Source organism: Mycobacterium sp. 48b, assembly GCF_048282725.1.
In the GTDB taxonomy this organism is placed as follows: domain Bacteria; phylum Actinomycetota; class Actinomycetes; order Mycobacteriales; family Mycobacteriaceae; genus Mycobacterium.
In genome coordinates this window covers 6,960,257-7,017,927 of sequence record NZ_JBLVUL010000001.1, presented here as the reverse complement: position 1 = coordinate 7,017,927, position 57,671 = coordinate 6,960,257, and the positions used below count along the sequence as shown (strand labels likewise).

Annotated in this window: 41 protein-coding genes and 2 pseudogenes (2 of these 43 running past the window's edge); 25 read left to right on the top strand and 18 right to left on the bottom strand. The window is 64.9% G+C overall.

Going from position 1 to position 57,671, the window contains the following annotated elements:
• Positions 1-1,860, top strand: partial view of an RND family transporter gene (locus ACNQR1_RS34285; RefSeq protein WP_418049950.1) — the 3' portion only. Its footprint begins 1,023 nt before the window's first position; 1,860 of the gene's 2,883 nt are visible here — the last part of the coding sequence; its start codon lies beyond the left edge, outside the window; it ends in the stop codon at positions 1,858-1,860.
• A gap of 10 nt (positions 1,861-1,870) precedes the next feature.
• Positions 1,871-4,801, top strand: a complete 2,931-nt coding sequence (locus tag ACNQR1_RS34280; protein ID WP_418049949.1) for an RND family transporter — start codon at positions 1,871-1,873, stop codon at positions 4,799-4,801.
• Between the two features lie 116 nt (positions 4,802-4,917).
• Here ACNQR1_RS34280 and ACNQR1_RS34275 read toward each other — a convergent pair whose 3' ends face one another.
• Positions 4,918-5,256: a hemophore-related protein gene (locus tag ACNQR1_RS34275; protein ID WP_090423941.1), complete on the bottom strand. Its 339-nt coding sequence runs from the start codon at positions 5,254-5,256 to the stop codon at positions 4,918-4,920.
• Between the two features lie 900 nt (positions 5,257-6,156).
• Between ACNQR1_RS34275 and ACNQR1_RS34270 the strand changes: the two genes are divergently transcribed.
• Positions 6,157-7,065 carry a sulfotransferase family protein gene (locus ACNQR1_RS34270; protein ID WP_418050612.1) on the top strand — a complete coding sequence of 303 codons (909 nt, stop codon included), beginning with the start codon at positions 6,157-6,159 and terminating at the stop codon, positions 7,063-7,065.
• Positions 7,066-7,072: 7 nt separating this feature from the next.
• On the opposite strand, the gene rfbA is transcribed toward ACNQR1_RS34270, so the two are convergent.
• Positions 7,073-7,939, bottom strand: coding sequence for a glucose-1-phosphate thymidylyltransferase RfbA (gene rfbA / locus ACNQR1_RS34265; protein ID WP_418049948.1), 867 nt, complete (start codon positions 7,937-7,939; stop codon positions 7,073-7,075).
• A gap of 486 nt (positions 7,940-8,425) precedes the next feature.
• Between rfbA and ACNQR1_RS34260 the strand changes: the two genes are divergently transcribed.
• The 6 genes and pseudogenes from ACNQR1_RS34260 (at position 8,426) to ACNQR1_RS34235 (ending at position 14,115) form a co-directional block, all read left to right on the top strand.
• Complete coding sequence (locus ACNQR1_RS34260) at positions 8,426-9,682, top strand: glycosyltransferase (protein WP_418049947.1); 1,257 nt, start codon at positions 8,426-8,428, stop codon at positions 9,680-9,682.
• A 56-nt stretch (positions 9,683-9,738) separates the two neighbouring features.
• A complete protein-coding gene (locus ACNQR1_RS34255; RefSeq protein ID WP_418049946.1) occupies positions 9,739-10,080 on the top strand; it encodes a hypothetical protein in 342 nt (113 codons plus the stop codon).
• 70 nt (positions 10,081-10,150) lie between these two features.
• Complete coding sequence (locus ACNQR1_RS34250; RefSeq protein WP_418049945.1) at positions 10,151-10,957, top strand: TylF/MycF/NovP-related O-methyltransferase; 807 nt, start codon at positions 10,151-10,153, stop codon at positions 10,955-10,957.
• Between the two features lie 31 nt (positions 10,958-10,988).
• Positions 10,989-12,257 (top strand): glycosyltransferase, encoded by a 1,269-nt coding sequence (locus tag ACNQR1_RS34245; protein ID WP_418049944.1) that lies wholly within the window; start codon positions 10,989-10,991, stop codon positions 12,255-12,257.
• Between the two features lie 145 nt (positions 12,258-12,402).
• Positions 12,403-13,188 (top strand): annotated as a pseudogene (locus ACNQR1_RS34240) (TylF/MycF/NovP-related O-methyltransferase); the annotation flags it as partial.
• Positions 13,189-13,350: 162 nt separating this feature from the next.
• On the top strand, positions 13,351-14,115 hold the full coding sequence (locus ACNQR1_RS34235; RefSeq protein ID WP_418050611.1) for a TylF/MycF/NovP-related O-methyltransferase: 765 nt from the start codon (positions 13,351-13,353) through the stop codon (positions 14,113-14,115).
• Positions 14,116-14,127: 12 nt separating this feature from the next.
• On the opposite strand, the gene ACNQR1_RS34230 is transcribed toward ACNQR1_RS34235, so the two are convergent.
• Entirely contained in the window at positions 14,128-15,381 is a 1,254-nt protein-coding gene (locus tag ACNQR1_RS34230) for a glycosyltransferase (protein WP_418049943.1), read from the bottom strand.
• A 111-nt stretch (positions 15,382-15,492) separates the two neighbouring features.
• Here ACNQR1_RS34230 and mtf2 point away from each other — a divergent pair.
• The 6 genes and pseudogenes from mtf2 (at position 15,493) to ACNQR1_RS34200 (ending at position 36,316) form a co-directional block, all read left to right on the top strand.
• Positions 15,493-16,298 (top strand): annotated as a pseudogene (gene mtf2, locus ACNQR1_RS34225) (fatty-acid O-methyltransferase Mtf2).
• An 80-nt stretch (positions 16,299-16,378) separates the two neighbouring features.
• On the top strand, positions 16,379-16,624 hold the full coding sequence (locus ACNQR1_RS34220) for a hypothetical protein (RefSeq protein ID WP_418049942.1): 246 nt from the start codon (positions 16,379-16,381) through the stop codon (positions 16,622-16,624).
• Positions 16,625-17,169: 545 nt separating this feature from the next.
• Positions 17,170-17,400 carry an MbtH family protein gene (locus tag ACNQR1_RS34215; RefSeq protein ID WP_418049941.1) on the top strand — a complete coding sequence of 77 codons (231 nt, stop codon included), beginning with the start codon at positions 17,170-17,172 and terminating at the stop codon, positions 17,398-17,400.
• 24 nt (positions 17,401-17,424) lie between these two features.
• Positions 17,425-27,771: an amino acid adenylation domain-containing protein gene (locus ACNQR1_RS34210; protein WP_418049940.1), complete on the top strand. Its 10,347-nt coding sequence runs from the start codon at positions 17,425-17,427 to the stop codon at positions 27,769-27,771.
• Positions 27,768-35,504, top strand: a complete 7,737-nt coding sequence (locus ACNQR1_RS34205) for an amino acid adenylation domain-containing protein (protein WP_418049939.1) — start codon at positions 27,768-27,770, stop codon at positions 35,502-35,504. Before ACNQR1_RS34210 ends, ACNQR1_RS34205 begins: the two co-directional genes overlap by 4 nt.
• Positions 35,505-35,512: 8 nt before the next feature.
• Positions 35,513-36,316 carry a GAP family protein gene (locus tag ACNQR1_RS34200; RefSeq protein ID WP_418049938.1) on the top strand — a complete coding sequence of 268 codons (804 nt, stop codon included), beginning with the start codon at positions 35,513-35,515 and terminating at the stop codon, positions 36,314-36,316.
• Positions 36,317-36,330: 14 nt separating this feature from the next.
• Here the strand turns inward: ACNQR1_RS34200 and ACNQR1_RS34195 are convergent, their stop codons facing one another.
• Positions 36,331-36,849: a TetR/AcrR family transcriptional regulator gene (locus tag ACNQR1_RS34195; RefSeq protein WP_418049937.1), complete on the bottom strand. Its 519-nt coding sequence runs from the start codon at positions 36,847-36,849 to the stop codon at positions 36,331-36,333.
• Positions 36,850-37,014: 165 nt separating this feature from the next.
• On the opposite strand from ACNQR1_RS34195, the gene ACNQR1_RS34190 reads away from it, so the two are divergent.
• The 4 genes from ACNQR1_RS34190 to ACNQR1_RS34175 are packed head-to-tail and all read left to right on the top strand — an operon-like array spanning position 37,015 to position 39,388.
• Positions 37,015-37,722 (top strand): hypothetical protein, encoded by a 708-nt coding sequence (locus tag ACNQR1_RS34190; protein ID WP_418049936.1) that lies wholly within the window; start codon positions 37,015-37,017, stop codon positions 37,720-37,722.
• Positions 37,719-38,516 carry a hypothetical protein gene (locus ACNQR1_RS34185; RefSeq protein WP_418049935.1) on the top strand — a complete coding sequence of 266 codons (798 nt, stop codon included), beginning with the start codon at positions 37,719-37,721 and terminating at the stop codon, positions 38,514-38,516. Before ACNQR1_RS34190 ends, ACNQR1_RS34185 begins: the two co-directional genes overlap by 4 nt.
• The gene (locus ACNQR1_RS34180) at positions 38,513-39,088 is read left to right on the top strand and encodes a cytochrome c oxidase subunit 3 (protein ID WP_418049934.1); all 576 of its coding nucleotides are present in this window, start codon (positions 38,513-38,515) and stop codon (positions 39,086-39,088) included. The genes ACNQR1_RS34185 and ACNQR1_RS34180 overlap by 4 nt, the downstream gene beginning before the upstream one ends.
• On the top strand, positions 39,089-39,388 hold the full coding sequence (locus ACNQR1_RS34175) for a cytochrome C oxidase subunit IV family protein (RefSeq protein ID WP_418049933.1): 300 nt from the start codon (positions 39,089-39,091) through the stop codon (positions 39,386-39,388).
• Here the strand turns inward: ACNQR1_RS34175 and ACNQR1_RS34170 are convergent.
• The 10 genes from ACNQR1_RS34170 to ACNQR1_RS34125 form a co-directional block, all read right to left on the bottom strand.
• Positions 39,385-40,875, bottom strand: a complete 1,491-nt coding sequence (locus ACNQR1_RS34170; protein WP_418049932.1) for a serine hydrolase domain-containing protein — start codon at positions 40,873-40,875, stop codon at positions 39,385-39,387. The two genes, ACNQR1_RS34175 and ACNQR1_RS34170, sit on opposite strands and share 4 nt — an antisense overlap.
• 67 nt (positions 40,876-40,942) lie before the next feature.
• Entirely contained in the window at positions 40,943-42,211 is a 1,269-nt protein-coding gene (locus ACNQR1_RS34165) for an MFS transporter (RefSeq protein WP_418049931.1), read from the bottom strand.
• Positions 42,208-42,855 carry a GntR family transcriptional regulator gene (locus tag ACNQR1_RS34160; protein ID WP_418049930.1) on the bottom strand — a complete coding sequence of 216 codons (648 nt, stop codon included), beginning with the start codon at positions 42,853-42,855 and terminating at the stop codon, positions 42,208-42,210. Before ACNQR1_RS34160 ends, ACNQR1_RS34165 begins: the two co-directional genes overlap by 4 nt.
• Positions 42,856-42,917: 62 nt before the next feature.
• The gene (locus ACNQR1_RS34155; protein ID WP_418049929.1) at positions 42,918-43,349 is read right to left on the bottom strand and encodes a DUF5313 domain-containing protein; all 432 of its coding nucleotides are present in this window, start codon (positions 43,347-43,349) and stop codon (positions 42,918-42,920) included.
• A gap of 15 nt (positions 43,350-43,364) precedes the next feature.
• The gene (locus ACNQR1_RS34150) at positions 43,365-43,865 is read right to left on the bottom strand and encodes a MarR family winged helix-turn-helix transcriptional regulator (protein WP_418049928.1); all 501 of its coding nucleotides are present in this window, start codon (positions 43,863-43,865) and stop codon (positions 43,365-43,367) included.
• 71 nt (positions 43,866-43,936) lie between these two features.
• The gene (locus tag ACNQR1_RS34145; protein WP_090423961.1) at positions 43,937-44,611 is read right to left on the bottom strand and encodes a Crp/Fnr family transcriptional regulator; all 675 of its coding nucleotides are present in this window, start codon (positions 44,609-44,611) and stop codon (positions 43,937-43,939) included.
• A 161-nt stretch (positions 44,612-44,772) separates the two neighbouring features.
• On the bottom strand, positions 44,773-46,272 hold the full coding sequence (locus ACNQR1_RS34140) for an AAA family ATPase (RefSeq protein ID WP_418049927.1): 1,500 nt from the start codon (positions 46,270-46,272) through the stop codon (positions 44,773-44,775).
• A gap of 106 nt (positions 46,273-46,378) precedes the next feature.
• Positions 46,379-47,041: a response regulator transcription factor gene (locus tag ACNQR1_RS34135; RefSeq protein ID WP_418049926.1), complete on the bottom strand. Its 663-nt coding sequence runs from the start codon at positions 47,039-47,041 to the stop codon at positions 46,379-46,381.
• Complete coding sequence (locus ACNQR1_RS34130) at positions 47,038-48,255, bottom strand: sensor histidine kinase (RefSeq protein WP_418049925.1); 1,218 nt, start codon at positions 48,253-48,255, stop codon at positions 47,038-47,040. The genes ACNQR1_RS34135 and ACNQR1_RS34130 overlap by 4 nt, the downstream gene beginning before the upstream one ends.
• Before the next feature lie 76 nt (positions 48,256-48,331).
• Positions 48,332-48,619, bottom strand: a complete 288-nt coding sequence (locus tag ACNQR1_RS34125; RefSeq protein ID WP_418049924.1) for a hypothetical protein — start codon at positions 48,617-48,619, stop codon at positions 48,332-48,334.
• A gap of 126 nt (positions 48,620-48,745) precedes the next feature.
• Here ACNQR1_RS34125 and ACNQR1_RS34120 point away from each other — a divergent pair, with 126 nt between their 5' ends.
• Both ACNQR1_RS34120 and ACNQR1_RS34115 read left to right on the top strand, forming a co-directional pair.
• Positions 48,746-49,411, top strand: a complete 666-nt coding sequence (locus ACNQR1_RS34120; RefSeq protein WP_418049923.1) for a TetR/AcrR family transcriptional regulator — start codon at positions 48,746-48,748, stop codon at positions 49,409-49,411.
• Positions 49,412-49,420: 9 nt separating this feature from the next.
• A complete protein-coding gene (locus ACNQR1_RS34115) occupies positions 49,421-50,290 on the top strand; it encodes a LysR family transcriptional regulator ArgP (RefSeq protein ID WP_418049922.1) in 870 nt (289 codons plus the stop codon).
• Between the two features lie 7 nt (positions 50,291-50,297).
• On the opposite strand, the gene ACNQR1_RS34110 is transcribed toward ACNQR1_RS34115, so the two are convergent.
• Both ACNQR1_RS34110 and ACNQR1_RS34105 read right to left on the bottom strand, forming a co-directional pair.
• On the bottom strand, positions 50,298-50,879 hold the full coding sequence (locus ACNQR1_RS34110; RefSeq protein WP_418049921.1) for a TetR/AcrR family transcriptional regulator: 582 nt from the start codon (positions 50,877-50,879) through the stop codon (positions 50,298-50,300).
• 13 nt (positions 50,880-50,892) lie between these two features.
• Positions 50,893-51,837, bottom strand: coding sequence for an oxygenase MpaB family protein (locus ACNQR1_RS34105; protein WP_418049920.1), 945 nt, complete (start codon positions 51,835-51,837; stop codon positions 50,893-50,895).
• A gap of 80 nt (positions 51,838-51,917) precedes the next feature.
• Between ACNQR1_RS34105 and ACNQR1_RS34100 the strand changes: the two genes are divergently transcribed.
• Positions 51,918-52,403, top strand: a complete 486-nt coding sequence (locus tag ACNQR1_RS34100; RefSeq protein ID WP_418049919.1) for an OsmC family protein — start codon at positions 51,918-51,920, stop codon at positions 52,401-52,403.
• Here the strand turns inward: ACNQR1_RS34100 and ACNQR1_RS34095 are convergent.
• A complete protein-coding gene (locus tag ACNQR1_RS34095; protein WP_418049918.1) occupies positions 52,375-54,003 on the bottom strand; it encodes a hypothetical protein in 1,629 nt (542 codons plus the stop codon). The two genes, ACNQR1_RS34100 and ACNQR1_RS34095, sit on opposite strands and share 29 nt — an antisense overlap.
• A gap of 44 nt (positions 54,004-54,047) precedes the next feature.
• Positions 54,048-55,112, bottom strand: a complete 1,065-nt coding sequence (locus tag ACNQR1_RS34090; protein ID WP_418049917.1) for a dihydrodipicolinate reductase — start codon at positions 55,110-55,112, stop codon at positions 54,048-54,050.
• Positions 55,113-55,213: 101 nt separating this feature from the next.
• Here ACNQR1_RS34090 and ACNQR1_RS34085 point away from each other — a divergent pair, with 101 nt between their 5' ends.
• The 3 genes from ACNQR1_RS34085 to ACNQR1_RS34075 all read left to right on the top strand — a co-directional run.
• Positions 55,214-55,882: a TetR/AcrR family transcriptional regulator C-terminal domain-containing protein gene (locus ACNQR1_RS34085; protein WP_418049916.1), complete on the top strand. Its 669-nt coding sequence runs from the start codon at positions 55,214-55,216 to the stop codon at positions 55,880-55,882.
• A 113-nt stretch (positions 55,883-55,995) separates the two neighbouring features.
• Positions 55,996-56,424: an MmpS family transport accessory protein gene (locus ACNQR1_RS34080; RefSeq protein WP_418050610.1), complete on the top strand. Its 429-nt coding sequence runs from the start codon at positions 55,996-55,998 to the stop codon at positions 56,422-56,424.
• Positions 56,421-57,671 carry the 5' end (the start) of an RND family transporter gene (locus ACNQR1_RS34075; RefSeq protein WP_418049915.1) on the top strand. The gene runs 1,629 nt beyond the window's last position, so only the first 1,251 of its 2,880 coding nucleotides appear in the window; its start codon is at positions 56,421-56,423; its stop codon lies off the right edge, out of view. Before ACNQR1_RS34080 ends, ACNQR1_RS34075 begins: the two co-directional genes overlap by 4 nt.

Below are 57,671 nucleotides of genomic sequence, written 5' to 3'. Positions count from 1 at the left end.
GCGCTGACGCTGGTGCCGGCCTGTATCGCGGCGGGCAGTCGGTTCGGCATCTTCGATCCCAAGCGCCCGGTCGTCACCCGGCGATGGCGGCGCATCGGTACCGCCGTCGTCCGGTGGCCGGCCCCGATCCTGCTCGCCACCCTCGCGGTGGCCCTCATCGGGTTGTTGACGCTGCCGGGGTACAACCCGAGTTACAGCGACCAGAAATACATTCCACAGGACATTCCGGCCAACCAGGGGTTCGCGGCGGCCTCTCGCCATTTCCCGGAATCGAAGATGACGACGCCCGATCTCTTGTTGGTCGAGGCCGATCATGATATGCGGAACCCAACCGATTTGCTGATCTTGAACAAGTTGGCCAAGGCGGTGTTCGCGGTTCCCGGAATTGCGAATGTGCAATCCATAACGCGGCCGGAGGGAACTCAGATCGAACATTCTTCGATCCCGTTCATGCTGAGCATGTCCAATGCGAGTCAGCGCCTCTCCCTGCCGTTCCAGAAGGAGCGGATGGAGGATCTGGTCAAACAGGCCGACGATATGTCGAAGACGATCGGCCTGATGCAGCGGATGTACGAACTGATGCAGCAGATGGTCGGCACCACTCACCGCATGGTCGGTACCACCCATGAACTGCAGTCTGATATGGGTGAATTGCGCGACCATATGGCGGATTTCGACGATTTCTGGCGACCGTTGCGCAATTACCTCTATTGGGAGCCGCATTGCTTTGATATTCCGCTCTGCTGGTCGATCAGATCGATATTCGACGGGCTCGACGGTATCGATGAGGTGACCACCAAAATGCAGGGATTGGTCAAGGAACTCGACCAATTGGACCTGCTGATGCCGCAGATGCTGCTGCAGTTCCCGCAGATGATCGCGACCATGCAGAGCACGCGGACCATGATGCTGACGATGCACAGCACGATGTCGGGGCTCTTCACCCAGATGGATGAATCCAGCGACAACTCCACCGCCATGGGCAAGGCCTTCGACGCGTCGAACAACGACGACTCCTTCTATCTGCCGCCGGATGTCCTGGAGAACAAGGACTTCCAGCGCATCATGAAGATCTTCCTGTCCCCGGACGGGAAGGCCGCGCGCATGCTGATCACTCAACGCAGCGATCCTGCGACGCCGGAAGGCATTTCCCGGGTCGAGCCGATGCGGATCGCGGCCGAGGAGGCTCTCAAGGGCACCCCACTGGAGAGTTCCAAGCTCTACCTGGCCGGTACCGCGGCGGGCGTGAAGGATCTGGTGGACGGGTCCAAGATCGACCTTCTGATCGCGGGCGTCACCGCCCTGGCCCTCATCTTTCTGATCATGGTGCTGATGACGCGTAGCTTTGTCGCCGCGCTGGTCATCGTGGGTACCGTGGCTCTGTCGCTGGGGGCGTCCTTCGGCCTGTCCGTGCTGGTGTGGCAGTACATCCTGGGGATCCAGATCAACTGGGTGGTGCTGGCGATGTCCGTCATCGTCCTGTTGGCGGTGGGTTCGGACTACAACCTGCTGCTGGTCTCGCGGATGAAGGAAGAGCTCCACGCGGGCATCAACACCGGCATCATCCGGGCGATGGCAGGGACCGGCAAGGTTGTGACGGCCGCGGGTCTGGTGTTCGCGGCCACGATGGCGTCGATGATCGTCAGTGACCTGCTCACGATCGGTCAGGTGGGCACCACAATCGGCCTCGGATTGTTGTTCGACACGTTGATCGTGCGCGCGTTCATGACCCCGTCGATCGCAGCGCTTCTGGGCCGCTGGTTCTGGTGGCCCCAGCAGGTACGCCCGCGCCCGGCCAGTGCGATGCTGCGGCCGATGGGCCCGCGTCCGCTGGTGCGCAACCTGATGTTGAGGGATTAGCGGCGGCTGCATGACTGAGAACACTCGGCGGCCGTTCATCGCGCGCACCGTTCGGATACTGTCGCCGCTCATCATCGTCGGTTGGCTGGCTGTCACTTTGATCTTGACGCTGGCATCGGTCGGCGGAGACTGGTCGGCTGCGATCCCTTCACTCGAGCGGGTCGCGGAGAAGAACGCCGTGTCCCTGATGCCCAAGGACGCACCCTCGGCGCAGGCGATGAAACGCATCGGTCACAACTTCGGGGAATCCGACTCGGACAGCTCCGCGATGATCGTGCTCGAGGGACAAGAACCCCTGGGCGATGAGGCGCATCGCTACTACAGCGAGTTGATCCGTGCGCTGAGAAGCGATCCGAAGCATGTCGAGCATGTGCAGGATCTGTGGGGCGATCGCCTGACCGCGTCGAGCGTGACGAGCCCCGACGGCAAGGCCACCTACGTCCAGCTGAACCTGGGGGGCGACCAGGGCACACCGCAGGGCGACGAATCGGTGGCCGCCGTGCGCGACATCGTCGACCGGTCGACTCCGCCGCCAGGCGTGGAAGTTTTCGTAACCGGCGCTGCACCACTGGCTTCCGATATGCAGCACAGCGGAAACCGGTCGATTCTGAAGATCACCGCGGTAACCGTCGTGATCATCTTCATCCTGCTCTTCATGGTCTATCGGTCGGTCGTCACGGTGATCCTGCTGCTCATCATGGTGGGCATCGAGTTGGCGGCGGCCCGAGCCATCGTCGCCTTTCTGGGCGCCAACGAAGTCTTCGTGCTTTCCACGTTCGCCGTGAACATGCTCGTATTCCTCGCCATCGCGGCCGGAACCGACTACGGCATCTTCTTTTTCGGCCGATATCAAGAGGCGCGTCAGGCCGGCGAGGACCGGGAGCAGGCGTACTACAGCATGTATCGCGGGGTCACGCCGGTGGTGCTGGCCTCCGGTCTGACGATCGCCGGAGCGATCCTGTGCCTGACCTTCACCCGGCTACCGTATTTCGAGACCATGGGTATCCCGTGCGCGATCGGTATGGCCGCGGCGGTCGCGGTCGCGGTCACGCTGGTGCCGGCCGGGATCGCGATCTCCAGTCGGTTCGGATTGCTGGAACCCAAACGCACATTGCGGGTTCGGCGATGGCGTGGCATCGGTACCGCGGTCGTCCGGTGGCCGCTGCCGATCCTGATCGCGTCCCTGGCGGCAGCGTTCGTCGGCCTGCTCGCGCTGCCCGGATACACGACGAGCTACAACGACCGGCGCTACATTCCCGGAGACATCCCGGCCAACATGGGTTTCACTGCCGCCGAACGCCACTTCTCCCAGTCGCGGATGACGCCGGAGGTCCTCATGGTCGAGACCGACCGTGACCTCCGGAACCCGGCCGACTTCATCGTGCTGAACCGACTGGCCAAGGCAATCTTCAAGGTGCGCGGCATTTCTCGGGTTCAGGGCATCACCCGGCCCGAGGGCACCCCGATCGATCACACCTCCATCCCGTTCATGCTCAGCTTGCAGAGCGCGGGCCAGGTCCAGGCCACGGAATTCCAGAAGGCGCGCATCGACGACATGGTCCGGCAGGCTGCCGACATGCAGGTGATGATCGACACCATGCAGCACACGTTCAACGTGATGCAAAAGATGGCCGCCACCACGCACAACATGGTCCAGCGAACCCACGAAGTCTACGAGGTCGCTCGAGACCTCCGGGGCAGTATCGCCATCTTCGACGATATGTTCCGACCGATCCGCAATTACTTCTATTGGGAGCCACACTGTTTCGACATCCCGATCTGTTGGTCGCTGAGGTCGATCTTCGACGCCATGGACGGTGTGGACAAGCTTGACGACAGTTTGCAGGTCATGGTCGAGAACATGGACGAACTGGACTCGATCATGCCGAAGCTGCTGGTCCAGTTCCCGAAGATGATCGCGATCATGAAGACCATGCGTGTGAGCACTTTGACGATGCACACCACCATGTCGGGGCTGATGGCTCAGATGGACGAGACGAGCAAGGACGCTGCCGTCATGGGGCAGACCTTCGACGCTGCGAAAAACGATGACTCGTTCTTTCTCCCGCCGGAAGTGTTCCAGAACCCGGACTTTCAGAAAGCGATGAAATCGTTCCTGTCTCCCGACGGACGATCGGTACGGTACATCATTTCCCACAACGGAGACCCGCAGTCACCGGAGGGAATTCAACGCGTCGAGCAGATCCGGACAGCGGCCGAGGAGGCACTGAAGGGCACCCCGCTGGCGAGCGGCAAGATCTATATCGCCGGCGCCGCGGCGACCGCGAAGGACTGGCAGGACGGCTCCAAATACGACCTGTGGATCGCCGGAATCGCCGCGATATGCCTGGTTTTCCTCATCATGCTGTTCATCACCCGGAGTTTCATCGCTGCCTTGGTCATCGTTGGGACGGTGGTGCTGTCGCTTGGTGCGTCGTTCGGGCTCTCGGTGCTTCTTTGGCAGTACATCCTCGGAATCCATCTGCACTGGATGGTGCTGGCGATGTCGGTGATCATCTTGCTGGCGGTGGGATCGGACTACAACCTGCTACTCGTGTCGCGAATAAAAGAGGAGATCGGTGCCGGCATCAACACCGGCATCATCCGGGCGATGGGCGGCACCGGCAAGGTCGTCACCACCGCGGGCATCGTGTTCGCGTGCACCATGGCGGCGATGGCGGTAAGCGATCTGCAGATCATCGGTCAGATCGGCACGACCATCGGCCTCGGTCTGTTGTTCGACACGATGATTGTGCGGTCCTTCATGACACCGTCGATTGCTGCCCTGCTGGGGCGTTGGTTCTGGTGGCCGCAGCGGGTGCGTCCGCGACCGGCCAGCGCCATGCTGCGTCCGCATGGACCACGTCCCGCGGTCCGCTCACTGCTGGGCCAGAATCTTCCCGGAGACACTGTGACACAGCCGATCAGGACGTCTGACTAACCACCGCCTGCTGCCGGATCGTCAGCGGGGCAGCAGCTTTCATCGCAAGGTGTTGCGCAGAAACGAAATTGGGCACCGGTTGATGGCCGGCGCCCAATCCCTCTGCTGTGCTTGAGTCAGTACTTGACGCAGCTGGTGAGCATCTGTTTGAACACGGGTAGGGCTTGGTCCGCGCCCTGGTTGTTCTTGATCTGATTCAGGAGATTCACCCGTTCGTCCTTCGGGGAGCTCAGGAAGACCCGTAGGAACTGCAGGTTGGGCGGCGACTGGTCCAGGTACTGCGCGGCCATCGGATTCTCGGCGTGCACCGCCGCGATCGCCTGATCGTAGGTGCAGGGCGAGTCGACCAACGGCCCGAGATCGGGCTCGGCGGACGAGAGACCGGCTCCCGCACTGAGTAGCAGGCCTGCGCCGGCCACGGCGACCGCGAGCCTGGCAAGTGGAAGTTTCTTCATTGGTTCCCCTCCTGGTGACTGTGGGCTCGAACTCAGGTAATCAGGCGACGACCCGGGCCGTGCGGCCTCATCGAGGTATTTATCACCAACTCATCAATACCAAACTTTATGCCGGACGCCCACCTCGAATTTCCGGTTCTGCTTCCTCGGTGTTACACCCTATTGAGATACTGGATTGCGCCAATATTTCCCGTGAATCCGAGCGATTGCTTCTTTCCCAGCGCAGCGACCGTCGACGGGCTCTCGAAGTGGTTGCTGGGGCGGCGCGAAAATATTTCTCAACCGATCCTGCGCGTTGCCTCCGCAGCGGTCACCGATGGAGGGTGTGAACCGCTATTCGATGAGTGGGGAGCAACAAGGCGACTGCTCGATACGGCCCGTCGGGGTACCCCCGTATCGGAAAACCTCTGGAAATAAGCAGGTTAGATCCTGACCGTCTGCTCCCCAGCAGTGGGAGCGCACCGGGTGCTCATGACGTGGCAAACGGTTGGAGGAGGGCGGTCACGATGGTGGCCACTGGTGATCCCGATTAGGTCGCGGGCCAGCCAATAAACGCAAATGCACCGTGCTGTCGAATTGCTGGCGGGTGCTATTCAGGGCTCACATTTTGCAGTCGAGTTAAATAGAGCGAATATCGCCGATAAGCCTTGTATCAAACATCGAAGCCGGGCTAACCTCTGTGCCGCAGTGGCTTTCGCGTTTGGTCGGACATGTACGGCCGGCGAAGATTCGGAGACGGGGGAAGATGATGGTCGGTGCTGCGCTGGAATTACCGAAGTTGTTGCTCGAGTTAAGTAATCCGTTCTCGTACTCGGTATTGAGCTCGGAGGCGTGTTCGTGACCGCGCCGGATGGCCGCGCGCAGGAACCTGGCCGCCCGGTCGTGCTGTTCGTGCTCGGCATGGGACGGTCGGGGACCTCAGCACTGACCCGGGTTCTCTCTCTGTGCGGGGCTGCTCTCCCCGGCGGGATGATGGGAGCCGACAGCGGAAATGAGCGTGGCTATTGGGAGCCCCGGGCCGGGCTTTACCTGAACGAGAAGTTCCTGTACCGCCACGGCAGCAGCTACTTCGACCCGACTCTGCGTCTCCAGGAAGAAGGCGGGTTGAGTTCCGAAGAGACCGCGGCTTTCACTGCGAAGATCCGGAACTATCTGCAGACGTTGCCCGCCGCGCGGGTCGTGGTGGTGAAGGTACTGCACATCTCGGTTCTGGCGCGAATGTGGTTCGACGCGGCCCACCAGGCCGGATATGACATCGCGGCGGTGCTAGCCGTGCGCGATCCGCAGGAAGTCATCGGCTCGCTGGCCAAGCTCATGGATGCCTCACCGCAGCTGACAAGTGCACTGTGGTTGAAGTACAACCTGTTGGCCGAGCGTGAGACCCGCGGACTGCCGCGGGTATTCGTCGACTACTCGAACTTCCTCGACGACTGGAGCCGGGAGATCAAGCGCATATCCCATACTCTCGGTGTCGACCTGGATACCCGCGACCGGGCCGCCGTGGACGAGTTCCTGGCGAAAGACATGCGCCACCAACGCCAGCGGGGCCCGATCATCGAACCGTTTGGGACGGACTGGTTGTCTGAGGCCTACAAGGCCATGGCCGCTGCGGCACGCGACGAACCGTGGGAGGAACCCTCCTTGGACCGTGTCTTCGCCGGGTTTCGGGCCAGTGAGCACGGGTTCCGCACGGCCATAGAGGATTTCCAGGGCCAGTTCAACCGCCGGTACCGGTTCTCCCGGGCCTTCATCAAGCCGTTGTTCGAAGGTGTCGCTCTCGTGCACGGGCGCAAGGGAACCTGGGCCTGAATCGCCTCTACGTGCGCCGAAGCAGTTCCAGCAGGTAGTCGCCGTACCCGGACTTGGGGAGTTCCCTGGCGCGGGCGGCCAGCTGATCGTCGTCGATGAACCCCGCCCGCCAGGCGATCTCCTCGGGTACACCGATTTTCAGCCCCTGGCGGCGTTCGATGGTGCGAACGAAATCACTGGCATCGAGTAGTGAGTCGAAGGTGCCGGTGTCGAGCCAGGCCGTTCCGCGGGCCAGTACCTCCACCGACAGCTGCCCCAGGTTCAGGTAGATCTGGTTGATCTCGGTGATCTCGTATTCGCCGCGCGCCGACTTGCGCAGGGACCGGGCCATCTCGATGACGTCATTGTCATAGAAATACAAACCGGGAACTGCATAGTGGGATTTCGGTGTGGCCGGCTTCTCCTCGAGTGACAGGGCGATGCCACCTTCGCCGAACTCGACCACGCCATACGCGGACGGATTGGCCACCCAGTACGCGAAAATAGCTCCACCGCTGACGTTCTGGAATCGGCGCAGGCTGGTGCCCAGGCCCGGACCATAGAAGACATTGTCGCCGAGGGCCAGCGCCACCGTGTCGGTGCCGATGTGCTGGGCTCCGATCTTGAATGCCTGCGCGAGTCCCTCGGGCTCACGCTGAACGGCGTAGGTCAGGCTCACCCCGAATGCCGAGCCGTCGCCCAGCAGGCGCTCGAACGCCGACGCGTCGGCCGGTGTGGTGATCACCAGGATGTCGCGAATACCGGCCATGATCAACGTGGACAGCGGGTAATAAACGAGTGGTTTGTCGTATACCGGAAGCAACTGCTTGCTCACGCCCATCGTGATCGGATGCAGTCGTGTACCGGAACCACCGGCGAGAATAATTCCGCGCATGCGTGCTCCTACCCCTCGAAAACAAAGGATTCGATGAGATCGGTTGCGCGACGACGTTTTCTGGTTTGTCATCGGGCAACACACGCGCCACTTTATCGTGCCCGCACAGCAATAGCGACGAAATGGTTTGCGATGAACTCGCACTACCCCGCAGTGCCGACGGCGTGGTGGTGAAGCGAGGGGTTTCCGCGCTGGTCACCCCAACCGTCAGCGTGAGTCCCTTGACGCGCAACGCGCGGCAAAGCGGCGTCGGCAACCGCGTGGGTGTCGTCCCTCAGAATTTGCCAGTGCGAATATCGCCGGGGAATGTTGCGCGCCAGGACGCATGGGACGGATGTTCGTCGATTAGCGAAATTTGTCGGACGAAATAACGCTTTTCAGATGGGTATCCTAAAAGTCGTTGACGGCGTGGACTATTCGGCGATGAAGCCGCCGATCGCCCTGTGCGTCTACTAGTGTCCAACCAGTGGGGGTCGCAGCACTGTCATGAGAATCGCACTGTCGAGCTATGGAACGCGCGGGGACATCGAGCCCTCCGTGGCGGTGGGACGCGAGCTACTGCACCGGGGACACGAAGTGCGGATGGCGGTGCCCCCGGACCTGGTGGGTTTCGTCGAGGCCGCGGGGCTACCGGCGGTCGGCTACGGGTCGGAGGTGGAACCGCAGCTGGATGGCTACCGCGATTTGTGGACCACGTGGGCGCGACACTTCTGGCGGGTTCAGGATCTGGTGGTGCTGTGCCGGGAGGCTCTCAAGATGGTCACCGAGCAGTGGGCTGAAATGAGCCGGACCCTGGTGGCATTCGCCGATGGCGCCGACGTGCTGACCACCGCCGTGGGTTACGAGCAGCCGGCGGCCAACGTCGCCGAGTACTACGGGATTCCCTTGGTCGCGCTGCACACCATGCCCTGGCGGCCGAACGGGCGGCTGTTTCCGGTCGTGCCGCCCCCGGTGGGCCGCACCACGATGATGGCGTACGACTGGCTGGCCTGGCGGCTCACCAAACAGCACGAGGATGCACAGCGGCGTGAACTCGGTCTGCCGAGGGCGACTGGCCCGTCGCCGCGGCGGATGGCCGAGCGGGGTGCGTTGGAGCTCCAGGCATACGACGAGGTCTGCGTTCCCGGGCTGGCGGCCGAGTGGTCGAAGCTGAATGGGCGACGTCCGTTTGTCGGCGCACTCACGATGGAGTTGTCCACTCGTGCCGATGACGAGGTAACCGCGTGGATGGCCGCCGGGCCGCCGCCGATCTGTTTCGCATTCGGAAGCATTCCCGTTGAATCCCCGGCAGATACGGTGGCGATGATCAGTGGCGCCTGTGCGCAACTCGGGCAGCGGGGGCTGATCTGCGCCGGCGGCAGCGATCTGACCGACATCCCGGTGCCAGACCACGTGAAGGTCGTCGGCGTGGTGAACTATGCGGACGTCTTTCGGCGAAGCAGAGCCGTCGTGCACCATGGCGGCTCGGGCACGACGGCCGCGAGCCTGCGCGCCGGCGTTCCCACCCTCATCCTCTGGTCCGTGGGTGATCAGCCGGTGTGGGGCAACCAGCTCAAGCGACTGAAAGTCGGTACCGCACGGCGATTTTCGACAACCACAGGCGAATCGTTAGTAGCGGATCTACGCCGCATCCTGTCCCCGGAATGTGCGGTCAGGGCGCGTGAGCTGGCAGGACGGATGACCTCACCGTCCGACAGTGTCGCAAAAGCCGCAGATCTGCTCGAGCGATTCGCCGGAGCGTGACTTACAGATGCCTCGCGGGCTCCCGGCGGCGAACAGCTAACTCCTGATATTTGGAAGTGACTGCCGTCGGCGTCAATTACGTCGATATGTTCGGCAACTACACTCTGCCCGCTTGGACATTTGCGGTGCAGATCATCGAACCGGTTCCGGCGGTGGAGTCCGCGGTCTTGTTCACCGGCCCAGTGGGCCAAAGAAGCTGGCTCGCGGTGTGTTCGGGACAAGGCGCGATCGCGAGTTCGGAAGGGCTTTTCTTTGCCAGCTCGGCCGCCGCGAGGCATCCCCCCACATGGTGGGCGGGAATCCCGGAGTGCTCGAATTCGCGTCTTTTGCATCACCTCGACGAACTGCCTGTCGATTTGCCAAAATGTCAGATTTCCAAGGACATTGGTCCTATCTGAAATGCACTCGAGAGGCAGTCGGGAGGCTAGGCTCGTGGCCTGACCAGCAACCGAGTAAGGGGGCAGTTTTTTGACCGTTACGGATCACGACACCCGATCTGCATACCTGGACCTGCTCCGCCAGGACCTCACCAGATACGGGGTCGACGAATTGGTGCCGGTGGGCTGGAACTGGTTGCACCGCCCCGCTTTCAAGATCGGCAATCTGATGCTTGTCCGCAAGCGGTCCTTCGACCGCCACAAACGCGATCTGGGTCTGGATTGGCCTGCGGAAGCGCTGACGATGATCGGCATGACGCGGCTGACGAGTTTGCAGCACTGTGTCGAGACGGTGATCGCCGAGGATATCCCGGGCGATCTGGTCGAATGCGGGGTCTGGCGCGGTGGCGCCTCGATCCTGATGCGCGCGGTGCTCGCGGCCTACGGCGATGAGAGTCGTTCGGTATGGCTTGCCGATTCGTTCGAAGGTGTGCCGCCGCCGGATAGCGCCAACTACAAGGCTGACAAAGGGGACAGGCTGCACCTGGCCGCGCCCATCCTGGCGGTGTCGGAGAAGGACGTCAGGGCGAACTTCGCCCGCTACGGGTTGCTGGATGACAAGGTCCGCATTCTCCCCGGCTGGTTCAAGGACACCTTGCACGATGCGCCGATCGAACGCATCGCGGTGTTGAGGCTCGATGGCGACCTCTACGAATCCACCATCCAGGCGCTCGACGGCCTCTACTCGCGGCTCACGCCGGGTGGCTTCTGCATCATCGACGACTATCACGCGATCGAAGGGTGCCGGAAGGCGGTGACGGATTATCGTGCCAGGCACGGAATCTCCGCCGAGATAGTCGACATCGACGGCACCGGGGTGCTCTGGCGCAAGGAATGAGCCCATCGCACCTGAAAGGCAGGGATTCGCAATGAAACTTGTCCTGGCCGCCTATGGAACACGCGGAGATCTCGAACCCTCGGTCGCTGCCGGTCGCGAACTGATGCGCAGAGGGCATGACGTGCGGATGGCCGTTCCGCCCGATCTGGTCGGCTTTGCCGAGAGCGCGGGCCTGGTCGCGGTTCCGTACGGCCTGGACACCCAGGCCTGGCTGGGCGTATACCGCGACTTCTGGACGTGCTTCTTCCACCGGTTCTGGCGGGTCGGCGAACTCAGACGGCTGTGGCGCGAGATGTGGGATCTCAGCGATCGCTCATGGACCCAGATGAGCACGGCGCTGACACCCCTGGCCGCGGGCGCCGATCTGCTGTTCGCCGGGCAGAGCTATCAGGAGCCGGCGGCCAATGTGGCCGAGTATCACGACATTCCGTTCGCCACCCTGCACAACACCCCGGTGCGGGTCAACGGCAAGTTGCTCTCGAGGCTGCCGGGCCCGCTGGCACGGGCTGCGATGTGGACCTACGACTGGTTGGGCTGGCGGCTGAACAAGAAGGTCGAGGACGCCCAGCGTCGTGAGCTGGGGCTGCCCAAGGCTACGGGGCCCGTGTCGGGGCGCATCGCCGCCCGCGGAGCGCTCGAAGTCCAGGCCTACGACGAGGTGTGTTTCCCGGGGTTGGCCGAGGAGTGGGCACAGTGGCGCAGTGAACGCCCGTTCGTCGGCACGTTGACCATGGAGCTGGCGACCGAGTCAGACCAGGAGATCGCTTCGTGGATCACGGAGGGAACACCGCCGATCTGCTTCGGTTTCGGCAGTATGCCGGTCGAATCTCCGGCTGAGACAGTCGAGATGATCGCATCCGCATGCGCTGAGCTCGGGCAGCGAGCCTTGGTCTGTTCCGGATGGAGCGATTACAGCGACGTCCCGCGGTACGACCATGTGAAGGTCGTGGGCGCGGTCAACTACGCCGCGGTCTTTCCGGCCTGCCGTGCGGCCGTTCACCACGGCGGGGCGGGAACGCTGGCGGCCAGCCTGCGCGCTGGGGTACCCACCTTGGTGCTGTGGATCGACGGTGTGCAGCCGGTGTGGGCGTCCCGCGTCAAACTGCTGAATGTCGGTGCAGTACGGAGCTTCTCCAGCACTACCCAGGAGACACTGGTCGCGGATCTGCGTAAGATCCTCGACCCCGCGTGCGCTACCCGTGCGCGCAACGTCGCCGCCCGGATGGTCCCGGCCGCCGAGAGCGTGACGCGAACCGCCGACCTGATCGAGAGCTATGCACGTCAGAGGTGTTCGGCCTGAGCCCGAGACACCGCCGCCGATGCGAACTGTCAACCAGCCAGTTCCCTGAACACTCTGTGAGTCAACATGTTTGAAGCATCCGAGTCCAGAGAGGCCGGGACGCACCGTAACCGGTCCCGAATCCGCCGCTGCCAGGGTGGTCCCCATGCCTGAACGGCTCAAACTCAGCACGCGCGCGTGGCTGAAGGCGGTACGCGCCGAATACTGGCTGGCCCGCAACCTGTTGCCCGAGGTCTACAGCAACGACGCGTTGATCTGTTTCAACAGCTACGCGTTCATGGATGATCCTGAGTTCCAGCGGGCTTACGAACGGGGCGCGCGCGCACTGGGCGACATGGACTGGTACCAGTGGCACTGGCGGGTGCACGTAGGTTTGTGGGCCGCGGGCAACGCCAGCAAGATCGAGGGTGACTTCGTCGAGTGTGGCGTCAGCTACGGCTTCCTGAGCAGTGCGGTCATGGAATACCTGGACTGGGATCAGCTCGGGAAGACGTTCTATCTGCTCGACACCTTCGCCGGACTCGATCCGCGCTTCGTCACCGCTGAGGAGCGGGAAGCCGGCGCCTTGGAGAAGAGCGAAGAGCTCGTCCGTAACGGGATGTACGGCAGTTCGGTGGACGGTGTCCGGGCCAACTTCTCCCAGTGGCGCAACCAACGCATCGTCGTGGGTGCGGTGCCCGAAACCCTCGCGCAGGTCGACTCGGACGCGGTGGCCTTCCTGCATCTCGACATGAACTGTGCCCCACCCGAAGTGGCAGCGCTTCGGCACTTCTGGCCGAGGCTCGCCCCGGGTGCCTTTGTCCTGCTGGACGACTACGCCAACCGTGGGCGCGATGAGCAGCGGATCGCGATGGACGAGGTGGCCGATGAGCTGGGCGTCTCGATCTGTTCCCTGCCCACCGGTCAGGGATTGCTGATCAAACCACCACGGCAGACGGATCGGCCCGATGAGCTGGGCAGCCACCCCGCCAACGTGGCCCAAGGCATCGGCAATGTTCAGGCACCGGTCGTACCCGCGGCGAACAAGTGGCCGCTCAAGTTCCGGATCGCATGGGCCGCGCTGCGGACGGCGTACTGGATCCCGCGCAAGGTCTTGCCCGACGTGTACTCCGACGACGCCCTGATCTGCTTCAACAGCCATGCCTTCATGGATGATCCGGCATTCCGGCGAGCCTACCAACGCGGTGTGCTCGCGCTGGGCGGAAAGGACATCCACCATTGGCACTGGCGCGTGCACGTCGGACTGTGGGCCGCCGCCACCGCGAGCACCATTGACGGCGATTTCGTCGAGTGCGGCGTCAGTCACGGCTTCCTGAGCAGTGCGGTGATGGAGTACCTGGACTGGGATCAGCGGGGGAAGATGTTCTATCTGCTGGACACCTTCGCCGGAATGGACCCTCGCTTCGTCACTGCGGGCGAGCGCGAGGCCGGCGCGCTGATCAAGAACCAGGCGGCGTTGGACTTCGGTATCTACGGCAGTTCGGTGGACAGCGTCCGGGCAAACTTCTCCCAGTGGCGAAACCACCGCATCGTCGTCGGAGCGGTGCCCGAGACGCTCGAGCAGGTGGAGGCGAAGTCCATCGCCTTCCTGCACATCGACATGAACTGCGCCCCACCAGAAGTCGCAACGCTGCGGTATTTCTGGCCACGGTTGTCCCCTGGCGCACTGGTGCTGCTCGACGATTACGCCAATCGCGGACGAGACGATCAGCGGATCGCCATGGACGAAATGGCGCGCGAACTGGGGGTGCAGATATGCGCACTACCCACGGGCCAGGGCCTCCTGGTCAAGCCGCCGGAACAACCCAGATCATCGTCGGTATCTGCCGAACACGCGGAATCCAGCCGCCCAGGCTGAGTTCAGGTGCCGTCAGTGTGCACTGCGGCGGACGGCCTGCTCGTACAGGTCGGCAGCCTTGCTGACACTGTCACCGGGACTGGTCATCTGCGCGGCGAGTGATCGGGCCCGGACCGCGTAGTCCGGGCTCAGGATGCGGCGCAGGTCCGACTCCAACGTTTCCCGGCTGGCGCCCGAGATGCGCCGTGCGGTGCCGACTTTCAGGCGTTTGATCTGATTTCCCCAGTACGGCTGATCGGCTGAGCTCCAGAGGATCAGCGTGGGCACGCCGGCCCGCAGGCTGGCAGCCGTCGTTCCGGAGCCGCCATGGTGCACGACTGCCCGGCAGGAACCGAACACGTCTGCGTAATTCACCGGCCCAACCACCTTCACATGCCCGGGGATGGGGATGCCGCCGAAGTCGGTTCCGCCCGCGCACACCAACGCCCGTTCACCGAGATCGGCGCAGGCGGAACCGATCATCTCGATCGTCGACGCGGGCGATTCAACCGGGATGCTGCCCGTGGCGAAGCAGATCGGCGGGGTTCCGGCCGCGATCCAGGACGCGACCGCGTCGTCGGCATCCGTGGCGAGCCCCATCGTCAGTGCACCGACAAAAGGCCTGCGGCCGTTAAACGTCGCCCATTCGTCCGCCAGTCCGGGGACACTGACGGCATCGTAGGCCTGGATCTCCAGCGCCCCGTATTCGGCCATCCGCGTCGGTGAGGACGTCGAGGCTGCGGGCAGACCGAGGTCTCGGCGCTGCGCATCTTCCGCCTTCTTGGTGGATCGCCACATCAGCCACTCGGACACCGCACTTGCCGAACGGACCAGGGATGAGGGCAGCGCGGGGATCAACTGGCCATTGGGGCGCATCGGGAAGTGGTGCAGCGCGACCAATGGGATGCCGTAGTACTCAGCGACATTGGCGGCTGGTTGCTCATAGTTCAGTCCCGTGGACAGCAGGTCTGCTCCTCGCGCAAGCTCCGCCAGTGTGGCACTTGTCTCCTGCCAATGGCGAGCGATGGGTGCCCAGAGTTCGCGCAGGGAGCCGACCGGATTGCGTGGCAACCGAGTCCAAAAGTCACGCAGGAAGTCCTCCTGCAGAAAGTCCGCCAATTCGGGCCCGTAGGAAACGGTTTCGAGGCCGGCTGTCTGCACGAACTCGACCAGGTCCGGAGGCACTGCCAGCGAGACGTTGTGGCCCCTGCGCCGAAGTTCGCGCCCGACGCTGACCGAGGGCTCGACGTCGCCACGAGTTCCGTAGCATGCCAGCGCAAATCTCATGCCGCCCTAGCCTTTCACTCGATATCTCGCGTAGTTGACCTTACCGCCCTTTGAGTTTGGGATAGTTAGCTTATGGACCTCAAAGATCGCGTGCGTGATTCTCGTGACCGGATGATCAAGAACCAGAACGAGAAGCTTGCGCAGTATGTGCAAAAGTTCATCTACCCGTACGCCACCCGCAAGCTGGAGGCCGAGGACGTGGTGTTCCTCAACTATGGGTACGAGGAAGATCCGGCCATGGGCGTGCCGCTCTCGGACTCGGATGAACGCAATCGCTACTTCATCCAGCTATATCACGCCACCGCAACGCAAGTGGATATCCAGGGGAAACGCGTGCTCGAGGTCGGTTGCGGCCACGGTGGCGGTGCCTCGTACCTGGCTCGGACGTTGCATCCGGCGCGCTACACCGGACTGGATCTGAATCCGTCGGCCATCGCGTTTTGCCAAAAGCGGCACAAATTAAAGGATCTCGACTTCGTCGAAGGCACCGCAGAGGATCTTCCTTTTGCCGAAAGCGCCTTTGATGCGCTGATCAATGTTGAATCCTCGCATCTGTACCCGCAGTTCGGAAAGTTCCTCTCCGAGGTCAGCCGCGTCCTGCGGCCGGGCGGGTACTTCCTCTACACGGATGCCCGTCTCCTTGGCGACATTCCAGCCTGGGAAGAGGCGCTCGCGAACGCGCCGTTGCGGTTGGTGTCGCAGCGGACCATCAGCGCCGACGTGGTCCGGGGAATGGAGAAGAGCATGCACCAGTGGCAGTACGTGATCGACCAGGTCGCACCTCGGCCGCTGCGTGGTCTCACCCGCCGCTTCTCGCCGGCTCGGAAGGCCTGTGAAAGCCTGCGGCCGGGGGAACCTCCGAGTACCGGATGTACTGCTTCCAGAACTCGGCAGTCCCATCGAATCATGGTGCGTAGCCTCGTGATTAGCGGCCTGTCGGCACATTCGGCGTGGCCGTTCACGGGTTCTGGACTTTCCTCGCGGGTATGGTGAGTGCATGAGTCTGCTCGAGTCGATCGAACGTGGCCTGGATTGGCTGGCGACGCCCAAGCGCTTGCCCGGTCACCTCGAGATGGAGACGCAGCGTGGAAAGCGTCTTGAACTCGAAGTTGTCTCGCTGGCCGTCCGAATGCCGGTTGGTGGGGGCGTGAAGCTGAAGCTGCCGGTGTTCGTCATGGTCGTGCCTGCCGGCTCGTCTGCGCTTCAGCCGTCCCAGGATCCCATCGAAGAGGGCAATCAGTAGCCCTCGCGGTATTGCTATAGCTACGCTGCCTGTCGCAGATCGCGGCCGGGGCACGTCGCCGGCTTCTGCGCGCCCGTCTGCGCGCCCCGCTCTGGCATGGATGGCAATCGCGCACCGCACCTAGCGTCCGCCCCGTGGGCTGGGCGTTCTTTGCGGCAACCGATTCTCAGTTAACCACTGTCGGCGCTGCTGCCATTATCAATTCAATGTGTGGCGACTGATTATCGGTTTGCGCCACAAAACCCAAGTATTTGCTGTGTTTGCTATTGCGGGGATAATTCTTGTTCCGATGGTGGTTGCCGCCTGGTGTGGCCACACAAAATTCACAATCGGACTGAATACGCAATAATGTGACGCTTTCGTCAAAAGAAGATGACCACGCAAAAGCACATGATGTTGAAAAGGCAGTTAACTCATTAGTATACCTAGATAGAGTTCGCTGGAGCGGGTTGGCTGGTCGACTTGTATGAAAGCGGGAACTGAGTGATGCGCCTGGACGTATGTTTGCGATATCTTTGCGAAGTCACCGACCAACCTGGAGAAACGTGCGCAATAACCCGTTCGACGACGACAGCGGCAGCTTCTATGTCTTGATCAATGACGAGGAGCAGCACAGCTTGTGGCCGAGCTTTGCCGAAGTACCCGCAGGGTGGCGGACGGTCTATGGCGAAGCGAACCGTTCTGACTGCTTGGAGTTCATTGAGCAGAATTGGACGGATATCCGACCTAAGAGCCTGCGTGAGCGGTTGGCGCGCGACGGGTCTATTCAGCGCTAGTCGTCAGTGGAAGTTGAAAAATATATGGAACCTGATGGTGGAACGCTGCCTCTTTCTCGCGGGCAGTTGGATATCTGGCTTTCCCAAGAGAGCGGCCTTGCAAACACCGAGTGGCAACTCGGCCTTTTGGGTCGAATTGACGGGGCGGTGCAGCGCGACCTCCTCGAGCGGGCGATCCGCCAGGCCCTCCAAGAGGCAGAGCCGGCCAGGGCTGCGTTCGTCGAGATCGACGGCCAGGTCTTCCAGAAGGCGGTTGACTACTCCGATCTGGAGTTGGTGTTCCACGACGTCAGGGACTCCGCCGATCCGGAGCAGAAAGCCAGGGAGATGGCGTCGGCGATTCAGCACACGCCCTTGCCGCTGACCGGTCAGCTGGTGAAGTTCGCCCTCTTCCGGACGCGGCAGGACGAGTACTTCCTGTTTGGGCTGGGACATCACGCATCTGTCGACGGCTTGGGCATGGCACTGGTCAGCCGACGGATTGCCACGATCTACACGGCGCTGGTCTCGGGAGAGCCGGTGCCGCCGGCATACTTCGGCACACTGCAGGATTTCGTCGACTGCGAGACGGAATACCAAGAATCCCAGAGCTTTCAGGATGATCTGGCGTACTGGCAGGACAACCTTCCGTCTGAAGGCGGTGTCGACCAGGGACTGCCCTCGACGGGGGACGGGCGGGACGCCTACGCGCCCTCGGCCTCGGTCGAAGTCGACCGCATCGCCGTGGGACACATAAAAGAACTGTCCAAGAGGCTGCGGGTCCGTCGCTACTCCGTAACCACCGCGGCGTGCGCACTTCTGGTGCGGGCGTGGACGGCCAACGCCTCAGAGGTGGCGCTCGACTTCCCGGTCAGCAGGCGCGTGACGCCGGAGTCGAAAACCCTGCCGGCCATGCTTGCCGGGGTGGTGCCGTTGGTACTGAAGGCGCCACCGGACTGGACCCTCGGTGAATTCTGCCAGCACGTCGATTCGCGTATCCGAGAACTGCTGCAGCATCAACGTTTTCCCGTGCACACCCTCAACGGTGGGTCCCGGCAGGCGTCGAACCGGGTGGCGGTCAACTTCATCCCGTCCCGTCTCACACTGGACCTGGCCGGCGCCCCCGTCACGGTGTCGTATACGAACCACGGCCCGATGGGGCACTTCGGCTTGTTCTTCATCGGGGCGAGTGACCAGCTCTTCCTGAGCACGGCGGGCACCGGGCGCCCATTCGCGGACTTCGAGGTCTCTGATCTGGCCGACCGCATTCAACGCGTGCTGGTGGAGATGGCCGCGGATCCGGAGCGGACGCTGTCCTCACTGGATCTGCTGGCCGGGCAGGAACGTACCCAGCTGGCCGAGATCGGCAATCAGGCGGTCCTCACCCGGCCCAAGGCGGCGCCGGTCTCGATACCCGACTTGTTCGCCGAACAGGTGGCCGCCGCGCCGGATGCCGCCGCACTGACCTTCGAAGGCCGAACGCTGACCTACCGCGAGCTCGACAAGGCGGCAAATCGGTTGGCGCACCTGCTGGTAGCCCGGGGAGTCCGCCCGGGCGAGCGGGTCGCTCTGTACTCGAACCGTTCGGCCCGGGCCGTCGTCGGAATGCTGGCGATACTCAAAACCGGTGCGGCGTACGTGCCGATCGACCCGGCCGTGCCCGCCTCGCGGATGGAGTTCATCCTGGCCGACGCGGCACCGGTAGCCGCCGTCACCACCGGGAAACTAAGGTCACGGCTCGAGGGCTATCGCGGCATCGTGATCGACATCGAAGATGAGGCGATCGAGGCGCAGCCCGGTACTCCGGTGCCGGCGCCCGCCCCTGCCGACATCGCGTACGTGATCTACACGTCGGGAACGACCGGCACGCCCAAGGGCGTAGCGGTGACCCACCACAATCTGACCCAGCTGATGATCTCGCTGGACGCCAGCCTGCCGCGGCGAGCAGTGTGGCCGCTGTGCCACTCGCTGGGCTTCGACGCCTCCGTGTGGGAGATCGGGCATGCCCTGCTGCGGGGCGGTCGCCTGGTGGTGGTGCCCGAATCGGTGGCCGGCTCTCCCGAGGACTTCCATCGGCTGTTGGTCGCGGAGGGGGTCAGCGTCTTCACCCAGACCCCGTCCGCCGCGGCAATGCTGTCCCCGCAGGGCCTGGAATCCGCGGTGCTGGTGGTGGCAGGCGAGGCGTGCCCAACCGAGTTGGTGGATCGATGGACGGCAGCCGGTCGGGTGATGTTCGATGCCTACGGCCCGACCGAGACCACGATCTGTGCGGCGATGAGCGCACCGCTGCAGGCCGAATCCGTCGTCCCGATCGGCTCACCCGTCCCCAGCGCCGCGCTGTTCGTGCTGGACACCTGGATGCAGCCGGTGCCGACCGGCGTGGTCGGCGAACTGTACGTTGCCGGCGACGGAGTGGCATGCGGATATCTCGGCAGGCCGGATTTGACGGCCTCGAGATTCGTGGCGTGCCCGTTCGGTGGTGTGTCAGGGCAGCGGATGTACCGCACCGGCGATCTGGTGCGGTGGGGCGAGGACGGCCAGCTGCAATATCTGGGCCGTACGGATGAGCAGGTCAAGATCCGCGGGTACCGCATCGAACTCGGTGAGGTGCGTTCCGCTCTGGCTCGGGTGGACGGGGTGGAACATGCCGCCGTGATCGCCCGAGAGGACCGCGTCGGCGACAAACGACTCGTCGGGTACGTCACCGGAAGCGTCGACCCCGTGGAAGCCCGGGCCCAACTGGCGGACCAACTTCCGCCCTATATGGTGCCCGCCGCGGTGGTGGTGCTGGCCGCGATGCCGTTGACGGCCAACAACAAACTCGACACCCGCGCGCTGCCCGCGCCCGAATACCAAAGCGGGAACACCGAATACCGGGCTCCGGGCAATGCGGTCGAGGAGATCCTGGCAGGCATCTTTGCCGAGGTCCTGGGCCTGGAACGGGTCGGCGTGGACGATTCGTTCTTCGACCTGGGTGGCGACAGCATCCTGTCGATGCAGGTGGTGGCGCGGGCCCGAGCGGCGGGAGTGTGGTGCCGGCCGCGGGACATCTTCGTCGAGCAGACCGTTGCCCGGCTCGGCGGCGTGGCCAAGCTCGCCGGTGGCGAGGCCGTCATCGACGAGGGCATCGGTGCGGTCGACCCGACACCGATCATGCAGTGGCTTCAGGACATGCCCGGTCGTATCGACCAGTTCAACCAGACTTTGGTGATCCAGGCCCCGGCCGGGGTGACCCAGGGCGATGCCGAGATCGTCCTGCAGTCACTGCTGGACCGGCATGCCGCGCTGCGGCTGCGGGCGGAGGCCACAAACGCCTCGGCCAGAACCGGAACCGACGGCGGTGACTGGTCACTGACCGTGCCGGACAAGGGGACCGTCAGCGCCCGCGACTGCCTGACCGCGGTCACGCAGCTGTCGGATGAAGCGGTGCAGGTCGCGCGATCGCGGCTCAACCCCGCCGATGGAGCAATGGTGCGTGCCTTGTGGGCGCAGGACACCAACCAACTGGCCCTGATCATCCACCATTTGGCGGTCGACGGTGTGTCCTGGCGGATCCTGTTGGAGGACTTGAACATCGCTTGGGCACAGCACAGCAACGGGCAGTCGGTGGCATTGCCCAGCGGTGGCACGTCGTTGGCCCGCTGGTCCGAGTTACTGGCCGAACGAGCGCGGGACACCGATGTTGTCCGGCACGCCGATACCTGGCGGACAATCGCGTCGACCCCGGCCGCCTTGCCACCCGTACAGCCGGAGTTGGACACCTTCGCCGGCGCCGGGCGGCTGACGGTGGCCTTGGACGAAGCGACCACCCGGATGCTGTTGGGAGAAGTCCCTGCGGCATTCCACGCAGGAGTGCAGGACATTCTGTTGATCGCCTTCGGCCTGGCCTGGGCGGAGTTCTCCGGTTCCGGCAGTGTGCCGATAGGCATCGATGTGGAGGGCCACGGGCGCGCCGAAGATCTGGCGCCCAATGTCGATCTGTCCCGCACCGTGGGCTGGTTCACGGCCAAGTACCCCGTGGCGCTGACTGTGGGCCGGGTGTCCTGGACACACGTGACCGCCGGTGCCGCGGCGCTCGGACCGGTGATCAAAGCCGCGAAGGAACAGCTGCGAGCCCTGCCCGACGGCTTGACCTACGGGCTGTTGCGTTACCTCAATCCGGACGTGGACCTGGGTGGATCCGACCCAACCGTTGGATTCAACTACCTCGGCCGGCTGGGTGCGGGCGGAGTGGACCTGTCCGAGGACCTGTGGCGGATCAGCCAGGACAACCTGTCGATGACCGGGGTGGCTTCGGCGATTCCGATGGCACTGGCCCACAGCGTGGAACTCAACGCCGGCACACTGGACGGCCCGACGGGCCCGCAGCTGCAGGCCAATTGGATGTGGGCGCCTTCGGTGCTGAGTCGTGAACAGGTTGACCTGCTCAGCCGGCTCTGGTTCGAGGCCCTGGCCGGAATCTGCGCCCACGTGGGATCCGGCGGTGGCGGGCTCACCCCATCGGATGTCGCCCCGCTGATGCTGACCCAGGGACAGGTCGACGAGCTGACCGAGCGGTACCGGATCGCCGATGTCCTTCCGCTGACCCCGCTGCAGAAGGGGCTGCTCTTCCAGTCCGGCGTCGCCGACGATGCCGGAGCCGTCGGGGACGACGTCTACGCGGTGCAACTGGCGGTGACCGTCACCGGTGAGCTCGACCCGCAACGGCTACGCCAGGCGGTGAGTGCGGTCATCGCGCGCCATCCCAACCTGGCAGCGCGGTTCGACGACCAGTTCGGCGAGCCGGTACAGGTACTGGAGGCCGACCCGGTCACCGCGTGGCAGTACGCCGATCTGGCCGACACCGCAGACGATGTCGACGATCGGCTTGAGCAGATGTGCGCTGCCGAGCGCCGCGCTGTCTGCGACCTGGCCGAGCAGCCGACCTTCCGGGCGGCGCTGATGCGCACCGGCGACGAGCAGCACAAGCTGGTCCTCACCATTCACCACATCGTGATCGACGGCTGGTCGCTGCCGATCCTCTTGCAGGAGATCTTCGCGGGGTACTTCGGGCACCGGCTACCCTCGCCTGCCTCCTACCGCAGCTTCGTCAGCTGGCTCGCGGGTCAGGATGACGTTGCGGCAAAGGTCGTATGGCGCGACGTCCTGGCCGGGTTCGAGACTCCCACCCTGGTCGGACCCCCGACGGCGGTAGGGCCTCGGGGCACCCAGTCCTACCGCCTGCCGGGCGAGATCACCCGGGCACTCACCGAGCTGGCCCGGTCACAGCACACCACGCTGAACACCGTGCTGCAGGCGGCCTGGGCACAGGTGCTCATGGCACTGACCGGCCAGCATGACGTGGTCTTCGGCACCGCGGTATCGGGACGGCCGGTCGATCTGCCGGGCGCCGATTCGATGGTCGGCCTGCTGATCAACACCGTGCCGGTCCGGGCCGGCATCGACGCGGCCAGCACGGTGGCCGATCTGCTGGATCAGCTGCAACGGGTGCACAACGACACCGTCGAGCATGAGCACCTGTCGCTGGCCGAGATCCATCGAGCGGCGGGGCACGACCGGCTGTTCGACACGCTCTTCGTATACGAGAACTACCCGATCGACACCCAGGCGCTACTGGGCGCACAGGAGTTGGGCATCACCGACTTCACCAGCCGCGAGTACAACCACTATCCGCTGTCGGTGGTGGCGATGCCAGGGGAGGAACTGGGACTGCGGATCGAGTTCGACAGTGGTGTGCTCGGCACGGACGATATTGTGGCCCTGGCCAATCGGATGCGGCATGTGCTGGAGACCATGGTCGCGGATCCGGCCCGGACGCTCGCTTCGATCGATCTGCTCGACGCCGATGAGCACGGCCAACTCGACAACTGGGGCAACCGCGCAGTGTTAACCCGGCCGGCAACCGAGCCGGTGTCGATTCCGCAGCTGTTCGCCGGGCAGGTGGCCCGTGACCCGGCCGCGACGGCACTGACCTGCGATGGCCGCGCGATGACCTACGGCGAGCTCGATGATTCGTCAAATCGGTTGGCGCAGTTGCTGTCCAGCCGTGGCGCCCGCCCCGGTAGCCGGGTGGCAATGCTGCTGCCCCGCAATGCCGAGGCCGTCGTCGCGATCCTGGCCGTGGTGAAGACCGGGGCAGCCTATGTACCGATCGACCCGGCGCATCCCGATGCGCGTATCGAGTTCATGCTCGCCGACGCGGGCCCGGTCGTCGCGATCACCACGGCGGGGCTGCGCCACCGGCTGGAGCCATCCGGGGTGCCCGTGCTCGAGGTGGACAGCCACGGTTCTCAGCCAGGCGCCGAACTGCCTGCCACAACTGCTGATTCACCGCTCGCGACACCTGCTGATTCACCGCTCGCGGTGGTGCCCGACGACGTGGCCTACGTCATCTACACGTCGGGAACCACCGGCGCGCCGAAAGGAGTTGCGGTCACGCACCGCAACGTCACCAGATTGCTCGAGGCCCTCGACGCCGAACTGTCGGTGGGCCGGGTCTGGAGCCAGTGCCATTCGCTGGCGTTCGACTATTCGGTCTGGGAGATCTGGGGCCCGCTGCTGTCCGGCGGCCGGCTGGTGGTCGTGCCCGATTCGGTGGTTCGCTCACCCGAAGATCTGCATGCGCTGCTGGTCAGCGAGAAGGTCAACGTGCTGAGCCAAACTCCGTCGGCGTTCTACGCCTTGCAGACCGCCGATGCTCTGGAGCCCGAACTGGGGCGTCAACTTGAGTTGCAGACCGTGGTGTTCGGTGGTGAAGCATTGGAGCCGCAACGTCTTTCGGTCTGGCTGCGGAATCACCCCGGCCTGCCCCGGATGATCAACATGTACGGCATCACCGAAACTACGGTCCACGCGTCGTACCGTGAGATCGACCGTGCCGACGTCGAGGGCAACTCCAGCCCGATCGGCGTGCCGCTGGAGCACCTGGCCTTCTTCGTGCTCGATGAGTGGATGCGGCAGGTCCCGGTGGGCGTGGTCGGCGAGTTGTACGTGGCCGGTGCTGGTCTCACCGCGGGCTACCTGCGGCGTCCGGATCTTTCGTCGACGCGATTCGTGGCGTGCCCGTTCGGAGCCCCCGGACAACGGATGTACCGCACCGGTGACCTGGTGCGCTGGGGCGCGGACGGGCAGTTGCGCTACGAGGGCCGCGCCGACAAGCAGGTGAAGATCCGCGGCTACCGCATCGAACTCGGTGAGGTCCAGGCCGCGCTGGCCGGCGTGGACGGAGTGCAGCAGGCGGCGGTGATCGCCCGGGAGGACCGTCCCGGTGACAAGCGTCTGGTCGGTTACGTGACCGGATCGGCCGACCCGGCGACGGCGCGGGCTCTGCTGGCCGAACGTCTTCCGGCGTACATGGTCCCGACCGTGGTGGTGGCGTTGGACGCATTGCCGCTCACGATGAACGGCAAGCTCGACACCCGGGCGCTGCCTGCGCCGGAGTATCAGGATGCCGACCGGTACCGCGCACCCCACGACGCAGTCGAGCAGATTCTGGCCGGCATCTACGCCCAGGTGCTGGGGGTCGAACGGGTGGGTGTGGACGATTCGTTCTTCGACCTCGGCGGGGACAGCATCTCCTCGATGCAGGTGGTGGCTCGTGCCCGCGCCGCGGGTCTGGTCTGCCGACCGCGTGACGTGCTGGTTGAACAGACGGTGGCCCGGCTGGCCCAGGTGGTGGCAGCCGCGGACGGCCAGGCCGTGGTGGTCGACGAGGGCATCGGCCCGGTGGTTGCTACCCCGATCATGCGGTGGTTGCACGAAATCGATGGTCCGGTAGCCGAGTTCAACCAGACTGTGGTCCTGCAGGCGCCCGATGGCGTCACTGAGGGCGACGTGGTGATGGTGCTGCAGGCTCTGCTGGACAGGCACGCCATGCTGCGCCTGCGGGTGGAGACGGCCGCCGACGGTGCGTGGTCGCTGACCGTGCCCGAACCGGGCGCGGTGAACTCCGGCGACTGTGTGCATGTCGTCGGCGAGTTGTCCGACGAGGTGCTGCGTGCTGCGCGGTCACGATTGAACCCCGCGGCCGGCGCGATGCTGACGGCACTGTGGGTGCCCGGTACCGCGACCCTGGCGTTGATGATCCATCACCTGGCCGTCGATGCGGTCTCCTGGCGAATTCTGTTGGAAGACTTGAACATCGCCTGGGCTCAGCATCGCAGCGGTCAAGCGGTGGATTTGCCTGCCCCGGGCACGTCCTTTGCCCGCTGGTCGTCGGTGCTGAACGAACGCGCTCATAGCCCGGAGGTGGTCGAGCTGGCGCCGGCCTGGCAACAGGTGGCTGCCGTCCCCGCCGCATTGCCGGCGGTGCAACCGGCGGTGGACACCTACGCCGCCGCCGGGCAACTGTCGGTGGAACTCGATGCCGTCACCACCGGCGAGCTGCTCGCTGCGGTCCCGGCCGCGTTCCACGCGGGTGTGCAGGACATCCTGCTGATCGCCTTCGGGCTGGCGGCGGCGAAATTCCTGGGGGCCGGTGCTCAACCGATCGGTATCGATGTCGAGGGTCACGGCCGAGATGAGGACCTGGCCGATGGCGTCGACCTGTCCCGCACCGTGGGCTGGTTCACCAGCAAGTATCCGCTGGCGTTGGCACTGGACGAGTTGCCCTGGGAGCAGGTGACTTCGGGTGATGACGCGCTGGGTGTGGTGATCAAGGCCGCCAAGGAGCAGTTGCGGGCTCTGCCTGACGGTCTGACCTACGGACTGCTGCGCTACCTGAATCCCGATGTGGACTTGGACGGTCCGGATCCGGCTTTCGGCTTCAACTACCTCGGCCGGCTCGGGGCGGGCGCCGGTGAGCTGTCCGGCGATCTGTGGCGGATCGATCAGCAAGCGGTGTCGATCACCGCATCGGCCACGGCGGTGGACACCCCGCTGGGCCATACCCTCGAACTCAACGCCGGCACGCTGGACGTCGGCGCCGATGACGGTCCTCGGCTGCATGCGACGTGGACGTGGGCTTCGTCCGCGCTGGACCACGAGCGGGTAGAGGCGTTGAGCCGGCTGTGGTTCGAGGCGCTGGCCGGCATCTGTGCCCATGTTCGAAACGGCGGCGGTGGGCTGACCCCGTCGGACATCGCGCCGGCGACTCTGACCCAGCTTCAGATCGATACATTGCAAGGCGAATTCGCGATCGCCGACGTGTTGCCGCTGACCCCCCTGCAACAGGGTTTGCTGTTCCACACCGAAGAGGGACAGGCCGGCGACGATCTGTACGCAGTGCAGCTGGACATCACTGTGGTCGGTCCGCTGGATCAAGACCGCCTTCGTGCCGCTGTGCAGGATGTGATCACCAGGCGTCCCAACGTGGTCGCGCGCTTCTACGAGGACTTCGGCGTGCCGGTGCAGATCCTCCCGGCGGAGCCGGAGCTCGCCTGGCAGTACCTGGATCTCAGCGATACCCCAGAACAGGTCGTCGAACAGAGGATTCAGCAGTTCTGCGCCGCCGAGCGCGCTGCTGTCGCCGGGTTGGGCAACCAGCCGCCGTTCCGGGCCGCAGTGCTCCAGACCGGGGACGGCCAGCACCGGTTCGTGCTCACCAACCACCACATCGTGCTGGACGGCTGGTCGAAGCCGATCTTGTTGCGAGAGGTCTTCGCCGGCTATCTCGGCGGCCGGCTACCGGCCCCCGTTCCCTACCGGCGATTTGTCACCTGGTTGGCCGAGCAGGACACCAGCGCCGCACAGGCCGTGTGGAGCAAGGTTTTTGACGGGTTTGACCATCCCGCACTGGTCAGCACCCCGGGGCGGGTGACCCTCGGTCGACGCGGTGTCGAATCCTTCAATCTGTCGGCCGAGACAACACAGGCGCTCGGCGAGCTGGCGCGTACCTGCCACACAACGGTCAGCACCGTGCTGCAGGCCGCTTGGGCGCAACTGCTGACGTGGCTGACCGGCCAGTACGACGTCGCATTCGGCACCGCGGTGTCCGGCCGGCCGGCAGATCTGGCCGGTGCCGAGTCGATGGTCGGGCTGCTGATCAACACGGTGCCGGTGCGCGCCAGGATCACACCGGCGACCACTGTTGGCAGTCTGCTCGAAGAGTTGCAGGGTGTTTACAACGACACCTTGGATCATCAGCACTTGGCGCTGAGCGAGATTCATCGCGTCACCGGTCACGACCAGTTGTTCGACACCATGTTCGTTTACGAGAACTACCCGATCGACACAGCCGCGTTGTCCGGGGTCGGCGACCTGACGATCACCGGCTTCACCAATCGCGAGTACAACCATTATCCGCTTTCGGTACAGGCGGTTCCAGGCCATGAATTGGGCTTCCGCATCGAATTCGACTCTGATGCCTTCGATTCGGTGCGAATTGGGAAATTGGTCGCGCGGTTCAGGCGGGTACTAGATGCCATGACCGCAGACACGAGGGAGCAGGCATGAGCATCGGATCCAGCCGGACGCTGTTGTCGTTCGACCTTCTCGATGACGGTGAGCACGACCGCCTCGACGATTGGGGCAACCGGTCGGTGTTGAGCCGCCCGTCTTCCGACCCGGTCACCGTACCCGTTCTGTTTGCCGCCCAGGTGGCCCGCAGCCCGGAGTCCGTGGCGCTGGTCAGCGGCGACCGATCGTGGAACTATCGCGAGCTCGATGAGAAGTCGAACCGGCTGGCGAACCTGCTCGCCGATCATGGGGTCGGGCCGGGTGAAACCGTCGCGCTGCTGATCTCCCGTTCGGCCGAGGCCATCGTGTCGATCCTGGCCGTGCTCAAGACCGGAGCTGCCTACCTGCCGATCGACCCCGCACATCCCGATGACCGGATCGGCTTCATGCTCGCCGATGCGGCCCCAGGCATCGCCGTCAGCACCGCGGAATTACGCGCCCGGCTGGACGGCGGCGAGGTGCCGGTGATCGACGTCGCGGATCCCGCGGTCGAACGTCAGCCGTGCACTGCGCTGCCAGGTCCAAAACCCGACGACCTGGCCTACATGACCTACACATCGGGCACTACCGGTGTGCCCAAAGCGGTAGCAGTGACCCACCGCAACGTGACTCAATTGGTGGAGCGCTTGCACGCGGATCTGCCTTCGGAGCCGGGACAGGCGTGGTCGCAATGGCATTCGCTGGTATTCGATGTCTCGGTGTGGGAGATCTGGGGTGCCCTGCTGCACGGCGGACGGCTGGTGATCGTACCGGAGGCTGCCGCAAGTTCGCCGGATGATCTGCAGAATCTGGTGCTCGCCGAAAAGGTGAGCGTGCTGTGCCTGACACCCTCGGCGGCGGGAATGCTGTCGCCCGAGCGGCTGGGATCGACCACCCTCGTCGTCGCAGGCGAAGCCTGCCCATCCGAATTGGTGCAGAGATGGGCCTCGGGCCGGGTCATGATCAACGCGTATGGGCCAACGGAGGCAACCGTTTACGCGGCGATGAGTGCGCCGTTGAGGACGTCGGAAGCCGCCGGTGCGATCGTGCCGATCGGCTCGCCGGTCCCGGGTGCGGCGTTGTTCGTGCTCGACAAGTGGCTGCGGCCGGCGCCGGAAGGTGTGGTCGGTGAGCTGTATGTGGCGGGTGCCGGGGTGGCGGTTGGCTACGCGCGTCGACCCGGGCTCACCGCATCGCGGTTCGTCGCTTGCCCGTTCGGCGGCGCCGACGCGCCAGGAATCGTCATGTACCGCACCGGCGATCTGGTCAAGTGGGGCGACGACGGGCAGCTGCAATACCTGGGCCGCGCCGACGAGCAGGTCAAGATCCGCGGCTACCGAATCGAATTAGGAGAGGTGCAGGCCGCACTCGCTGGGCTCGACGGGGTGACCCAGGCCGTGGTGGTCACCCGCGAAGACCGCCCAGGCGACAAACGGCTTGTCGGCTACGTCACCGGAACTGCCGACCCGGCCCAGATGCGTGCGGCGCTGGCCAAGCGGCTGCCGGCCTACATGGTGCCCGCCGCGGTGGTGGTGGTCGACGCCTTCCCGCTGACGGTGAACGGCAAGCTTGACAAGCGCGCGCTACCGGCGCCTGAATATCGCACTGCCGGAGCCGGATACCGTGCACCGAGCAACCCGGTCGAGGAGATCCTCGCCGACATCTATGCCCAGGTGCTGGGCCTGGATCAGGTCGGTGTCGACGACTCATTTCTCGACCTGGGCGGCGACAGCATCCTGTCGATGCAGGTGGTGGCCCGGGCTCGGGCGGCAGGCGTGCGGTGCCGGCCGCGCGACATCTTCGTCGAGCAGACCGTGGCCGGGGTCGCCGAGGTCTCGGTCTTCGCCGATCCGGAGCATGCGGTCGTCGACGAGGGCATCGGTCCGGTGTCGGCGACACCGATCATGCGCTGGCTGCGGGACGTGCAGGGCCCCGTCGATCAGTTCAACCAGACTGTCGTGCTGCAGGCACCCGACGGGGTGACCGAGGACGATGTGGTGGTCATCGTGCAGGAGCTGATCGACCGACACGCCACCCTGAGGATGCTCGCCGAAACCGATGCCGACGGCGAATGGGCACTGAGCGTGCCCGACAAGGGTTCCGTCGACGCACGCGACCGGGTGTCCATTGTCGAGGAGTTGTCCGACGAGGCGCTGATCGTGGCGTTGACGCAGTTGGACCCGGCCGGCGGATCGGTCCTACGAGCCCTGTGGGTGCCCGCCACCAGCCAGCTCGTGCTGATGATCCACCACCTGGCGGTTGACGGGGTGTCCTGGCGAATCCTGTTGGAAGACCTGAACATCGTCTGGGCGCAGCACCACAGCGGCCAGCCGGTGCGCCTGCCGCAGGGCGGGACGTCGTTCGCCCGCTGGTCGCACTTGCTGACCGAGTATGCCGGCGACGCGAAGATTGCCCGGCATGCCGACCAGTGGCGCAGAGTGCTCGAGGTGCCCGCTCCGCTGCCGCCGGTGCGGCCCGACGTGGACACTTACGCCAACGCCGGCCAGCTGTCGGTGGAGCTGGATGTCGAGACCACCCGCCAGCTGCTCGGACCGGTCCCTGCGGCATTTCATGCAGGGGTGCAGGACATCCTGTTGATCGCATTCGGCCTGGCATGGGCCGAATACCTCGGCACCGGCAGCCTGCCGATCAATTTCGACGTCGAGGGCCACGGCCGCAGTGAGGACATCGGGGGAGCGTGTCTGGACTCCGATGTCGATCTCTCGCGCACCGTGGGCTGGTTCACCACCAAGTATCCGGTCGCGTTGGCAACGCCGGAACTGCCTTGGGATCAGGTGATTTCGGGTGACATCGAGCTGGGATCGGTCATCAAGGCGGCCAAGGAGCAACTGCGGACCCTGCCCGATGACCTGACCTACGGGATGCTCCGCTACCTCAACCCCGACGTCGCACTGGACGGGCCGGACCCGACGATCGGGTTCAACTACCTGGGGCGTCTGGCCGTTGGGATGGCCGACGTCGGCGAGGACCTGTGGCGCATCGACCAGGACGCGTTGTCGACGACCGGTGTGGTGTCAGAGGTACCCATGCCGTTGATGCACACCGTGGAACTCAATGCCGGCACCACGGACACCGATGCCGGCCCCCGCCTGCAGGCTGCGTGGACATGGGCCCCCTCGGTCGTCAGCCGGGATCAGGTGGACCGGCTCAGCCGGTTGTGGTTCGAGGCGCTGAAGGGCATCTGCGCCCACGTGCAATCCGGTGGCGGCGGGTTGACCCCATCGGACGTCCTTCCGGCGCAACTGACTCAGACTCAGATCGATGAGCTGGCACAGGAATACACCCTCGCCGACGTGCTGCCGCTGACTCCGGTGCAGCAGGGGTTGTTGTTCCATTCCACGTTCGCCCATGGCCGCGGCGCCCATGACGACGTGTATGCGGTGCAACTCGACATCACCATCGCCGGGGTCGTCGACCAGCACCGGTTGCGGGACGCACTGCACACTGTGGTGGCCCGGCATCCGAATCTGGCGGCGCGATTCTGCGGGCAGTTCGGTGATCCCGTGCAGGTCATCCCTGCCGACCCCGTCATGGCGTGGCGGTATCTGGATCTTCGCGGGGACGACTTGACATCCGACGAGGAGGTCCGTGCGCTCTGCGACGCCGAGCGGGCCGCGGTCTGCGACCTCTCCGAGCGTCCGACATTCCGGGCCGCGCTCATCCGCACCGCGGGCAACGAGCACCGTTTCGTCCTGACCTTCCACCACATCGTGATCGACGGCTGGTCGCTGCCGATCCTGTTGAAGGAGGTCTTCGCCAGCTACTTCGGGCAGCGGCTTCCCGCGCCGGCGTCTTACCGCAACTACGTGAGTTGGCTGGCCGACCAGGATCACGACGCCTCCCGAGAAGCCTGGCGAAACTTGTTGGACGGCTTCGAGGCTCCCACCCTGGTCGCGCCTCCGGCCGAGCCGGGCCCCAGAGGCATCGAGACCTATCGGGTGTCAGCAGAGACCACCTCGGCGCTCGCCGAGCTCGCACGCGCGCAGCGCACCACGGTGGCCACCGTGCTGCAGGCCGCCTGGGCGCAACTGTTGATCTGGCTGACGGGCCAGCACGACGTCGCCTTCGGTACCGCGGTATCGGGCCGTCCCACGGACTTGCCCGGTGCGGATTCCATGGTGGGCCTGCTGATCAACACCGTTCCGGTGCGGGCCCGCACCACCGCGACCACCACCGTGGCCGAGCTGCTGGACCAGCTGCAACGTGCCCACAACGACACCCTCGAGCACGAACACTTGGCGCTCACCGAGATTCACCACCTCGCCGGCCATGAGCGACTGTTCGACACCCTGTTCCTGTACGAGAGCTACCCGATCGACACCACTGCTTTCATGGGTGTGCAGGAGTTGGCCGTCACCGAGTTCAACAATCGCGAGTACAACCACTACCCGCTTTCGATGATGGCCCTACCCGGACACGAACTGGGTCTGCGCCTCGAATTCGACAGCGACGTGTTCGATGCCGGCCAGATCGAAGCGCTGGTCGAACGGTTCCAGCGGCTGCTGGGGGACATGGTCGCCGATCCGGCTCGCCCGCTCTCGGCCATGGATGTCCTTGAGAGCGCCGAGCACGACCGGCTGGACACGTGGAGCAATCGCGAGATCCTGGCCCGGCCGGTGAGCGCACCGGTCTCGATCCCGGAGATGTTCAGCCGGCAGGTGGAACGTGATCCTGGTGCGCCGGCGCTGACTTTCGAGGATCGCTCGCTTACCTATGACGAGCTCGACGAGGACGCCCGCCGGTTGGCAAACCTGTTGGCGCTCATGGGCGCCGGCCCGGGCGAAACGGTGGCACTGCTGGCGCCGCGGTCCGACCTGGCGATCGTGGCCATCCTGGCTGTGCTCAAGACCGGGGCGGCCTACCTGCCGATCGACCCGGCGGTGCCGGCCACCCGACTGGAGTTCATGCTGGCGGACGCCGCCCCGATCATCGCGATCACGACGGGCGAGCTGCGATCCCGGCTGGACGGGACAGACGTACAGATCGTCGAGGTCGACGATCCGGCCGTGGAATCCGCGGGCCTGATCTACCCCACAACCAACCTGCTGCCGCCATCTGCCGATGACACCGCCTACCTGATCTACACGTCGGGAACCACCGGCACCCCCAAGGGTGTGGCCATCTCGCACGGCAACGTGACCCAGGTGCTGGAGAATCTGCATCCGGATCTGCCCGCGGGATCGGGACAGGTTTGGTCGCAATGGCATTCACTGGTGTTCGACGTCTCGGTGTGGGAGATCTGGGGTGCGTTGCTGCACGGGGCCAGGCTGGTCATCGTGCCGGAGCCGGTGGCCGGCTCACCGAATGATCTGCACGATCTGCTGGTCGCCGAAGGGGTCAGCGTGCTCTACCAGACGCCGTCCGCTGTGGGGATGCTGTCGCCGGAGGGTCTGGAGAACACCGCTCTGGTGGTGGCAGGAGAGGCCTGCCCCAGCGACGTGGTGGATCGCTGGGCGCCGGGTCGGGTGATGATCAACGCGTACGGACCGACCGAGGCCACGATCTACGGCGCGATGAGCGCACCCCTGATCGCAGGTACCGCCGGTGGTGCCGTTCCGATCGGGTCCCCCGTCCCCTCCGGTGCCACGTTCGTCCTGGATGAGTGGTTGCGTCCGGTATCCGTCGGTGTGGTCGGCGAGCTCTACCTCGCCGGCCGCGGCGTCGGCGTCGGGTATCTCAACCGGTCCGGGCTGACCGCATCCCGGTTCGTCGCCTGCCCGTTCGGCGGCGAAGACGCTCCGGGACAGGTCATGTACCGCACCGGCGATCTGGTCAAGTGGGGTGAAGACGGACAGCTGCAATACCTGGGCCGCGCCGACGAGCAGGTCAAGATCCGTGGCTACCGCATCGAACTCGGCGAGATCCAAGCCGCCCTCGCCGAGCTGGACGGAGTGACTCAGGCCGCGGTCGTCGCCCGCGAGGACCGCCCCGGCGACAAGCGTCTGGTCGGCTACATCACCGGCAACGCCGATCCGACCCAGTTGCGCAAGGAACTCGGCGAACGGCTGCCCGCCTACATGGTGCCGACGGCGATCGTTGTCCTGGAGGCACTGCCGCTGACCGTCAACGGCAAGCTCGATCGCCGTGCCCTGCCCGCGCCCGAGTACCGGGACGCCGCCCGTTACCGCGCCCCGGCCACCCATGCCGAACACACGCTCGCGGGCATCTACGCCCAGGTGCTGGGCCTGGACCGGGTCGGCATCGACGATTCGTTCTTCGACCTCGGCGGCGATTCGATTTCCGCGATGCGGGTGATCGCCGCGGTCAACACCGCATTCGACGCCCAGCTCGCGGTGCGCACGCTGTTCGAGAAACCGTCGGTGGCCGCATTGGGCCTCCAGCTGACCACCGAGGCCGGATCCGAAGCGGTGGCCACTCCCACCGGTGTCAGCTTCACGTCGGTGCACGGCACCGTGGTCAATGAGGTCTACGCCCGTGACCTGACCCTGGACAAGTTCATCGACGCCGCCACCTTGAGGACCGCGCGGGCCTTGCCGCGACCGAACGGGCAGGTGCAGACCGTTCTGCTCACCGGCGCCACCGGATTTCTCGGACGCTATCTGCTGCTGGACTGGCTCAAGCGACTACGCCGGGTCGACGACACGGTGATCTGCCTGGTGCGGGCCGACTCCGACGAACAGGCACGCCGGCGTCTGGAAGCCACCTTCGACACCGACCCGGTCCTGCGCAGGCACTTCCAGGAGCTCGCCGCCGAACGCCTCGAGGTCATCGCCGGCGACAAGGGCGAACCCAACCTCGGACTGGACGACCAGCGCTGGCGGCACCTGGCCGAGCGTGTCGATCTGATCGTCGACTCCGCTGCCTTCGTCAACAGCGTGCTACCTTACCGAGAACTGTTCGGGCCCAACGTCGTCGGGACGGCCGAGTTGATCCGCTTCGCGCTGACCACCAGGCTCAAGCCGTACAACTTCGTCTCGACCTCCGATGTCGGTCGTCAGATCGAGCCGTCGAAGTTCACCGAGGACATCGACATTCGGTTCGCCAGCCCCCTCCGCACCCTCGACTCCGGGTACGCCAACGGCTATGGCAACAGCAAGTGGGCCGGCGAGGTTCTGCTGCGGGAGGCGCATGATCTCTGCCGCCTGCCGATCGCGGTGTTCCGCTCCGGCATGATCATGGCCGACCCGACTTATGCGGGACAGTTGAACCTCACCGACACGGTGAGCCGAATGGTGCTGAGCCTCGTGGCCACCGGTGTCGCGCCCAAGTCGTTCTACCGGCTCGGCGACGACGGTCAACGGCAACGCGCGCATTTCGACGGACTGCCCGTGGACTTCGTCGCGGAAGCGATCACCACGTTGGGCTGGGAGGTGGCCCGTGCGTCAGCCGGCTTCGAGACCTACCACGTGATGAATCCGCACGACGACGGCATCGGAATCGACACGTACATCGACTGGCTGATCGAGGCCGGCTACCCGATCGAACGCGTCGCCGATTTCGGAGAGTGGTTGCAGCGGTTCGAAACCGGCATGAGGGCGCTGCCGGAGCGGCAGCGGCAGAACTCGGTCCTGCAGATGCTGAAGCTGCTTCAACAGCAGGGCGGCGTCCTCCGTGCCCCCGAGCCGACGCAGGGCTCCTACGCGCCGGCCGACCGGTTCCGCGCTGCGGTCCGGCGGTCGAAAGTCGGTGCAGTAAACGATATTCCACGTGTGACGCCGGAGGTCGTGGTGAAGTATGTGACAGACCTGCAGTTGCTCGGGATGCTCTAGGTAGCGCTATGTGGGGCGATATCTTGGGAATGGCACTTCTGGTGTCACTCAATCCGGTGCTTCTCGGCTTCATCTTGCTGGTGATCTCCCGGCCCCGGCCGGTGCAGAACCTCATCGCGTTCTGGGTCGGAAGTCTGATCGTGAACATTCCGGCCTTCGTGATCTCGACATTGGTACTGGCCTCGGTTCCGTCGTTCAGGTCGGTTGCACAGGACTTGGTGACCCCCGAACCGGGTTCTACCGTCAAGCCTTTCCAATTCGTCTCGGGATTGGTCTGTGTGGCGATCGCGGGACTGCTCGCCGTGCGGATGAGGATGCGGAAACGGGTGAACCAGCGCGCGTCGGTGAACGTCGGGGGCGACTCACCGGTGCTTGTCATGGAACCAGACCAGTCGGCCGCCCCGGGACCGCCGACGGGGCGCATCCGTAAGGTGATGTCCGATCTGGGCGCCGCGGCCCGAAGGCTCGTCGAACGTGCACACGACGCCTGGGAGGGCGGCGCGTTGTGGGTCGCGCTCGTGTTCGGCCTGTGCTACATCGCGCCGCCGCCGTTGGTGTTGATGGTGGCCACCATGGTGGTCGGCTCGGGTGCGCCGATCGGAGTGCAGGTCGTCATCAGCATCGCGTTCGTGTTCGGAATGCTCGCGGTGTTCGAGCTCGCGTTGCTCAGTTACGCCATCGCCCCGGCCAGGACCCAGGCCGTGCTGCATCCACTGCACGAGTGGACCAAGCACCACCGGCAGTTGGTGCTGCTGGCGCTCTTCGCGGTGGTCGGGCTCTGGCAGGTGGTCACCGGCGCCGGCCTCATCTGAACGCATCTCAGAGGCTATTCGGCGAGCCCGAGCACGCGGCGCGTCATCTGGTTCAACTGCACCCGCAGCGTTTCGCCGTCGATGTCGGCGAGCAGCGGATGCATTACGGCGACGCTGATCGCGCTGGAGAGCATCGCCGCGTGAAACCTGGCCTCCACGCCGGCTTCAGTGCCCAGCAGCGCGGCATAGAGGCGTTCGATGAACCGCTGAAACGGTTCGTACTCCGCCTGTAGGCGGATGATGACGGGGTCGAACATCGGAATGCTGAAGGTGCCGCGGCGGTCGATGGCCTGCTCGATCATCCGGTCGAGCAGCGCGTCGCGGGCCTGTCCGGGCGACCCCTCCGCCTCGGCGGCTTCCAATGCCTCTTCGAGCCGGCTCATTTCCCGCTCGGTGATCGCGATGACGATCTCGTCCTTGGTCTTGAACTGCCGGTAGACGGCTGCCTTCGTGACGCCCATTTCGTCCGCGATCATCTGCAGCGACGTCCCGCTGACGCCGTGATTGGCGATGAGCTTGAGCGCTGCGTCCATCACCCGCGTTTGAGCGGCGGTGCGCGTGATCGCACCGAAAGTCCGGGCTTCCTGTGTGGACGTCACAACGTCAACCGTAACTGACGATTGACCGCCTGGTTGCCGATCGGCTACCGTCCAAGTTGCCGATCGGCAACTAACGTCACGCACGAAGAGAGTCCGACGATGAGACGACCTGACGGTGAGTTGATCCTCCTGGGGACGTTGCCCGTGGTGGCAATCATCTGGATCTCCGCGTTCTTCCTGTTCCCCGGGTTCGTACATCCGATGTCCCCCAACATGTCTGCCGAGCAGCTTGCGAGTTTCTATCAGGACGAGACCGCGCGGATCCGGTACAGCATGATCCTGTTCAACTGGTTCGGCGTCGGGCTGATCCCGATCGTGATCCTGCTGGCGATGCAGGTCCGCCGGATGGCCCACCGCACGCCGATCCTGTCGTACAGCTTGATTGCCGCGGCCGGCGGTCCACCGGCGCTGTTCCTCATCGCCAACATGTTCTGGCTGCTCGGCTCATTCCGTCCGGACCGCGCACCGGAGTTGACCCAGGTGCTCAACGATCTCGCGTGGCTGACCTTCACGCTTCTCGTTCCGTATCTCATTGCGCAATGTCTGCTGCTGGCCCTTGCTATCTACTGGGATCAGCAAGAACGGCCGGTGTTCAAACCGTGGGTGGCGTACTTCAACCTGGTCGTCGCAGCGGCGCTGGCGCCTGCCACGTTCACCGCGCTGTCGTTCGACGGCCCGCTGGCCTGGGACGGGGTGTTGTCGTTCTGGCTCAAGAACATTGCCATTGCCGTCTGGATCCTGGTGATGGGAGTCGTTCTCGCGCAGTCGATCAAGCAGCAGCGGGCGACGGACAAGGTACCCGCATGATTGGCTCACGGTTGAGCAGGCTGACGTGGAACCTGCGCTACCACCCCAAACGCGAACTGTGGTTCGCCTGGTACGTGATGGTGTTCTTCTACCAGCTCTACGGTGTGCTCTTCTTCTTCGTCACCCGCGTGCAGCCTCCGCCCAGCCCGGCATGGGACACGCCGACGGTCGTGCACTGGGTGACCGACCACCGGTTCGGTGTTCTCGCAGGCTTCGGCGTCGTCTTCCTCATCACCGGTCTGTGTGCGCCGATGAACGCACTGCTGGCGTACTCGATGCGACGAATGTCGGTCAGCCCCGCCTTCGCCTACTCGTACCTGATCATGTACTCGCTGAGCGCAATTCCGGGCATGCTCGTCATGGCCATCGCGATGACCGCTGCCGCCCTGCGGCCCGATCGCGACCCCGAGATCATCCACTGGCTCTACGAATTCGCCTTCCTGTCGTTCAGCGGGACCATGGGTGTGTTCCTGATCGGTTCACTGGTGTGGATGGCGGCGATCCTGCTCGACAAGAACCGGGTGTTCCCGAAGTGGTTCGGCTATCTCAATCTCTGCAACGCCCTGACCGAAGTGGTCGTCGCACCGGCGTGGATCTTCCAGCGCGGCGCCTTCGCCTGGAACGGTGCGATCGCCTGGTGGGTCAACATGGTCGTTTTCGTCACGTACACCGGTGTTTTCATCGTGCTGCTGCGCAGGATGATCGAGCGCGAGGACTTCGGCACCGGTCCGCTGCCGAACCTTCCGGACAAGGATGCCGACGAGCGTCAGCCAGCGGTGGAGGCGGTGCGATGACAGAGCAGCTCGAAGGTGCCCGCGTCAAGGCCGTGCCCGGGCAGCCCGACATGTGGATGTTCGTGCTGTTCGAATCGCTGCTGTTCACCGCCTACTTCTCGGTGTATCTGGTGTCGCGCACGCAGAATCCAGAGCTCTTCCTGCAGTCGCAGTCCCATTTGGACCTGCGGATCGGGGTGGTCAATACCATTGCCTTGCTGCTGAGTTCGTGGGCCATAGCCCGATGTGTCCAGGCCTCCCGGGAGGGCAACTATCGATCCGCGTTGACGAATGCGTTCCTGACGATCGCGTTCGGGGTCACCTTCCTGGTGGGAAAGATCATCGAGTGGGTCACGCAAATTCGCATGGGGAACACGTTCACCAGCGACGAGTTCTTCCAGCACTACTTCTTCCTGACGTCGATCCACTGCATCCACGTCCTGATCGGCTTTGTCGTGTTGGGTGTCGTCGTCTATCAGTTGTGGAGTCCGCAGCGGCGATCCCAACAGCTGGTCGAAACCGGTGCCACCTATTGGCACACCGTCGATTTCCTCTGGGTCCTGATTTTCGCGCTGATCTACGTCGTGAGGTGAATGGTGCACACCAAGGTCAACACGAGACTGCTGATCGTCTGGGCGATCCTGACGGGAATGACGCTCATCTATGTGTGGCTGGACGAGGCCGTAGACCAGAATGGGACGTTGAAGGCCAGCACCGTCGTCACCGTCAGTGCGATCGCCATCGCACTCATCAAGGTGCGCATCATCTTCCGGGAGTTCATGGAGGTGCGCAACGCACCGGCGCTGCTCTGCCGGCTCACCGACGGTTGGGTCGTTCTCATCGGTGTGTGCCTGCTGGGCAGCTACTTCGTCGGCTCAGCGATCGCCGGTTAGTACCCGTACAGATGGAGCGCCCGCGCGGTTTCGGTGGCGATCTCCCCGCTCAACCCCGCGATCGGCGGACCGCCGCGCTGATGAATCACATTCGCCAGGACCGCGACGTAGGTGTCGGACCCGGGATCCATCCACAGCGTCACCCCTGTGAATCCGGTGTGGCCGAAGCTGCCGACGGGAAAGACCGTGCCGCGCGGTCTGGAATGCGGGGTGTCGATATCCCAACCGAAGCCGCGCAGGTCCTGCCCGTCGATGGCCGGATAGTGCGGGCCGAGCTGGGAATCGGCGTTGTTGGCCGCCTCGACTTGTTGGGCGCTGTGCCCGGGCTGCTGCGGGGTTGTCATCAACTCGATGGTCGATTGCTTCAGCGGAAACGTGCTCGGGCGGCCGGCGCGACGATCGAGCAGGGCCTGCGCGAACCGGCCGACATCGTTCACCGTCGAGAACACCCCGGCGCTGCCGGCCACCCCACCCATGCGGCGCGCCGTCGGGTCGTGCACCGTGCCGCGCAGCGGGTGGCCGTAGTCGGGATTGATGCCGGGAGTGTCTTCGTCGAGCGCTGTCGGTGCGATGCGGCTCAAGAGGTCGGTGCTCCACGTATCTGCCGGGCAGTCGGCCACCTTGGGCGCGTTCGGATCGAAGGCGATCGAGGTTCCCCGGACCTGGTGCGGGCCACAGGCTTTGGTCGCAGGAAGGTAGCGGGTATCTGACAACCCCAGTGGTGCAAACACATTGTCGGGCACGTACCGATCCAACGGCTGACCCGTGATCCTCTCGATGATCGTGCCGACCAGAATGAAGTTGATGTCGGAGTAATGAAAGAGCTCTCCGGGTTCGTACACCACCCACGCACCGAGCGCACGGTGAATACCCTCGGCTTTGTCGGCTTTGTCGAGCCCCCACGGCCCGTCAAGGCTGAGATCTCCGGCGATGCCCGACGTGTGCGTGAGCAGCATCCGCACTGTCACCTGCGCGCGGCGCGGGTCGTTGGTGGGGTTGAAATCCGGAAGGTAGGTCTGCACCGGCTCGTCGAACGCGACCTTGCCCTGTTCGTAGAGCTGTAGGAAGGCCGTCGTCGTCGCGATGCTCTTCGACAACGAGGCGAGGTCGAAGATCGTGTCCTCGGTCATCGGCTCGGCGGGGGCAGGTACCCCGTCCAGTCCCGGTTCGCCGTCGAGCTTGCGTGAGCCGTACGCCTGGCGGAAGACGACGTTGCCGCCGTGCCCGACCTGAACCACTGCCCCGGGCAGGCGATGGGCCGCAATGGCGTCATCGACGAGTTTCGAGACCGCGGTGAAGTCACCGGTGGGAACGACGGCGGCCAGGGTAGGTGCTGGTACCGCCGCGGGGGCAGGCGCATGCGTGGTCTTCGCGCCGGTGGCCAGCGGTGGCGGCGCTGATTGTCCGCACGAAGTGGTCGCGGCAACCGTGAGCAGTACGGCTCCCGCGGCGCAGAGCCGGCTCAGACGTGATCGCGACGCCGTCACCAGGTCGACGGTAGTCGACTGCGACTATGTGGCGGATTGCGGTCAGTATGTGGCAGTAACTCGCCGCCTAGCGTTCGGCGCCGACCACCACCGGCGTTCGCGGCTCCAGATGTTTCGCCCACCCGGACGCGCACACCACCGTGCTGGCAATCGCCAACAGCCCGACAAAACTCAGCATCACCGGATAGCTGAACCAGTGTGCGAGGGCGGCCAGCGCCGCGGGCAGCAGGAACCCCAGGTAGGCCAGGGAGTAGTAGACACCGGAGATGCCGGCGAGCTCGTCGGGCGGCGCAATGCGTTGGATCTCAAGGAGACCTGACACGATCGCAATGCCGTAGGCGCTGCCGAGCAGCATCGCCACCAGCGGTGCGACGAGCGCCGAACGGGTGACCGCGGTGGCCACCGCGGCGAAGATCCCCAACGCCATCAGTGCCATGGACACGACCACGGCGCGGGAGCTGGACACGTCGTCGAGGCGCCGTGCGATCGGCTGGATCGCCACGCCGCAGCCCAGGGTCAGTACGGTCAGCCCCACGGTGTAGAGCAGTGCCCACGATCCGAGCTGGTCGGAGACGAGCGCCGGCACCACCGCGTAAGCGATGGCGGCCGAACCGAAGATCCACGGCGCCATGGGAACAACGACATGCAGGAACCGGCGGTGCCCGGCGGCGGGCACCTTCAAACCGTCCAGGAAGGGCCGCGAGGTCATGCGTTCGCGCGTCTCGACGGTCCGGTTCCACACCGCCCACAGGACGGGCACGCACAGGGCAGCGTGGACGAGATAGGTCAGCACTAGTGGCAGCGGGGCGTACACGGTCAGCAGTCCGGCGCACAGCGGGCCGACCCCGAAGCCCAACGACAGACAGATCGAGGCGCGGCGCGCACCGGCACCGGCGGGCGCGTCGTCGAAGGGCTGCCGAGACAGTTCGGCGATCCAGGCCGAACCGACCGCCATCGCGATACCGACGGCCACGCCGCTGAACAAGCGGCCGACGAACAGGGCCGGGAAGCCCCAGTAGTCACCGATCGCCAACACGAGGCTGCCCAGCGCCGCACTGATGACGCCGGCGGCCATGACGCTGCGCCGACCGTGGCGATCCGACAGGGTCGAGGCGATCAGGAGGCCCGGGATCAGCCCGAGCACGTAGGCGCCCAGCAGGATGTCCACGTCCACCCGGGTGTATCCGGAGTGCTGGGCGTAGGCGATCAGCAGAGGGGTGAATTGGTTTCCGCCCCAACCGATGCAGAACACGGCGATCGCCACCGCGACCCACGGCGCAAGACGGTGCCGAACCTGAGCCGGCACCTCGGGGGAGTCGATCGCGACGGCGGTCATGCCAGCACCACCCGGTAGGTCGCCTCCAGATGCGCCAGCAAGGCGCCCTCGAAACCGGCGACATCGCGTCGGCCGATGGTGTCGGCCAATTCGGCGTGTTCGCCGATCAACTCGGTCAGCCGGGCAGAGTCCGAACGGGCGGCGTCGGCCATCATGCGGCGCTGCCGGTCGCTGAGGGACCCGTAGAAGCGCCCGGCGATCGTGTTGCCGGCGACCTCCACGATTCGCCGGTGAAAGGCATCGTCGGCGGCTGCGAACTGATCGGCGTCGCCGATGGCCGCACCATGGCGCTGCCGCTCGACCAACTCGGTGAGCTCGCCGAACAGCGTGTCGATGGATTCCGATGACCGGCACAACCGGCGGACCGCTGCGGTCTCGAGCGCCAGGCGCATCTCGAGCAGATCGGTGGCCTCCTGTGCGGAGACCGGGACGACGACGGCACCGCGGCGCGGCATCAGGTCCAGGAAGTCCTCGGCGGCCAGGCGCAGGAACGCTTCGTGCACAGGCGTGCGGCTGACGCCGAGTTGCGTCGCCACCTCTACCTCGCTGAGCAGCTGCCCGCCTCGAAATTCACCGGAGAGGATCTGGTCCTTGGTCATCCGGTAGACGCGCTGGCTGTTGCTCGATTTCTCGTCCGTGCCCACGAAAGACCAGAGTACCCCTTGTATGCAAGCTTGCATGCAAGGGGTCTATCCAGGGGAAATGCCTAGAACGGGCTGCTGTTGGCCTGGTACTTGGAGGATTCCGGACGCGGTCCGAACCGCCGGATGTAGTCCTCGTGCTTCTTCTGGTCCTTCTTGTACCGGATCTCGTCGACCAGGTTGGGGTCGAGGCCGTGCTGCGCCAGCCGGTGCCGACGCCAGATCTTGTTGAGCGCGAGGGCCATCAAAATGGCCCAGATATAGATCGGCACGGTCATCTCCATGTGCACGTACAGCGAGGCCGGCAGCAGCCAGAGCGGCGCGAGTACGAACAGGGGCGGGATCGCCATCCGGATGAGGTGCCGGCGCACGGCCCCATGGTCGGCCAGGTCATGGGCCACCCACTCGCGCATCGAATCGGGCAACCGCTTGCCGTAGCAGTAGGCGACGTATTGAAAGAAGTTGGGACGGTCTTTGGTTTTGTTCTGGACGGCCATGACGGGCTCCTGGTGTCAATCGGTGAGTGAATTGGCCGCCAGCGCAGCCACGTTGATACGGGTCAACACGCGATGCAGTTCCTCGAGTTCGACGATGTCGACGCCCAGGCGCTCCACCACGGCGGGTGGGATGGCCAGTGCCCGCTCGCGCAGGGCGACCCCGGCCTCGGTGAGCGCGACATCGGTCGCGCGTTCATCGCCGGCCCGGCGGCTCCGGGTCAGCAGGCCCAGCGCTTCCAGCCGTTTGAGCATCGGTGACAGCGTCGCCGAATCGAGCTGCAGTGCGGAAGCGATTTCCTTGACCGAGAGCGGGGGATTGTCGCCCGAGCCGGACCGCTGGTGATCCCACAGCGCCAGCATCACGAGGTACTGCGGATGGGTCAGGCCCAGGGGCTCGAGTAGCGGTCGATAGACGGCGAGCACCGCGCGGTTGCTGACGGCAAGCGCAAAGCAGACCTGCCGTTCCAGGGCCAACGGGTCGGAGCTGAGCTCAGGTGCTTCGGATACTGCGGACACAAAATAAACGTACCCTAATAGTTAGGGTACTAACAATGTCTCGACGGTCACACGGTCACACGGTCACACGGTCAGTGCGCGCGTTTGGCCAATCGTTCGGCGTTGTCGATCAGGATGCTTCGTCCCTGCACCCGGATCCAGCCTCGTTGCGCGAAGTCCGACAGCGCCTTGTTGACCGTCTCGCGTGACGACCCCACGAGCTGGGCGATCTCTTCCTGGGTCAGCTCGTGGTCGACGCGCAGCGCGGAGCCGTCGCGGCTGCCGAACCGTTGCGCCAGGTAGAGCAGCTGTTTGGCCACCCGGCCAGGCACGTCGGTGAAGATCAGATCCGACAGGTTGTCGTTGGTGCGGCGCAGCCGACGGGCCAGCACGCGCAGGAGCTGCTCGGCGATCTCGGGGCGATCGGCGATCCAACTCCGCAGGACGCTCCGACTCATCACGACTGTCTTCAGCTCGGTCAGCGCGGTCACCGTCGACGTCCGCGGACCGGGATCGAAGATGGCGAGCTCGCCGAACATGTCCGATGGACCCATCAGCGTGATCAGGCTGTCGCGGCCGTCCACCGACTTGCGGCCGATCTTCACCTTGCCCGCGGTGATGATGTAGAGCGTGTCGCCGGGCTCGCCCTCGGCGAAAACCACCTCTCCGCGACGGAAGGTAACGGGCTCCAACTGCCGGACCAGGGCGGCCACGGCATCTGGCGACACACCTTGGAAGATGCCGGCGCGGGCCAGCACTTCGTTCATGAATCCCCCTCGGTGAATGCGCCAAACGCGGCGATGCGGTGTTTTTGTGCAGGTCGCAGCCAGGAACGTGGCCGCCGTTTCACTTTACAAGGGCTCTCCGCCCGCGCTGGCCGCGGGTTTTACACCGACAAGCCATTTCGTAATGGCAGTGACCGCCGGGTTCAGATCGTCGAGCAACAGATCCGTTGAGCTTCGGCGACGGAGTCCGCAAGCGGGCGGCGGGTGTTGATGAGATGGGCGTCAGACCATTCTGCGCCGTCCGCGGCCAAGCCCTCGGCGATCTCCGGTGTGGCATCTGATGTGGTGATCTGCCGCTGCGCTATGCGTTTCTTGGCTTCGTCGATAGGCGTTGCGCAGGCCAATTCAGTTGTGGGGCAGTGCCGTTCAGTGGCAATGGCACGGGCCCGCCGTCGAAGCTCCGGGTCGCGCCACGTGCCGTCCAGGATCACCGATCGGCCCGCGGCCAAGGCGCTATCGGCCTTTCGCAGCACGGCGTCGTACACCGCCGCCACGTTGGCGCTGCTGTAGAGGCCCTCGTTCAAGATCCCCACATCGCCCGCTACCCGACCCTGCTCCTGCAACTGGCGGCGCACGTCGTCGGTGGAGATGACCTGCGCCGATACTTGTTCTGCCAATGCGTGCGCGAGTGTGGTCTTGCCGGTGCCCGGGCCGCCGCCGACGAGGACCAGCCGGACGGTGCCCTGGCGGAGGTGATCGAGGGCGATACCGAGGTGGCGCCGTGCGTCGGCCCCCGCGGCCTCGATGCCCTGCTCGACCCGGATGCAGTCGGTTTTCGCGCGGACCCCGGCCCGGTAGGCGATGAGGAAGTCCACCAACGACGCCGGCGCGACGTCTTCCGAGAGGCGCTGGTACTCGGCAATGAAGTAGTCGGCCAGATCTTTGCGGCCGAGAAACTCAAGGTCCATCGCCAGGAACGCGGCGTCGTCGGCGCAGTCGACATGACGCAGACCGTCATCGAACTCGAGACAGTCGAGGATCACCGGACCATCCGTCATGCAGAAGATGTCGCCGGTCAGCAGGTCGCCGTGGCCGTCGACGATGCGGTGGTTGGCGATGCGATCGGCGAACAGCGCGGCACGACCGTTCATGTACTGGTCTGCCAACCGGCCGACCTCGGCCACCGTTTCCGCGGGTACCACGGTTCCCGCGAATCGGTGCAGTTCGGCGAGATTGTCATGCCAACGGCCCGCAATCGCGGGAACCTCTGCTGCGGCATCGATGTCCGCGGACCGCTCGGCGTCCGCGTGAAACCGCGCCAACCGCTCGGCGATCGCCGACAGATTCTCAACCACGGGCTCACCGTTGACGACGATCGACGTCAGCCGACGTGTGTCGGGGTACCGACGCATCACGATGACGGGCTCGGGCGGACCGCCTTGCGGATCCGAGAAGTGAGCGATGCCCAGGTAACTGTCGGCCGCCAGTCGCCGGTTCAACTGGACCTCACGGGCACATACTTGCTCGCGCTGCTCGACCGAGCTGAAGTCGAGGAAATCGGTGACGACCGGCTTCTTGACCTTGTATGCCCGATCGCCGACCAAGGCGACGATCCCGGTGTGCGTCTCATGGATCTCCGCGGCGGAACTGGCGGTACCGGGCTCAGTCGCCGTTGACGAGGCCGGTAAAGCTGAAGCGTCCATACCTCATGATGGCTGCCTGTGGGGCTATGGCGGCAGTGGTCATTCGTCCTTTTCCCTGAGCCGAAGGTCCTTTTCCGGGCACCTGCGGGGGACGCTCCAGATCAGATCACTGGGGGCTGACCAGTCCGGTGTCGTACGCGTGGATGATCGCGGCGGCGCGGTCACGCAGATCGAGCTTGATGAAGATGTGGCCGATGTGGCTCTTGACGGTGAGCCCGGAAATGCTGAGTTCATCGGCGATCTCGGAGTTGGAATGCCCCTTGGCGATCAGGGTCAACACATCGAGCTCGCGGGCCGTGAGGTCACCGGCCGCCGCAGCCTGGCGTGGCTCCGCCGACTTGCGGTAGGTGGTGAGCACCCGTGACGTCACCGCCGGGTCGAGATAACTGTCGCCCTGTGCCACCGCCCGCACCGCCCGGATCAGTTCCTCGGCCGAGGAATCCTTGAGCACGAATCCGCTGGCGCCGGCGCGCAGCGCGCCAGAGAGCAACTCGTCGTCGTTGAACGTGGTCAGCGCCAGTACCGGAGGCCCGTCGACCGCGGTCACCTGCCGGGTGGCTTCGATACCGTCGACGCGTTTCATCCGCAGATCCATCACCACCACGTCCGGGCGGTGGCGGCCGACGGCATCGGGCACCTCGTCGCCGTCGGCGCATTCGCCAACGATCACGAAGCCGTCCTTGCGCCGCAGAATGCGTCGCAGGCCGGAGCGCACCAGGTCCTGGTCGTCCACCAGCAGGACCGCGACCTCGGTCACCGGGTCCGTCATGACACCACGGGGCACCAGCGGGGCGCCCGGTCAGTGTCGTCCAAGGGAATGTTCGTGCGCACCGACCACGCGTCGTCAGCCGGGCCGACGCTGATGATCCCGCCGAGCAGCTCGACGCGTTGGCGCATTCCGCGTACACCGCGGCCCTCCACGTCGCGGCCGTTCCTGGCCGCCAACGCGGCCACCGGAAGCCTGTTGGCGACGGTCAGCGTCGCCGAGGTCCGGGAGATCCTCAGTAACACTGTCGCTTCTGCGTCAGGTGCGTGTTTGGCGATGTTGGCCAGGGACTCCTGCGCGATGCGATACAGCGCCAAGCCCACCGCGGCGGAGACGACATCGGTGCGGCCGGTCGCGTCGAAACGCACGTTGAGTCCGGCCCGCACGAAATCGTGCACCAGACAACTGATGTCGTCGACTCCGGGTTCGGGGGCCATGCTCATCGGGGCGCAGTCGAGCAATCCGACCGTGCGGCGAATATCGGCCATGGCCTGGCGGCCCAGGCGCTCAGCCTGTTCCAGGGCCTCGACGGCGTCGTCGACATCGCGATCCTGCTGCAACCCGCGACGCGCCCCGGTCACGTGCAGCAGGGTCACGCTCAGCGAGTGCGCGATCACATCATGGACCTCTCGGGCGATACGGCGCCGTTCATCGGCAGCGGCATGGCGGGCCTGGGCGGCTTGTGATTCCTGTTGCTGTCGCATGAGCTGCTGCTGGGTGTGCACGAGATAACCCACCAGCCAACCCATCCCGAGGATCCCCAGGTAGAGGGGCAGGGCGTCGAGGCGGTGTTGGGAGGCAGCGGTCAGTAGCAGCGTCGCCGCGGTGAGCGAGGCCAGGAATCCACCCCAGACCCCGGCAAGCGAGGCAACCTCGCCGACCATCAGTACCGCGATCAGCGGAGCGAAATCATTGGATACGGGCGTGGTTGTCGCGAACAGCAACACAGCGGTCGCCGTGGTCCATGTCGACCAGACGATGGGTGCCTTGAAATCGACGCCGGACAGATAGAACAAGGCGAACGGTGCAATGCACACCACGAGCGCAAGCAGGCTCGCCGGAAGGTCGGATGCCGGGCGCTGCAACAAGGCGACCACGCCGGCCCCGATCACCGTGGTGTCGAACGCCAACACGATGGCCCAGTTGTAGCCCACCGGGAGGGCGTACCCCCGCCGGCGGACGTGCGCACGGAAGCCGCGCGCGATGCTGCCGAGCATGTTGTGATCGTAGAAGGTGGGAAGGCTGTCGCGCTTCCTACTACGGTTGGATTTTCTGGGGTCGGATTTCAGCAATTCAGAGTCGCCACATTTCGCGTGCCATGGCAGCGTCCTCGACGAAGCCTTCCCGCAGCGGCGGATAGTAGGGCTGCTTCAGATCGGGTCGCGGCACGCCGGCCAGGGCTGCACGCACTGCGGACAGGGCGCGCCGCCAGCGGCTGCCCTCCCGATGGACGGGACCGGCCGGGACAGCCGGGGCGGTGACCGGCGGGGAGATGACGGCGTCTTTCGCGGTCCAGCCACTGGCGACACCTGTCATGGAATTCGCTATCGAGATAGCGGGGGAACGCTGTGCTCGTGTCATGGCTCGACGCTACGAAGGATGCAGGTCAGCCCACATCGCGCTGGCGTCCGATCTTGATCTACGACCGTAGTAGGAGATCTGCACCGACCACAGGACGATCAGACCGCGAGTGATTACGCTCATAGGGTGGTCCAGAGTTCGACCCGCAGACGTGGTCCCCGGCGCGACGTCGACACCCGAACCCTGATCGTCGATACCGCCGAGCGAATGTTCGCCGAAACGTCGATCGGTGCGGTGGCCGCGCGTGCGGTGGCCCGTGAGGCCGGTGTGGCCAGTCGCGCGGTTGCCTACCATTTCCCGGCCAAACGGGATCTGGTGCTTGAGGTGGCACGGAGGCGCGCTCCGACCGTGTTCGCGGCCGTCGTGCAGGAACTCGTACGAGTAGCTCAGTCGGGAAACGAGATTGGTGTCTTCGATGTCGTGGAGGCACTCATCGCTCCCTACGTACGGTTGCTCGACGAGGATCCCGTCGGTGGATTGCGCTGGCTCAAGGTGATGAATCAGCTGGCCCTGGACGAGGACCAGATCTGGCTCGACCAGTTGGCGGGCACACCGAGCCTGCCGGAGCTGTTCTTCGCTGCGGCGGGTCGTGCGGTGCCCGACATCCAGACCAGAGAAGGCCAGCAGCGCAGCACAATTGCCATCTTCTCGATGATCGGTGCGCTCGCCAGTTCTGATCTGGCGCTCTACGGACGCCCCCTCGGCCCCAGCGGCTTGGACCGTGGTTGGGTCGGCCAGCTCGTCCGGTTCACCGGAGGCGGTTTGCGCGGCGCCGAGAACCTGCCCGACTAGGATCGTTGCGTGCAGATCGACGGCCAGCAGCTCGCTGCCTTCGCCGCGGTGGTCGAGCTGGGAAGCTTCGACGCGGCCGCGCAGCGTCTGCATGTGACTCCGTCGGCGATCAGCCAGCGCATCAAGGCGCTGGAACAACGGGTCGGCCAGGTGCTCGTGGTTCGAGAAAAGCCTTGCACCGCAACGGCTGCCGGCGTTCCACTGCTGAGGCTCGCCGCGCAGACGGCGCTGCTGGAATCGGAGACCCTGGCGGAGATGGGCGGCGGCTCGGCGCACCGCACCAGGATCGCATTGGCGGTCAACGCTGATTCGATGGCGACGTGGTTCACCGGCGTGTTCGCCCAGGCGGCCGAGTTCTTGTTCGACATCAGGATCGAGGATCAGGACCTCTCGGCGCGGCTGCTGCGCGAGGGCGTGGTGATGGGCGCGGTGACCACCGAGCGCAGCCCCGTCCCGGGCTGCCGGGTGCACCCGTTGGGGGCGATGCGCTACGTACCGGTGGCCGGCGCCGAGTACGTGCGGCGCTACCTGCCCGACGGATTCACTCGCGACGCTGCGCAGGCGGCGCCGTCGCTGGCCTGGAACCGTGACGATGCGCTACAGGACCAACTGGTGCGCAAGGTGTTCCGCAAAGACATCGTCAGGCCGATCCACTACATTCCGACCGCCGAGGGATTCGGTGCAGCTGTGCGCGCCGGTCTCGGCTGGGGGATGTACCCCGAGGAACTGGTCGACGACGACTTCGTACGGATCACCGAGCAATATCTGGACGTCCCGTTGTACTGGCAGTGCTGGAAGCTCGACAGCCAGACGGTCGAGACCATCACGGCTGCCGTCCGCAACGCGGCAGGGACGCTGCGCGGGCCGACGCGGGCGTGAGACGCCGCTAGTGCACCAGCGGCGCCAGATGTTTGCGCGCGTAGTCGCGAACTGCCTCGTCGTCGTTGACGTCCAACACCGGGGTGGGCATCTGGGCCAGCGAGCACGCCAATCGGATGTGCAACTCGGCGACGGCCAGCAGGTCGGCGTCGGCCATGGTCGCGCCGGCCGTGCGAAGTGCCTTCGCCATCGCCGATGAAGCGTGGTGGAGAAAGGCGGGAGCCTGGTCGTAGGCACCGGCCACCGCGGTGAAGTCGGTGTCCAGGCGCAGGAACCGGCGCATCACGGGTTCGGTCGTCAGAAGCCGCAGCCCTTCGCAGAAGGCGGCCACCGCAGCATCGTTGGGCCCTGAATCGATTGCGACGGTGCGTAATCGGTGCATGGCCAGGTCGAAGGTTCGCCGGCCGAGTTCGGTGATCAAGGCGTCGCGGGTGGGGAAGCGACGGTAGAGCGTCCGTCGGCTGACGCCGGCCTGCTTGGCGATGACGTCCAGGCTGGCCCGGCCCAGCCCGACGAGCGACACCTCCTCGGCGGCGGCTTTGAGGATGGCGTTTTCCTGCTCGGATTGGCTGGCGTTGCTGCGCGGCATCGATACCAGTGTGTCAGCCCGCTGCCGGACAACCCAGGGGTGCGAACGAATCCAGCGCCACCGACCGGTGCAGGCGCACCAGCTTCTCGTACTGCAGCCGGTTGTAGGCCAGGGGAACCAACAGCAGGCGGTCCGGCAGCACCCGCCACGCCACCTGCAACAGCCGGGTGTACACCGCGAACTCCCGGTCGTGCCGGGACTGCCAGCGGAACCCGGTCAGCTCGCGCACCCCCGGATGCATGATGCCGAACGAGCACACCTTGATCACCCGGCCTGCGATCGGCCGAACCGCCAGCCACGACGGAGTCAGCGCCAACCGGACCGGCCCGGGCAGCAGCAGCGTGGGCAACGGCAACCGGGTCAGCCCGGCCGTCACGCGAGCCAGGAATTCGTTGCCCTGCAGCTGTTTTTCCACCATCTCGTCGTAGTACCGGGTCGCGTCGGCATAGGTTTCCGGCAGTTTCGCCGACGCACCCGGTAGCTCGATGGACCGAAAAGCCTTGAGCAGCTGGGCGTAGGCCGCCTCTTGTTCGGCTCCGTTCATCGTGATCCCCGTCGCGGGGGTGAACGAATTGAGGACGACGAAGATCCCGCTGATGGCGATCCAGTTCCACAGTTGGGGGTTCAGTGCGCTGTAGCGGACGTCGGCGAAGTCGTCCTTGCCGTGTCCGCGGACGTCGCGATGCATGGTCTGTAGCCGGCGCCCCTCGGCCTCGCGGTCTTCGGCGTCACCCCAGATCGCCAGAAACGCGGAGAATCCGCTGCGCACTCCGCGATCGAGAAAGTTGCGCTCGAACCGGCCGCTGCGGTCGACGGCAGCGGCCACCGGAACCAGGGCCACTTCATCGAATGCCGCGGCACCGAATGCACCGCCGAGGATGCTGCCCGAGTGCCTGCGGAAATCCGCCAGCACTTCGTGTCGTACCAGGTCTGCTTCGGCCACGCTGCCAATAGACATGGCACAAAGGCTAGCAATCTGTGCCAATGTGTCAATAGCTGATCGGAGTTCTGACGTACGTGATTGGTACCGTCACGCGCATGGCCAACCGGACGCATCGATACGAGGTCGAGGTGACCTGGACCGGCAACACCGGTTCGGGGACCAGCGGCTACCGCGAGTACGCACGCGACCATGACGTGACCGGTGCCGAGGCGTCGGGCAAGCCGACGATCCAGGGCAGCGCCGATCCCGCCTTCCGTGGCGACCCGCAGCGCTGGAACCCCGAAGAGTTACTCGTGGTCAGCCTGTCGCAGTGCCACATGCTGTGGTACCTGGCGCTGTGCGCCAAAGCGGGGATCGTCGTCACTGCCTACAGTGATCGGCCAGGGGGCACGATGAGCGAGAACGCCGAGGGCAGTGGTGTTTTCACCGACGTGATGCTGAGGCCGCAGGTGACCATCACCGACCCGGGTCGGGTCGATGAGGCCACCGATCTGCATCATGAAGCCCACCGCATGTGTTTCATCGCCAACTCGGTGAACTTCCCGGTGAGCGCTACGCCCACTGTGACAGCACAGAATTAGGAATGCGTGACGCGGCAGTGGGAATGAATTGAACTGTATTCCAAAGGGTTTCGTCTGCTGACGGACCCGAATCGATCACCACTGCGGTGGCGTCACCCCGGTCACCGTCGATGTCGATCGCCTCGCCGGGATCGCCGTAGGTGCCATGGCAGGCATCCATGCAGCGGCCCGTGGCGGGGTCGATGTTGCCGTCGAACATGTCGTTGATCCAGCCTGCCATCAGCCACTGCACCGCCGGTGGATTCTGCGGCTGCGGAATCCCGGCCACGAGATACGCCGCGGCCTGGACCAGCGGGTTGCCGCCCAGCATCGAATCCATGTGGACGCCACCGTCGACGACGACTCCGTTGAACTTCCCGGGACGGGCCGCCGAGAGATCGTCGTTCACCGTGCTCATCGAGTTGAACGCGTTCGACGGTGCACCGATCTCATAGACCGGTACGTAATCGGCGGGATCGTTGCCGTTGCTCGCCTCCAGTTGCGCGAGACGCTCCATCGCGTTCGGCAATGTGCCCGAGGGCGGAACCCCGTCCAGCAGTACCACTCCGGCCAGATCGTTGGGAGCATCCTGGCCGTCGGCCCGGCGGGCCACCAATCCCTCGGCGTAGTAGCCGGCGACCCCGGGCGCGAAGCCCCCGCCGAGTGAATGCCCGACCAGAACGAACCGCTGCGGCACGGCAACAGTCTCCCGTCCGGCCTTCAACGACGCGGTGGTCATGCTGGCGTTGAGGGCTTCTCGATCGGGATCCAGGAAAAGTTCGGCGACGGCCCTGTGCATGTTGTCCCCGCCGAGCCACATGCCGCCCTCTGCATAAGGGTTGGAGGTCACGGTGGTGACCACAACGACACTGTTGGTCCGGTCAGCGAGATAGGACGCCGTGTAGCTGTACATCGGGCCGGTGGCGACGAATCCGTGCTGAAGGTAGATCAGCCGCTGCGGCTCACCCTGCGTCGGGAAGTACCAGTCGGCGGGCACCTCGTTGCCCGGCGAGACGACCAGCGTCGAGCTGCTCACCTCAACCGAGTCGCGGAGTCCGGGAGGTACCGCGGGCGGGCCGTCGACGGCTTGCATCACGGTGCCGATCGCGTTGAAGACGGCCGAGCCCACGGCCTCCGTCACCCGGGTGGCCACTTGTGAAATCGCATCCAGGGGATCGGGCACGGCAACGGTCGGGGCGTCAACCGCCGGTGTGCCGACGGCCGATACGCGGCGCTCGGCCACGACGCGGGTCGGCGGCGTCAGACGTTCACGCACCTGCTCGCGAACCTCGCTGCCCAGCACGGAGAGGCGCGCGGGCAGCTCCGCCTTTGGCTTCTCGACGGCCGTGTCGACGGCCTTGTCGACGGCGCGTCGGACACGTGAGGTCGCCGTTGCTGCCGCGGACACCGGACGATCACGGTGTCTGAGTTGCGGCTTGACCCGGTGCCGGCCGGAGGATGCGGTACCGCTCGCCTTTTCGGCGCGTGCCGATGAGGTCTTCGCGGGTCCGGGATCCGCACCGCCGTCGGTCTCGGCACCGGCGGAACCGGCGCCGGCCAGCAACGCCGCCGAAACCCCGGCGGTCAGCACACCGGCGCCCACCCATTCAGACAACTGCATCAGAGATTCCTCCGCCGGTACGCCGATCCGCGAACGGCTGGATGCTAACTCGCGGGCACCACTCCGCGCGGCAGGATCAAGGGAAGATCGTTGTAGGTGAGGATGCCCGGTGCGGCGTTGACGACCGCGGGAATCGCGTTGATCGGCGGGGTCGCGGTCATGATGTGCCCCAGCACCATGAACTCTTCGAGGGTGGTGGCCTCGAAGTCCGGGGGCGGCAGGAAGCCGACCTTCATCGTCACAGTCGGGCGACCGGCCACCTCGATCACCCAACCGTCCTGATCGATCTGCCAATCCGGTTGCAGCGTCTGGCCTTTGCGCCACCGCAGGGTGAGTTCGACGCGGGTCTTGTCGCCGACGACACCCTTCCAGCTGACGAACACCCCGGCCACCCCACCTGCCGGGATCGTCCATGATCCGAGGTCGAGATCCTCTGTGGTCTGGGCGTATTCGGCATCGCAGCGGACCTCGTCGAATTCGATACCGAGTGCGTCACCGATCATCCGTACCGCCTCGCCGAAGACTCCGGTGCCGTGAGCGGTCATGGCCTGCAGGTCGGGGTGGTCGATGGGCTGGCCGAACCCGACGGGCTTCTCGGTTTCCGGCGAATCGTAGAACGTGGTGTCGGCGGCCTCGTTGACGGTGATCTTGTCCACGCGGTCGCAGATGCCGGCCGCTACGATCGCCAGCTGGTTGACGTAGCCCGGGCTGATGCCGGATCCGAACATGGTCGATCCGCCCTTGCGGCACGCCTCGGCGATCCGGTCCCGGCCCTCGCCCTGATTGTGCCCGGTGATGAACGAGGCCGTCGCGACCACATTGACTCCGGCGGAGAGGATTTGGACGAGTTCGTCGACATTGATCCACATCGGGTTGTAGACCACGACATCCGGTTTGAGGGCGAGCAGCGCCTGCACGTCGTTGGTGGCGGCGACTCCGAGCGGTTCGATTCCGACCAGCTCTCCGACGTCCTTGCCTGCCTTGTCGGGCGACCACGCGTAGCAGCCGACCAGTTCCAGGGTCGGGTTGCGGGCGATGGCCGCCACCGAACTCTTTCCGACGTTCCCCGTCGTCCATTGGACAACCCGGTATGGAGAAGTTTGTGACATCGCAGCGGTTCCCTTCCTCGGTTGCGGGCAGTTTTCCACGACCGTTAGAAAAAAGGAAGAGTCGTCCGAACCCGGCGGCAGGAACTACTAGAATTTGCAGTGTGACCACCGAAAACGCGCCGCGCCGAGGGCGGGGTCGGCCACCGCGCATCGATCAGAAGCAGATCGTCGCCGCGGCGCGCGCCATCGCACCGGGCGCGTTGACGATGCAGGCGGTGGCAGACGAGCTCGGGGTGGACCGCACCACGCTGCACTACTACGTCGGCGACCGCGACGGTCTGCTCGAGCTGGTGGTGGCCGATCTGTTCGAGACGGAGTTGCGCTCGATCAAGTTGCCCGAGGGGGCGAGCTGGCAGGAGGTCTTGCGGGCCTACGGCAATGCCATTCGTCAGGGCGTGCTCAAACTCGGCGTGACGGCCACGAGTTTCCGACTGCGTGGGACCAGCGGGGCGGCCAGCCTCGCATTGGCCGAGCAGGTGTTGCGCGCCTTGACCGACGGTGGATTCGGCACCGACGACGCCGGCCGGGTGCTGACTCTGGTCTCCGGGCTCGCGATGTCGGCAGCGCACGACGTGCTGGGTTCGGCGGAGTCGCGGCTGCACCACCAGACGCCCGAGGTGGTGCGCGCCCTGAAAGACCTTCCGTCCCGTGACTTCCCGCTGCTCAGTGGCGTGGTCGCCGATCGTGACGTCGGCGCGAGTGCCGCGCAGGATTTCGACTTCAATCTCGACATCGTGATCGCCGGACTCGAACGGTTCCTGGCCAAGTAGGCACTGAGTCGTAGCCAGAGCCTCGCTCGAGTACAGTACTCAGCATCCACTTAAGCGGAACTTGAGTTCCGTCTGGGTAAATTTGGCGAATGACAGGTCGGGGAGGCGCAACGGTGTTCCGGTTGCTCAAAAAAGCGTGGATACCGCTGGTGCTGGTGGTGGTCGTCGCCCTGGGCGCGTACGCGATCCTTCGAATTCGGGCGACCGATCATCAAGGACCGAACTTGGCGGAAGGCTCGGGGATTACCGAGAACTTCAATCCGAAACACATCAAGTACGAGATCACCGGGTTTGGAGGGACGGCGAACATCAACTACCTCGACGAATACGGTCAGCCGAATCTCATCGAAAATGCCTCGCTGCCATGGTCTTTCACGATCGTGACGACGCTGCCGTCGATGTCGGCCAACATCATGGCCCAGGGCGAGCGGAACGTCAGCGGCCTTGGATGCCGGGTGACCGTCGACGACGACGTGCGCGATGACCGGACGAGTACCGACAAAGTCAAACCGTTCATCTACTGCTTGGTGAAATCCGTATGAGCAACTCGCACTCGAAGCCCCATCGGCCGTTCATCGGCCACATGGTCCGCATCTTCTCCCTGCCGATCATCGTGTTCTGGGTGCTCCTCACGATTGCGTTGGGAAGTCTTGTCCCGTCGCTTGACGAGGTGGCGGCATCCCGGTCGGTGCCGCTGAGTCCCACCACCTCGGACTCTTACAAGGCGATGCTGAACATCGGCAAGGTGTTTCAGCAGTACGATTCGGACTCCTCAGCGATGGTCGTGCTGGAGAGCGACGAACCGGTCGGTGCGGCCGCGCACAAGTACTACGACGAGATCGTCGCCAAACTGAAGGCCGATACCGAGCACGTCCAGAACGTCCAGGACTTCTGGAGCGATCCGATGACCGCGGCGGGTTCGCAGAGTGTGGACGGTAAGTCCGCCTATGTGCAGATCTTCCTCGCAGGGGACCAGGGCACGAGCAAGAGCCACGAGTCGGTGGCCGCGGTGCGTGACATCGTGGCGTCGGTACCCGCACCGCCGGGTATCAAGGCCCACGTCGCCGGCAACAGCGTCCTCAATGCCGATACCAGCGTGGCCGGGCATCAAAGCATGGCGAAAATGGAGTTGGTGTCGGTCGGCGTCATTATCGTGATGCTGCTCGCGGTCTACCGGTCCGTCGTGACGCTGCTCGTGTCGATGGTTGTCATTCTTCTGGAACTGTTTGCTGCACAGGGCGTTACGGCCGCTGCCGGCTACCTGAACATCATCGGTCTGACCCCGTACGCGGTGAGCATGGTGACCATGCTGTCGCTGGCCGCTGGCACCGACTATGTGATTTTCCTTCTCGGCCGATATCACGAGGAGAGATCGAAAGGCACAGATCGGGAAGACGCGTTCTATGTGGCCTACAGCGGCGTATCGCACGTCATCCTGGGCTCCGGGTTGACGATCGTCGGCGCTTGTCTGTGCCTCACCATGACCACGCTGCCCTACTTCCAGACCATGGGTCTGCCCTGTGCCATCGCGGTTCTGGTGATCATCATCGCCGGGCTGACGTTGGCGCCCGCGGCTTTGACCGTCGCGTCGAAGTTCGGTCTGCTCGACCCGAAGCACAAGATCGCGTCGCCGGGTTGGCGCAAGGTCGGCACCTCTGTGGTTCGCTGGCCAATCCCGATCGCCTTCGTGACCAGCCTGATCGCCGCCATCGGCTTCATCGCGCTGATGACCTATGTGCCGCAGTACAACGACAAGCAGTTCACCCCGGCTGATATGCCCGCCAACCAG

Coding starts and splice junctions, on each gene's coding strand:
- ACNQR1_RS34280 (WP_418049949.1), top strand. CDS start 1,871: ATGACTGAGAACACTCGGCGGCCGTTCATCGCGCGCACCGTTCGGATA.
- ACNQR1_RS34275 (WP_090423941.1), bottom strand. CDS start 5,256: ATGAAGAAACTTCCACTTGCCAGGCTCGCGGTCGCCGTGGCCGGCGCA.
- ACNQR1_RS34270 (WP_418050612.1), top strand. CDS start 6,157: ATGGGACGGTCGGGGACCTCAGCACTGACCCGGGTTCTCTCTCTGTGC.
- rfbA (WP_418049948.1), bottom strand. CDS start 7,939: ATGCGCGGAATTATTCTCGCCGGTGGTTCCGGTACACGACTGCATCCG.
- ACNQR1_RS34260 (WP_418049947.1), top strand. CDS start 8,426: ATGAGAATCGCACTGTCGAGCTATGGAACGCGCGGGGACATCGAGCCC.
- ACNQR1_RS34245 (WP_418049944.1), top strand. CDS start 10,989: ATGAAACTTGTCCTGGCCGCCTATGGAACACGCGGAGATCTCGAACCC.
- ACNQR1_RS34230 (WP_418049943.1), bottom strand. CDS start 15,381: ATGAGATTTGCGCTGGCATGCTACGGAACTCGTGGCGACGTCGAGCCC.
- ACNQR1_RS34220 (WP_418049942.1), top strand. CDS start 16,379: ATGAGTCTGCTCGAGTCGATCGAACGTGGCCTGGATTGGCTGGCGACG.
- ACNQR1_RS34210 (WP_418049940.1), top strand. CDS start 17,425: ATGGAACCTGATGGTGGAACGCTGCCTCTTTCTCGCGGGCAGTTGGAT.
- ACNQR1_RS34205 (WP_418049939.1), top strand. CDS start 27,768: ATGAGCATCGGATCCAGCCGGACGCTGTTGTCGTTCGACCTTCTCGAT.
- ACNQR1_RS34200 (WP_418049938.1), top strand. CDS start 35,513: ATGTGGGGCGATATCTTGGGAATGGCACTTCTGGTGTCACTCAATCCG.
- ACNQR1_RS34195 (WP_418049937.1), bottom strand. CDS start 36,849: ATGGACGCAGCGCTCAAGCTCATCGCCAATCACGGCGTCAGCGGGACG.
- ACNQR1_RS34190 (WP_418049936.1), top strand. CDS start 37,015: ATGAGACGACCTGACGGTGAGTTGATCCTCCTGGGGACGTTGCCCGTG.
- ACNQR1_RS34185 (WP_418049935.1), top strand. CDS start 37,719: ATGATTGGCTCACGGTTGAGCAGGCTGACGTGGAACCTGCGCTACCAC.
- ACNQR1_RS34180 (WP_418049934.1), top strand. CDS start 38,513: ATGACAGAGCAGCTCGAAGGTGCCCGCGTCAAGGCCGTGCCCGGGCAG.
- ACNQR1_RS34175 (WP_418049933.1), top strand. CDS start 39,089: ATGGTGCACACCAAGGTCAACACGAGACTGCTGATCGTCTGGGCGATC.
- ACNQR1_RS34165 (WP_418049931.1), bottom strand. CDS start 42,211: ATGACCGCCGTCGCGATCGACTCCCCCGAGGTGCCGGCTCAGGTTCGG.
- ACNQR1_RS34155 (WP_418049929.1), bottom strand. CDS start 43,349: ATGGCCGTCCAGAACAAAACCAAAGACCGTCCCAACTTCTTTCAATAC.
- ACNQR1_RS34145 (WP_090423961.1), bottom strand. CDS start 44,611: ATGAACGAAGTGCTGGCCCGCGCCGGCATCTTCCAAGGTGTGTCGCCA.
- ACNQR1_RS34140 (WP_418049927.1), bottom strand. CDS start 46,272: ATGGACGCTTCAGCTTTACCGGCCTCGTCAACGGCGACTGAGCCCGGT.
- ACNQR1_RS34135 (WP_418049926.1), bottom strand. CDS start 47,041: ATGACGGACCCGGTGACCGAGGTCGCGGTCCTGCTGGTGGACGACCAG.
- ACNQR1_RS34130 (WP_418049925.1), bottom strand. CDS start 48,255: ATGCTCGGCAGCATCGCGCGCGGCTTCCGTGCGCACGTCCGCCGGCGG.
- ACNQR1_RS34125 (WP_418049924.1), bottom strand. CDS start 48,619: ATGACACGAGCACAGCGTTCCCCCGCTATCTCGATAGCGAATTCCATG.
- ACNQR1_RS34110 (WP_418049921.1), bottom strand. CDS start 50,879: ATGCCGCGCAGCAACGCCAGCCAATCCGAGCAGGAAAACGCCATCCTC.
- ACNQR1_RS34105 (WP_418049920.1), bottom strand. CDS start 51,837: ATGTCTATTGGCAGCGTGGCCGAAGCAGACCTGGTACGACACGAAGTG.
- ACNQR1_RS34100 (WP_418049919.1), top strand. CDS start 51,918: ATGGCCAACCGGACGCATCGATACGAGGTCGAGGTGACCTGGACCGGC.
- ACNQR1_RS34095 (WP_418049918.1), bottom strand. CDS start 54,003: ATGCAGTTGTCTGAATGGGTGGGCGCCGGTGTGCTGACCGCCGGGGTT.
- ACNQR1_RS34090 (WP_418049917.1), bottom strand. CDS start 55,112: ATGTCACAAACTTCTCCATACCGGGTTGTCCAATGGACGACGGGGAAC.